Source organism: Idiomarina baltica OS145, assembly GCF_000152885.1.
GTDB classification, from domain to species: domain Bacteria; phylum Pseudomonadota; class Gammaproteobacteria; order Enterobacterales; family Alteromonadaceae; genus Idiomarina; species Idiomarina baltica.
The window spans coordinates 288,144-329,257 of record NZ_CH672404.1; the positions used below are offsets into that span (position 1 = coordinate 288,144).

Consider the following 41,114-nt stretch of genomic DNA (forward strand, 5'->3'; position numbering starts at 1 on the left):
ATGTTAGAGCGGATAAGAGAAGGGTCGCAGAGCTTTACTGCGAAAGCCGTTCTGGTCCTGATTATTTTGACCTTTGCCTTGGCGGGCGTAGGTAGCTATGTGACTGGTGGCGCCACAACCACGGTGGCTGAGGTCAACGATGCTGAGATTAGTCAGCAAGCGTTGGAACGCGCATACGAGAACGAACGTAATCGTTTGCAAGAACAGTTTGGCGACATGTTTGAAGCCGTTAGCTCGCAGCCGGGTTACATGCAATCGGTACGCGCTAATGTGCTGGAACAACTCATTCAACAAGAGTTGTTGGTTCAGTACGCGCGTGATCACGGCATGCGTGTTTCTGCTGCACGTGTGAAACAAGAAATTCGTGATATTCCAGCGTTCCGTTCTGCGGGTCAATTTGATAACGATATTTATTTGATGGCTCTGCGTAACGCGGGATATACCCCAGAGCAATTTGCGACGGTATTACGTGATGACTTGATCAGAAGTCAGATCGCTCAAGCCATTGGTGCGACCGAATTTGCGCTACCAGCAGAGGCACTTGCATTGCAGCGCTTGCAAAAGCAGACTCGCAGCGGCGCTTACATTATTGCTGAAAACGCCAATTTCGTTGACCAGGTTGAGTTGAGTGATAGCGATATCGAAAATTACTACAACGAAAACCAACAACAGTTTCAAACGCCTGAGCAACTCAAAGTCGCATTTGTCCAGTTATCTAAAGCTGAACTTTACAATGACGTTAAAGTGAGCGATGACGAAGTCAAAGCCTATTATCAGGGATCGATTGACCAGTATCGCACTGACGAAGAACGTCGTGTGGCTCATATTTTGATTGAAAGCGATAGCGACAATGCTCAGGAAAAAGCGCAAGAAGCGTTGGCTCAGCTCAATGACGGTGCTGACTTTGCCGCTATCGCAAAAGAGTATTCTGACGATACATTTTCTGCCGAGCAGGGCGGTGACCTAGACTGGATTACGAAAGGGTCTATGGATGAGGATTTCGATAATGCCGCATTCGCGCTCGAAAACGTCGGAGATGTTTCAGATATCGTCGAAACCTCATTCGGGTACCATATCATTAAGCTACTTGATGTTCGTCCAGGCGAAGTCACACCATTTGAGGACGTTGCCGGTGAAATTCGTCAAAAGCTAAAAGCACAACAGGTTGATGATAAATACTTTGAGTTACAACAAAAATTGGCGGAAGTAAGCTTTGAGCAACCAGATACGTTAGAGCCTGCGGCCGATGCCATTAACTCGACAGTGCGTACTTCTGATTTGTTTACCCGACAGAACGCGCCTACTGCGCTCAGTGACGAAGCGACACTTAATCGTATTTTCGATCCTCAACTGATTGATGAGAAATTAAACAGTGATGTCATTGAAACAGCAGATGATCGTTCGTTAGTTGTCAGGGTTTTAGCGCACGAACCTCAGGCGGTTAAGCCGTTGGACGACGTTCGCGAACAAATTGTTAGCCAGCTGCGTGTGCAAAAGGCACAAGCGCTTGCCTTGGAGCAAGCTGAAGCCTGGAAGAAGCAGTGGCGTGAGCAAGGTGAGCCAGACGCTGACTATATGACATTAGATGCCATTGGCATGGATAATCAAAACCATCCACGTGCAGTGTTACGTGCCTTGTTCTCTGAGGCACCGAGTGCAGGAGATGCGCCCGCATTGACGACGATTGAAATGCCGAACGGCGATGCTGCGGTTGTTGCGTTAACAAAAGTGAACGAAGCAGATATCGAGGGTGAAGAAGCGAATCAGCAAGTGGTTCAGCAGCTTCAAAACCGTCAATCGCAATTAATGCTTCAAGCATTTATTGAGACGTTAGTTGAGCAAGCCTCTATTTCACGCTCACAGTCAGATGACTAATAGCCTAAATCCTAAATAAGAGCGCAATAAAAAAACCTGGCATTGTAAATGCCAGGTTTTTTTTACCCTCAGCAACGGTGCCGGTTTACTTAATGGGGTATAACGGAGGCAATGGCGAGGAGGCTTTGGATGCTGTATCGCTACGCTGTTGCGCTGTTCTGACAGCTTGATAAAGCTGTTTTCCTCGTTGCCAACTATCTACCTTCTGAGCCGAATACAAAGCGGCTTGAAGCGAGTTGAGTTCATCCGATAGCTGGGTATTTGTGGGTTGCGCGAGCAGCTGTTCAACCTCTTGAAGGGTTGTTATGCTTTGCGCAAAGTTTTGTCTTGCCCATCGCTTCAACGACTGTTCGGCAAGTTTAGGTTGATTATTTGCACATGCTTGTTGGAATTGACGCCAAGCTTCACTCTGAGTGACTGGTTGCGACTGAGTTGATTCGCGAGAAACCGTATGAGCATGTTTTTCACGTTTTTTAAATAGCCAGACATTAACGGCTAAACTGGTCAATAAGGCAATGATCAACGCAATAACTAACCAAACCCAGTAGTGAGTTGAATCATCTTGCTCTTGTGCCGCCGCAGTGTCGCTTGCGATGACTTCATCAGGAGCAACTGCCTTCTCGGGTTGTTGGGCTGACGGCGTGTCAGGTGTTTGAGTGATCGGGGCGCCGGTGACTGTGAAGCTGAGGTCATTGGTCGAGGCGATTGAACGCCGTTGCGTTTTAGTATTAAACCAAGGCACTTCAATTCCCGGAACCGTGAGCTCGCCTGGCTGCTGTGGGACAATGGCGTAATTAACCGTCTTTTGAGCGATGTTAATGCCGTTTCTTACGAACTGATCCGTACTCTCGTTGTCTGGATAAACCCGCACGCTGTCAGGATAGTTGTAGTTAATGTCAGGAAGCTGTTCAGGCTTAACGCCAACCGCAGTGAGCATCAACGATACTGAAATCGGCTCGCCCACTTTATATTCCTCTTTTTCGGGCTTTACGGTTTGACTGATTGTCACTAAATCACTCGGAAGCCAGTGTCCTGTCCAATTTTTGGGGATAGGTTTAACTTGGACCTTTTTTGGCTCTGCAATGGCGCTGACAGGTTGCGTATTAGAGAAGGAAGAGAAAATAGATCGCTGACCCGAGGCGTATACTTCGCCGTCGAATCGTGCGCCCTCAATTGTAAACTCGCCCGATTGATTAGGAGTAATTTGATAGGTGCGCTGATAGACCCGATACCGGCGACCATGATTCATTTCACTGTATTCTTCGTCTTTACCAATTTGTCGGATATCTGCGTTTTCCATAGTCGGGGGGACTAAGTTACCTTTGTTAAGGTCAGCGGCGAGATAGAGGCGCACAATATAATGAATCGGCTGTTGTAGAAAAACCTGTTGAGTATCTAATGTCACATCGACAAATGCCACTTTGTCGCTGCGTTTCGCAGCGTCTGAGCCTGGCTCAACAACGGTCATGGTAATCGGATCTGAACTCGCCCCATCAAGGCTGATGCTCGGAATCTGATAGTCGCCCGGATCGTTTGCAACTAATACGGTGGTAAATTGCGTTAATTTTTTTAAGTCACCGTTCACAATCGAGGTTTGACGACTGACGCTCGTGCGGCCGACGACAAAATCGTTCAGTAGAATATCTGGCTGGAAGGCCGAGTTGGGTACGTCGTCATTAAAGGTCACCGTTAAAATGAACGACTCGTTTGCGATCACTGGGTTTTTGTCGACTGTACTCGTGATGTTCGTGACATCTGCGTGGGCGCTGAAAGAAACCAGAACCATGACACACGCAATACATAAGCGATACCAACGACTTACCATTTTTGTTCTACTCCTTCTGGGTCACCCACGCCTTGTTGCTGCCTGCGTTGACTCTCTAAATACATTTTCCTGCGTAACAGAATACTGGGATCATCGGGTACGCGATTCATCCATTGTTCTAACTGGCGAGCTCGCTCGGGATCAATATCGTCACTAAATTCAGTTTGTTGACTGCGCTGCTCGCGTTCAGGATCTGATGTCTTTTTCTGTTGCTGTGATTGTTGTTGCCGTTTCTGCTCTTCCTGTTGCGGTTGTTGGCTATCTTTTTGTTGCGACTGTTGGCGGTCTTTGCTTGTTGAGTTTTGCTCCTGTTCACCCTCAGGATTAGATTGCTCGCCTTGCTGGTCACCCTGTTGTTGGTCTTGTTGCTGCTCCGACTCATTTTGACCTTGTCCGCTTTGACGGTCGTCTTGATCTTGCTGACCTTTATTTTTATCGCCTGGTTTCTGACCCTGCTGTTGCTTTTGTTGCTGCAAAAGCTGCTGCATTAATTGTCGATTTGCTTGGGCCTCTTCCCAATTAGGTCGTTGAAGTAATGCTTCATCATACGCGTCGATAGCGGCTTGATACTGCTCCTGACGGGCTAAACTGTTACCTCGGTTATACCATCCCGTGGGCGTATCAAGCTGCGCGTATTGTTCTGCGGCGGCCGCATAGTCGCCCTGACGATAAAGGGCTGCACCTTTACGAAGCGGATCTCTACTCAGTTCAGCTGCCCGCCGCCATTGGTCAGACTCCAAAAGCTGCTGAGCCTGCTGCTCGTTATTTAACCACCAGCCTGGATCGGTTGTCGATTCCTGCGCAAAGGCGCTTTGCGGAACCGTCATGCAGGAGAGCCCAATAAAGCCAATAATATAGCTGCCCAGCGTACCGCCTCTCCGCCAACTAAATAGCACCATGGGAATCAGTAAGAGAGCCAGAAACGGACCCATATCGAGCCATTGATCGCCTTGCTGTTGTATATCACCCTGCTTGCCCTTTCTGGATAAGGGCTCAAGCGCCATAAATTGGTCGATATCTTGATTGGTCGACGTCGAGTTAACGTAAATTCCCCCCGTCAAATGAGCTAAATCGCGCAGCCTGTCAGGGTACAGTTTGGCAACCACTACTTGCCCGTATTTGTCTTTGGCTAAAGCCCCCTCCTTATCTCGAATAGGCGCTCCGTCCGTTGTACCGACACCTAGAATTGAAACACGGTGTTCCGTGGCACGAAGGTAATTACTCACATCGGCCATATCCTGACTATCGATACCATCGGTAATCCAGTATATATCGCCTTGTGAATAGCCTGCGTTAGTGAGTAATTGATCGGCGTGTTTGAGCGCGCTTAGTGGATTGTTACCGGGTACCGGCATAATTTCAGGTGACAGGGAGGGGATGAGGGTAAGCAGATTATTGTTATCCTCGGTCAGTGGGCTAATAGTAAAGGCGTCAGCCGCGTATGCTACTAAGCCGGTGTCGCCGTCGAGTCCGGAACGAACTAAATCCATCGCCTTAAAACGTACTCGCGTCAACCGGTTAGGATTGATATCTTCAGCGAGCAGCGAGGGCGACATATCCAACAACACGACCTGTCCGCTGTCTAACTTGTATACGGGCTGCGGGAGGCGCTCCCAGGTCGGGCCGCTGAGCGCTAAGGTTGCGACGATCCAGAAAAGCCCTAATCGATGGGCGGACCAAAATGTCATTTGCCCACCACTGTTAACCAAAACATTAGAAAGATGCTTTGGCAGCCACTGATGCCAGCCAGATTGATGCTTACCAATAAACAAAAGACGCGCATAAAGAAACGCCAAAGGTAGCAGAGCAAATAACCACGCGGGACGTATAAAGTGAAAATCAGCCATGTTCACCTCTCCATGGACGATAATGCATCACGCTCAAGAGTGTTAGTAAGATCAATGCGCCAGCAAGCGGCCAGAAAAACAACGCCTTTCGTGGACGTAACTGTTGTTCCGCGCCTTGTACCGGTTCTAACTCATCCAATAATTGATAAATGCGCTCGAGCTCCTCGGTGCTGCGCGCACGAAAATACTCGCCACCTGTTTCATCGGCAAGGTTTTGCATGAGAGGTACGTCTAGGTCTCGTGACGGATTGACTTTACGTCGACCAAAAACACTATCCACAACAACTTCCTCAGCACCGACAGCAATCGGGTAAATACGGACGTCATAAGCTTTTGCCAGTTCTAACGCTTGCTCTGGCGATAGATTACCTGCGGTATTCTGACCATCAGTTAAAAGCACTAATACTCGGTTAGTTTGTTGCTTACCTTTGAAGCGCTTAACAGCTAGGGCGATTGCATCACCGATGGCGGTGCGTTCGCCAACCAAGCCGAGCACCGATTCGTCGAGCATCTGTTGAACGGTGTTACGATCGTACGTAATCGGTGTTTGAAGAAATGCGGTATCGGCAAATAGGATCAGTCCTAAGCGATCACCTTTGCGGCGCTCAATGAAGTCACCAAGTACGGCTTTGACCATTTCTAGACGGTCGACATTACGGCCATCGAGCGTCATGTCGGCAATTTCCATTGAGCCAGATAGATCTACGGCTAGCATAATCTCACGTCCCTCATTGCGAACCGGTAGTGGCTCGCCGAGCCACTGTGGGCGTGCTACAGCGATAACAAGGAGTAGCCAGCATAGCCAAAGTAGTAGCCACATGAAGGGACGGGCTCGGGCATCACGATGACCGTCACTCAGTCCATGCAGATTAGGGATACGAATTGCTGAAGCTTGTTGCTGTGCTTTGGGTAGAAAATAGCGCACAAACAACGGCAACGGCAGCAATAAAAATAACCATGGCCAGGCAAACTCAAACATGACGTGTTAACCTCCGCGGTGATTGCCCAACCCAGTCTGCCACTAACTGACGGTATTGCTCGACCCAGTCACTGTGTCCCGGTTGAAACAACAAGCGATCGGCATTGGCGAGTAGTTCGGCATGCTGTTGTTCGTTTGCACCTAAAAACTCGAGCCACGTGCGACCACTGAGAGGTGCGATTTCTTGGCGGGGAAAATAAACTAAAGCTGCACGCTTAGCAATGAAAGTGATCTCTTTTACTGTGGGTTGTTCAAGCTGGTTGAGCGCCTGTTGTGCGTAACGTAATGGTTTACGACGTAAATGACTACGCCAACCGTAAATGACAGCCATACTCAAACCCACAATCAGCACAATCAAAATAATCCAGATCGGTGTTGCGAGAGGAAGAACTGAGGCACTTGGCGGCTCTACAATATCTTTTAACTGACTTATATCTGCTTGCTGTATTAGACCGGACATCTCATCACCGTAATTCAGGCCATTGTTGTTCTAAGGCGATCGCAGAACTTACACGTGTTAGCGGTAAGCGATACTGATTAAAGCGCTCAAACAGTTGCTCGAACTCACTCATCGCCCGTTGATGATAATCAAGCCGTTGACGCGCATTGTTTAAATTGACCATGGCTTGTCGTTCGCCATCATGAATGCTTAAAGGTTGACTGGAATAACCCGCGGGTAGTTGTTGCTCCATCGGATCAAAAAGTTTAAAACTTCTTACTGAACTTCGAGTATTTAAACGCGCCAATTGTTCCAGCGTCTTTGTTTCTATGTGTTCAAAATCACTGATCACGTTTATTAAGCTACCCGGTTTCACTAAATGTGTTAAATGTTCGATACTTTGATTCAGTGGTGCAGGGTGCGGTGGTGTTTGCTGTTGCCAACGTTGCAAACTATCTTGGTGAACTTCCGTGAGCCCGCGTAAAAAGTGCATCACTGATTTGTGTTGTAAACTAGGTTTGTATTCGTTTTGTAACCACCCATTGCTAATGATACCGCCGACTTTGTCTCCGCGTTGAAGTGTTTGCCAAGCAAGTGCAGAGGCAAGGTGGCACGCCTGTACTGACTTAAACAGGAGTTGACTGCCGAACAGTTGCGTTAGCGCTAAATCAACCACAATATATACGGGACGATCCTTTTCTTCACGGTAGAGCTTTGTATGTGCTTTACCCGTCCGTGCCGTGACACGCCAATCGATCGATCGCACATCGTCGCCTGGTTGATAATGACGGACCTCATCAAACTCCATACCGCGTCCGCGGGTTTTGCTCAGTAGCGCGCCAGACTGCGATGACGCAGGCAACTGACGCTGATGACGAGCAAAAGCGGGTAGCTTAGTGCGGTAGTACATCAATTCTTGCATGTTGGGCTGCAAACCATCGGTATGGAGCCTTTCCAGCCACTGCTCAGTTGTTAATTTTTGCATTGGCATTAGGGCGACGGAACTAGTTCGAGTATACGTTCAAGCACCGTGTCCGGGCTAATACCGTCGGCTTCTGCTTGATAGCTAATAATGATGCGATGACGCAAAGTGTTGAAAAACACTTCGCGGACATCATCTGGGGTGACAAAGTCACGATCATTGAGCCATGCGTTAGCACGAGCACAGCGCTCAAGTGCTATTGTAGCGCGAGGACTCGCACCATAGGTTAACCAACTGGCAAGTGTTTCATCGTAATTGGCCGGTGAGCGTGTCGCCATTACTAACTGCACGAGATAATGTTCAACGGCTTCATCCAAGAACAGTTGCATCACTTGGTTACGGGCTTCAAACAATTGGCGCTGAGTGAGTGGGGTCGGCATCACCGCCTGCCCATCAAGCGCTTCGCCACGTGTCAGGCGCAAAATTTTCAATTCAGTGTCGGCATCGGGATAGTCTAGGTTTAGATGCATGAGAAAACGGTCTAACTGTGCTTCAGGCAGTGGATATGTACCTTCTTGCTCGAGAGGGTTTTGGGTCGCCAAGACCATAAATAGATCAGATAGCGGATAGCTGCGTTGGCCTACGGTAATTTGCCGCTCAGCCATCGCCTCCAACAATGCAGATTGCACTTTAGCCGGTGCACGGTTGATCTCATCAGCAAGTATCAGGTTATGAAACAAAGGACCTTGTTGAAAATCAAAGGCACCTGTCTCGGGTCGGTATATATCCGTACCCGTTAAATCGGCAGGTAGGAGATCGGGGGTAAACTGTACGCGGTGAAAGTCACCCTCAATGCCTTTGGCAAGGGCTTGCACAGCACGTGTTTTGGCCAATCCAGGAGGACCCTCAACAAGTAGGTGACCGTCGGCGAGTACAGCGATTAACAAGTTCTTGGTGAACTCAGGCTGACCTAATACCTGACTATCTAAAAATGCTTGCAGTTGTTTGAATTGTTCAGCAGCCATGGTGCTCCCGCTTACTATCTTAGTTGCGAATGATTTGTGCTCAGCTGTATTGTTATGCAGCCTAAGCATGCTATTTTCAATGGTGTTCTCTACTTTAACGAAAACCAAGGTTTTAATCTGTAGATTAAACAGCTAGAATTTGTAACATCTTGTGTGGTCAGACCAGTATTTGACGCTTAATTTTTAATGGAGAAAACATATGTCTGCAACTGAACGGTTGCTAACACCGAAAGGGGACCGCATTGCTTTTGTTGCGGGGCTTAGAACACCTTTCGCACGCCAGGCAACAGACTTTCATGGCATTCCCGCTGTCGATCTCGGCAAAATGGTCGTCCAAGAGCTTATCAATCGTACGGGAATTGACGGTAAATTGGTACAGCAATTGGTATTTGGACAGGTGGTACAGATGCCAGCTGCACCCAATATTGCCCGTGAGATCGTGCTCGGCACGGAGCTTCCCGTGTCAACAGATGCTTACAGTGTAACCCGAGCCTGCGCGACGAGTTTCCAGTCAGCGGTTAATATCGCCGAAGCCATGATGGCAGGGCATGTCGATATCGGTATTGCTGGCGGCGCTGATTCATCGTCGGTGTTACCGATTGGTGTGAGCCGAAAACTAGGCCGCGCATTAGTCGACTTGAATAAAGCAAAAAGCTTAGGCCAACGGATCGCAATTTTACGTCGTCTGGGTCTAAAGGACTTACTCCCTGTGCCACCTGCCGTGGCAGAGTATTCAACAGGTTTGAGTATGGGGCAAACTGCGGAGCAAATGGCAAAAAGCCATCATATCTCACGCGAAGACCAAGACCAATTAACGGTGAACTCTCACCGCCGCGCGCACGAAGCGTGGGAAGCAGGCTACCTTGATGATGAGGTCATGACCGCTTATCCAGAGCCGTATAAAAAGCACATTGATAGAGATAACAACATTCGTGGTGATTCTTCTTTAGAGAAACTCGGTAAGCTCAAACCTGTATTTGACAAGAAACATGGCACAGTCACAGCCGCTAATTCAACACCGCTGACCGATGGTGCTTCGGCGGTGTTAATGATGACGGAAAGCCGTGCCAAAGCGCTGGGTTATCCGATTTTAGGTTACCTGCGTAGCTACGCATTTGCTGCGCTCGAAGTCGAGCAGGATATGTTGATGGGTCCAAGCTATGCCACGCCTATTGCCCTCGATCGTGCGGGAATGACGCTCAACGATTTAACGCTAATTGACATGCATGAGGCGTTTGCGGCACAAACGCTGACCAACCTCAAAATGTTTGCAAGTAAGAAATTTGCGCAAGAAAAATTAGGACGTGATGCGGCAATTGGCGAGGTTGACCCGGAGAAATTTAATGTCTTGGGTGGCTCTATTGCTTACGGGCACCCCTTTGCAGCGACCGGTACACGGATGATTACACAGATGTTGTATGAATTACGTCGTCGAGGTGGCGGAACCGCGTTGACAACGGCCTGTGCCGCTGGCGGCTTGGGCGCCGCGATGATTTTGGAGAGCGAATAATGACAGACAATAACGCATTTCACTTAGCTGTTCGAGATGATGGTATTGCGGTAATTACCATCGATGTTCCCGGCGAACGCATGAATACTTTAAAAGATAGCTTCGCTGATGAGGTGGGTCGTCTGATGAACCGCCTAGAAGATAATAGTGACCTGAAAGGGGTCGTATTTATTAGCGGTAAGCCCGATTCTTTTATCGCGGGTGCCGACATTAATATGATTAATGATTGTGAAACCGCGGCTGATACAGAGAGTTTAGCGCGCAAAGGTCAAGCCATGTTTGATCGTATCGAACAGCTGAATGTGCCAGTTGTTGCAGCCATTCATGGTGCCTGCTTAGGGGGTGGGCTTGAATTAGCGATGGCGTGCCACGTGCGTGTGTGTACCGACAGTGATAAAACGGCACTGGGGTTACCAGAGGTGCAACTTGGCTTATTGCCCGGTTCTGGTGGAACACAGCGTTTACCGGCATTGGTCGGCGTGCAGCAAGGTCTCACTATGATCCTGACCGGTAAGCAGTTACGCGCTAAGCAAGCACTCAAGGCGGGCTTAGTCGATGAGATTGTACCGCAATCAATCTTGCTAGAAGCTGCTGTTAAACAGGCTAAAAAGGCAAAAGCTAAGCCTTCAAAGGCGAACCTAAAAGGCATGAGCAAGTTGCTTGAGGCAACCGCTTATGGTCGTGGCATCATTTATAAAAAGGCAGGTGAGCAGGCGCAGGCTAAAGCGAAGGGCAATTATCCCGCCATCGATAAGATCATTAAGGCGGTCAAAACAGGCGTCGAAAACGGTCGCGATGCGGGTCTTGACTATGAGGCGCGGGCTTTTGGTGAACTGGCGATGACCCCTGAGTCTTACCAGCTTAGACAGATTTTCTTTGCCACAACGGAAATGAAAAAAGAGACCGGCGCGGATGGTGTTAAGCCAGCGGATATTAAGCGTGTGGGTGTTTTAGGCGGTGGTTTGATGGGCGGTGGTATTGCCTTTGTGACTGCGGCCAAAGCCGGTATCCCAGCGCGCATCAAGGATATTAGTCCTGAGGGTATTACTCACGCACTGCATTACAGCTACGAGCGTTTGAATAAAAAAGTTAAACGCCGTCATATGCGTCGTGCGGAGTTAGAGAAAACCATGCTCTCGCTGAGCGGTTCGCTTGATTATTCCGGGTTTGACCGAGTTGATGTAGTGATTGAAGCCGTGTTCGAAGATCTCGACCTGAAGAAAAAAATGGTCGCTGATGTCGAGAACAATGGTAAGGATGGCGTCATTTTCGCGACTAACACCAGCTCACTACCGATCACGCAGATTGCCGAAGGCGCTCAACACCCCGATCGCGTCATCGGTCTGCATTACTTTTCGCCGGTCGATAAAATGCCACTCGCGGAAATTATTACTCACGAAAATACGTCCAAGGAAACCATTGCCACTACGGTTGCGTTGACTAAAAAGCAAGGCAAAACACCTATCGTTGTTAAAGACGGCGCCGGTTTCTTTGTTAACCGTATCTTGGCGCCTTACATGAACGAAGCGGCGCGTTTGTTGATCGCGGGTGAACCTATTGAGCATATTGACAAGTCTTTGGTTAAATTTGGTTTTCCAGTCGGTCCGATTACGCTCTTAGATGAGGTAGGAATCGACGTCGCCGCTAAAGTTGCGCCGATTCTTGTCAAAGAGCTCGGTACGCGCTTTGAGGCGCCTGCGGCTTTCGACAAACTGATTGATGATGGTCGTAAGGGTAAGAAAAACAACAAAGGTTTCTATCAATATGGTAAAGGTGTGAAAGGCAAGCCGGTTGATAAATCAGTGTACGGTTTACTGAATATTGAACCACAGGCGAAGCATGAAGGTGATGAAATTGCTGAGCTGTGTGTTTTGCCAATGCTTAACGAAGCGGCTTATTGCCTGCAAGAGGGCATTATTCGCAGTGCGCGTGATGGCGACATTGGTTCGGTGTTTGGTATTGGTTTCCCACCATTCCGAGGCGGTCCATTCCGTTATATGGATGCCGAGGGTATTGGCAGTATTGTGAAGCGTATGGAACGCTTAGCAGAGCAACGCGGTGATCGTTATCAACCCGCGCCGCTGCTGAAGCAAATGGCTGAGCAGGGTAAGCGCTTTTATGAGTAAGCAGGCTGCTGTTTAGTAATGAATTCGATGAGCGCTTCGGCGCTCATCGGTTTTGCGAAGTAGAATCCTTGTATATATTCACATTGTAATTGTTCTAAAATATCCAATTGAGCTTTTTCTTCAACGCCTTCAGCAACCACCTTTAAACCTAAGTTATGCGCCATGCCAATAATGGATTCGACCATCTTACGGTCGCGTTCATCAAAGGTAATATCATCGACAAACTCTTTGTCGATTTTAAGGGTATGCATAGGGAAACGCTTGAGATAAGCGAGTGAAGAATAGCCCGTGCCAAAATCATCAAGTGCAAGTTGTACGCCCATATCTGCAAGGTTTTCCAGCATCGCAATCGCGCGCTCGGGATCGCTCATCACCATGCCTTCCGTAATCTCAAACTCGATATGGCGGGGATGCATTTCCTCTTCTTGTAACACTTGTTCGATAAACAACGCTAAGCTCGATTGAGTGAATTGCCTTGCCGACAGATTAATTGCAACACTGCGAGGCGCACCTTGTAGCGTCAGTAGCTGGCGCATGTCTCGACAAGCGGTACGTAATACTTGTTCACTAAGCGGAATAATCAGACCTGTTTCTTCGCACAGTGGAATAAACTGCGCGGGGCTGATGAACTGACCATATTCGTCGCGAATGCGGGCGAGTGCTTCAATCCCGGAAATATGTCCCGTCGCAATTTCCATTTTCGGTTGATAGTACACCTCGACTTGATGGGTGCGAATCGCGTGACGCACTTGACTCTCCAACACGAGACGCTGGATGGCATTTTCGTTCATCGACGCGTTAAAGAACTGATAGCAATTGCCGCCTCTTTGTTTAGCATGATACATCGCCGTATCTGCCTTTTGTAGAAGCTCTTGTGAGGTATGTGCATCGTGAGGATAAAGCACGATGCCAATTGAGCTACCTAAGGCGATCTCATGTCCTTTAATACGATAGGCTTTTGCTATTTCAGTATTCACCTGTTGGGCGATGGTGCTGATGACGTTAATATCTGTGTTATCTTCGATGAGAATGCCAAACTCGTCCCCGCCTAGGCGATAAAGCGTGTCTTGCCGGCGACCTAATTCAGCGAGTCGGTCGGCGACTCGGCATAAAAGTTCGTCGCCCACTTCATGACCAAGAGAATCATTGATACGCTTAAAGTCGTCTAAATCGAACAACAACAGTGCATGAGCGACTCGTTTGCGAACCAGATTTGAGTGACTTACCTGAAAGTATGAGCGATTTGGCAAACCGGTGAGGCTGTCGGTATTTGATAACCGGCGTAATTCATTCTCCGTATTACGACGTTCAGTAATATCAGAAAAGCTTGCGACAATTAATTTGATCTCGCCACTGTCATTGCGAACGGCATCTAACGTGAGCTCGAGGAGTAACTCGGCGCCATCCGCATTGAAGTCGGTGACTTCGCCGGACCAACTTCCTTCCCGAAGCACTGTGTGTTTGATTTGATCCGTAAAATCTCTATCGTAATGTGGCAGTGCGAACGCCTGACCAATGACTTGTTCTCGCTGATAACCGGTAATTCGTTCGTATGCCGTGTTGATTTCACGTTTTCTAAAGAACCGATCGAAGATACAGATGCCATCTGAAATATTTGTTAGCGAGGTTGCGAGCATATCAATGCGCTCGTCACTATTAATAATATCGGAAATATCGCTCAGCGTACCCTGTACTTTGATTGGCTTTCCTGACGTTTCGGCTGCAACAAGTTCGCCACGCTCAAGTACCCACAGCCATTGTTGGCCGTTCTTAATTCGATAAGTGCATTGATAATGAGAGATATGGCCCGATTTTACCTGCTCCAATGCCGCAGTTAGCTCACCTATGTCGTCTGGGTGAACGTTACTTTGGTCCGATTGGCCGAGTCCAAATCTTACACCATCAAGAGGAAAATGTGGGCAGTGTGACCATATGTGCACACGCTCAACTTCACTATTGACGAGGTTCCAATGCCAAACTTGTTGTTGGGTGCCATTGAGTAATTGATGCAACGACGTATGTGCTTCGGTGAGTTTATGGTAAGCACGGGCTTTTCGTTTAAGTAAAAGGAAGATGAATAAAATGGCAAGTGCAAGAAGCACGATAATCATCGATAGGTAGTGCATCGCTGTGAAGCCGTTCGCTTTAACTGTAAAGGACTGACTTGCGCTTACCCAGCTATCTTGCTCAGGTAGGTATGCTCTGACATCAAGCGTGTACTGTCCGTCCTCTAAATTTTTTAGGCTGAGTCTTTGTAAGGGCTGAAATGTCTTTTGCCAAGTTGTTTGTAGAGGTTCAATTCGGTATTCAAACATCTGCGGCTGTTCCAGATCGAATGACGCGATCGCATAGTCGATATTGACCTGACCGGATGGCGCCGCTTCGGCACTGACCCAGAGTGCATTGTCCGAGGTGGGGGGAGCGTGTAAAACCTCAATGTATCCTTTTGTATTGAGTAGGATCTCAAACTGGCCGCTTACGTAATGCTGCGACCATGGGCCTTTGATATGTTTGGTGCGAGCCGTTTGGGTCGCGCTGAATTGACCGCTTGGTGTTAATGAGAGTTCATATAACTTTGCTTGGGTGAGCAGTTTTAACTCCCCACTTGGCATTACATTTAATTGTAACGGCAGGTCGGCGATACCAAGGTTGGTTAGCGGTGTCTCATCAATGAGCCGATAGCGTTGGTCAAGTCGAACCAGTTTATCCGTGTAAAGCAGATAGAGAACATGATCAGTTTCGGCAATATCAACGAGCTGACCGGGTGGTAACTTTTCGGTCACTGGGTTGTCGATAGTTAATTTAAATAAGTTACTCCCCAGTCCATCCCAAACATAAACTTGTTTGCCGTCACCTAACCAAGTCCAATCGCCAACCGGCTTAACGAAATGAAGATTACGTATTGGCTCGTCGTCATATTGTAATGGTTGTGGGAGTAATTCGCCTTGATGCTCCACGAGTAGCGTGTGTTTATTGACTGCCAAAAGAGGTGTTGATTGAGGTATCGCAATCTGGTGAATACGCGCATCAAGTAAGTGTTCACTGCTCAAACGCATTGACGCTTCTAAAGCGCTAGATGCAAACGGTAGCTGATAAATACCCTTATCACTGCCAATCAATAGAGCGTCATTTTTTCTACGAGTAAGACAGTGCAATTGCGGTAAATCTTGTGGTTGTAGCACATTGCTAAATTGAACTTCGCGAAGGGTAGAACCATCAAACCGATAGAGCGCTTGCGATGTCGCAAGCCAAATAAATCCGCGTGGTCCTGTTTCTATATCAATAATGGGCGCGCTGATTTGCTGAGTCACATGAGGGTTATCATGAGCTTGACAGGTTGGATTAAACAGAGCCAAGCTAAACACGAGGCAAACTAAAGTGATGGTTAAAGCACGCAACTGAAGGACCCGATTGTTGGCTGCTACACAGCTCTTATTATTTGTTAACTCAGTGTTACAAGCTAACTTAAAGCGATTTGACTGTCAAAGCTATTATAATATCTCCTACTGGCATGACAACAGTACAATTTTACGAGGTTGTTTAATAACTAAACGCTTTACCTCACTTATCCAGTCGGACAGTTGTAGTCGCTCCAGAGCGGCGCTCATTTCAACGTTACGATCAAAATGAGTTTCGGCCATTTGAATCGCTCCCCAAAAGCGTTGGCTACGGGCGCGCAAACTGCGATCGTTTATCGTTAATTGCTCAGATAGGGTTTGTTTAGCATGCTTCCAGCGCTGTAATGTCAGCACGTTGTCGAGCTGTTCAATTTTATCGTGCAATACGGTGTGAATATGTTCCTGTAAGGCGGACGTGTTATGCGTCGGTGATTGCACAAACACCATGAAACCCGGTAGGCGTCGAACAGGGAAATACTGGCTCCCAACGACATAACCCAGTTGCCGCTGGGTTCTGAGTTCGTCGAATAAACTCGCATTAAGCAACTGTTGCGCTAACATCCACGTAATTTGCTGTTCAGCACTGTCGTTATCGCCCTGAAAGTATACCAATACGGCATTGTCGCCAGTCGCTTGCTCTACGGTTCGATGAATGTGCGTGTGAGGTTCAAGACGCTTAGGTTGTAATTGAGGAGGAGAGGCCGTTAACCGTCCTGAGGCGCTGTCACGTATCAGTTGATGTAATTCAAAAGCGGTTTTAGCTTGCCAATCGCCATGTATTAAAGCCGACACCCCCATGGAGTTAAAAAGCTCGCTACTTAATTGCGAAAAGCCTTTATAGTCTAATGAGTTCAAGCCTTCGGCCATATCGGAGAGCGAGAACAGGCACGGCTGTAGTGTCAAATTAAGCTCAGCAAACAGTCGATTGAGCGGCTGATTGTTGTGGGCGGACTGCCAGTTATGCTTAAGTTGCTGAGCGACAGAATTGAATCGACCACGCTTAAATTTTACTTTCCAAGCCTGCTTCATTAACTGTTGTAGTAGTGGCAATTGACCCGCTGATAACCCCATTGTATGAATCGTCATACCGGACTGGGTCGGGTAAATATTAAAGTGTAAGCCAGCGACCTCAGCGTCATAAAGTGCTTCATTCAGCGAATCGATTAATAGTTCCGACCAAAGACGTGCCGCAGCGAAGTGAGTCGCCGACTGATTGACCGCTGGCGATTCGAGATTTAAATAGATATGCCCTTTAGGCACTCTAAAATCAGGGTCTTGTAAATGCCAGATGGTGACATTGTCGCTTTTTATCAACGCCACGGGCTCTCTGAGCTCGCGCTCTAGCGGGTAAGGTTCAACATGAGAAGTGATATAAGGGTTTTGCGCTGGTAGTTGATAACTAAAAGTGCCCGCTGGGCTGTTAAGAGTGTTTAATTCCTCTTTTGTCAATGCACGGATACTAAAGGGTGTGTGATATAACTCTGTTTGTTGATCGGTCTCTACATCACCATGGATCAGCGTGATACGGGCACGTTCGGGCGCCATTAAAGACAGTGTTTGTTTAGCTCGAGCAACCGACAGTCCATCCATGCGGTAGTCTCCGTAAACCACATCGTGGATGGGATAGTGGTGTGCATTAACAGACAGTTGAGGAGCCAGTTCACCGGCGGGCGGTGTCTCTTGAAAGTGAAATGAAAGTTCGGAAGTGAGCCGTTTCTCCTCGTAGCGCCAAGCCTCGAGTCCAGAACTTGCAATCAACTGAATATAGTTGAACACCGCCTGCGCTACTTGTAGGGCGTGAACAACACCTGCCTCAGTAAGCTGAATATTTAAGTTGAAATCCTTGTAGCCGCTACCGCTCATACCGCCGCCCGCGGAGAGGCTATTAACCCATCCACGCGCCCGAAGCGTTGCATAGAGGCTATGAGGGCCTTCATAGCCAAGAATGTGAGCAATAAAGCTAGTTGTTTTATTCTTATAGTCGTCATCAATGCCAGGGAGGGGCAACGTGATGATCAGACGACGAGCCGGATTCACGGGCTTAACTTGAATGAATACGCCTAACTGGGAGGGTAAGTACAGTGGCAGCGCCTCGAGCGATTTAGGATCATTTTCTTGACCGCTGCTGATGTCCGAAAAGTAGTGTTGCGCCATCTCGGCGAGTTCATCAACCGGTTGCGCGCCAACGATGGTAAGCCGCATGTTGTTGGCATTGAAAAAAGCACGAAAGAACTCACTTAACTGGTCTTTTAACGAGTGGCTATCGCTTTCTGCCAGCGTATCCATGTTACCTACCGAAAACTTACTAAAGGGATGCTCGGGGTTACATGTTGTCTTGTGTACTTGATATAAACGCCGAAGTTCATCTTTCTCTTTTAAGCGGAATTCAGAGTCGATTGATTGACGTTCCTTATTGATTAAGGACTCGTCAAATAACGGCGCCATGAACATCGCGGAGAAATAATCTAATGCTCGCGAGAGAGCTCGGGTTTGACAGTCAAAGAAAAAATTACAGAATTCAGAGCCTGTCCAAGCGTTTTGTTGTCCACCGTAGGCACTCAAAAACTCGGGGAACTCGTTAGCATCCGGAAAGCGTTCGTTCCCTAAAAACAGCATGTGTTCTAGGAAGTGGGCGAGACCTTGGGTTTCAAGCGGGTCATTGAAATGACCCGCGCGCACAGCCAGCGATGCCGATGCCTTTTTACTGTGTGGGATCTGAACGCACACCACTGACAGTCCATTGGGCAGTTTTAGTGTACGGAAAGACCGCGGATCTTTTGGGCTCTTTATAACTTCACCGAGCTCTTCTATGAGCGGTTGCGTCATAGGAACTTATCCCATTAAGGTTCGAGCGGGGTATCGAAGTTTTCTGGTTTATCAAAATCACCCGACAAACGGGCGAGCTGACCGTCTTCAAAATCGAGTATCAATTCCTTATGGAAAGGTTCACCCTCATTTGGATTCATGTCATAAACATAGACCCAACGCTCGCTGTTAAAGCTGTTTTCAGCGACCGGACGCCCTAATACGTAAGCAACTTGTTCCTGTGACATACCTACGCGTAATTTGTCGACATCGCGTTGTTCAAGGTAATTACCTTGAGGAATATCAATTCGATATACCCAATCGTTTAACACTGAGCAACCTGAGAGACCTGCGACGACCGCAACAGCGGCCAAAGTTTTTCCGATTTGTTTCATTAACTACTCTTACCGTTAAATGTTGTCACCGATGATAAACAAACAAAACCGAGTTAGCTAGCATTGGCGCAGGAAAACTTAATGAATAAGTAACTCCCGGGCGTTGTCTTTAGTTTTTTCGGTAATGCTATCGCCACCCAATAAGCGAGCGAGCTCATCAATTCGCTGTTCTTCGTTAAGCTGCCAAACTTGCGTTTCTGTTTGTGCGCCATCGGTTTGTTTGAGTACCTGCATTTGATGATGTCCCTTAGCAGCCACTTGCGGTAAGTGAGTGACACAGATAATTTGGCACTGCTCGCCTAGACTCCGTAACATTGAACCCACAACCGCTGCGGTGGGTCCACTCACACCGACATCGACCTCGTCAAACATCATGGTCGGTACCGTATTTTGATTGGCACACATGACCTGTATGGCAAGACTGATGCGTGATAGTTCCCCGCCCGATGCAACTTTACTAAGCGCTTGTAGCGGCTGCCCAGGGTTGGTGGTCACGGTAAAGCAGATTTCGTCGGTGCCCCAGAGCGTTGCTGTGGCTTTGTCATCATGATCAACTTGGATGACAAATTCACCATGGGGCATGTTTAACTTATGCATGGCGCGGGAAATTTCGGCACTCAGTTTGTCCGCTGCTTTTTTCCGGCTTGTCGATAGCTTAAGCGCCGCTTGTCGATAAACGGTACGTAATGCTTGACGTTGCTCAGCGAGTTGTTCGTTATCTTCCTCAGCGCGTTCGAGTTCATCCAATTGTTGTTGCAACTGCTGATGATGTTGATAAAGGTCGAGTGGCGCGACATGATGTTTTTTAGCGAGCGCAATCGCTTGGCTCATCCGTTGTTCAGTGACTTCGAGTTGCTCAGGATCAATATCTAATTGGTCTTGATAATTACGCAGTTCTAATGCTGTTTCTTCGATATGAACTTTAGCTTGTTCAAGCAGTGCTAAAATAGGCTGGATTTGCTCATCAAGCTCGGCGGATTCTTCTAATCGGCCGTGGGCGGCTTGAATGAGTCCCGATACATTATTGTGCTCGCCGTCATAAAGCGCATTTAGAGCAAAGGCACTGTTTTCCGTTAAGGCGCGAACATGAGTCAACCGTTTGTGGTCACTCTCAAGTTGCTCAAATTCGCCCTCTCCGATATTAAATTCATTAAGCTCTTTAACCTGATAACTTATTAGTTGTTTCTGTGCTGCTAATTCTTCTTTGCGCTGCTGATGTTGGCGAAAACGCTTTTCGGTAGCCGCCCAGTTACGGTAGCTTTCTTGTACTTCTGTAATAAGTTCAGCATGCTGAGCGAACTGATCAAGTAATTCGCGCTGGTGCTCTTCTTTTACCAACAGCTGGTGTTCATGCTGACCATGAATATTGACCAATGTTGGCGCTAATGTGCGTTGCTGTGTGAGTGTCACTGGCGCGCCGTTAACCCAAGCCCGTGAACGACCATCTTTACTAATAGTACGGCGCAATACACACTCGAGGTCATCATCAAACTCGTTGTCGACGAGCCAGCGGTGAGCGGGACTGTCGTGAGTGATAGTGAAGCGCGCACTGATGTCCGTTTTGTCGCAGCCCGGTCTCACCCAGTTGGCATCGGCACGTCCACCCAGGCATAGCCCGAGCGCATCCAGTGCGATAGATTTACCCGCACCGGTCTCACCGGTAATGGCGGTCATCCCGTTTTTAAACTCGATATCTAACTGCTTGACGATTGCAAAATTGCGAATGTGTAACTCAGTCAACATGGCTGGGCTCCTCACAATAAAAAGAACAGTAATACTGTTTACCTATACAGTATATACAGTAGTTATACAGTATTATTGTGCAATTGCAATGCAAAGAGTGACTTTTTTTTAGTCAGTTAGAAAAGACGGCTGCCCCAACCCAATTTGTTACGTAATACATGGTAGTAGCTGTGTGTTGTCGGATGCACCATCGTCAAGGTATGCGGGTGTTTTTCGATAATGACCTCATCACCTGGCATGACATCAAGACGCCCATGACCGTCGCAACTGATTTGTAAATGATCGTTGTCCTTGGCTGCACGCAGTCGCACTCGGGAGTTTGCGTCGAGCACAATCGGACGACTACTCAGTGTATGCGGAAACATGGGGACCAAGGTAATAGCATTTAGGTTGGGATGCAGAATAGGACCACCGCCGGACAGAGAGTATGCCGTCGAGCCGGTGGGTGTCGCGATGATGACGCCATCGGAACGTTGCGAAAAGACAAATTGATCGTCGACATAAAGTTCAAACTCGATCATGTGAGCGACTTTGTCTGAATGAAGAACAATTTCGTTCACCGCCACACCTTGTTGTTTAATTGACTCGCCTTTAACCGAGGCCGAGAGCAAGAAGCGCTCTTCTCTTACATAGTCACCCGCTAGCACATCCATCAGCGCGCTCACTGCGTCCTCTGGCGCTAAATCGGTCAGAAAGCCAAGGTTACCTCGATTCACTCCAATAACCGCCACATCATGATCACACAGTGCGCGGGCAGCACCGAGCATATTGCCATCACCGCCGACGACTACCGCAATGTCGGCCCATTGTCCTAACTTCTCAAGTGAGCCCGTGTCGATGCAACTGCTTGGTTGTACCTGGGTGGCACAGCGTTCTTCCAAACAGACCTCATACTGACTTTCGCACAAGGCACTAATAAGTGCCTCAAGTGTGTGACGAGTGCCAGTATCATTAATTTTTCCTAAAAGCGCGACGCGCTTAAATGCGGGTTGTTTCATAGGGCTTACCGCTATCCTCTAGTCGTGAGTTAACGCTACGTGTTGCGTTAATTTTTATCAAGCGAAATAAAGGTCTTGAATCTTAATCGGACTATCCCCACATAACAACGCATACGTTCATTCGACATTTAAAGAGTATGGGTTATGAGTGATAAGCAACCAAATCAAACAACTGAGAACTTTGAGCAGCAAGCACAAGAAGCCGCTCAACAAGAGGCCGCAAAAGAGGCGGCTGAGCAGGCAGCTGAACAGGCGCTTGGTAGCGACGAACAACCAGAGACCCAGCAGCAAACAGCTGCGGCGGCAGACAATCAAGCGGACCGTATTGCGGAGCTTGAGCTCGCGTTAACTAAGGCCGAAGCCAAAGTTAACGAGCAAAAGGAGTCGGTATTGCGTAGTCAGGCGGAAATGGAAAACGTACGTCGTCGCGCGAGTCAAGATGTTGAGAAGGCGCATAAATTTGCGTTAGAGAAGTTTGCCAACGAGCTACTCACGAGTGTGGATAACCTTGAGCGCGCGATGCAAGCGGCTGATACCGAAAACCCAGAGTTAAAAAGCTTTTTAGAAGGTATTGAGCTGACGTATAAAAGTCTGACATCAACGCTGGATAAATTTGGCGTAAAAGCGGTCGGCGAAGAGGGCGAGGTCTTTAATCCAGACCTGCACCAAGCGATGTCGATGCAAGAATCGGCGGAGCATAAAAACAACACGATTATCGCCGTTATGCAGAAAGGGTATGAGCTCAACGGACGTTTACTGCGCCCAGCCATGGTGATGGTGGCACGTAATAGTAACGGCGGCGTGGATACAAAAGCATAATTTGTAAGAGAAATTATGTTTTAGGGCTTGTAATTTTAGATACAGCCCCCAAATAACAGTTATCGAAATCATTAACGCTCAAACCAGAGCGGTTTGAACAGAATAGAAGTAGTGGAGATTAATTATGGGTAAAATCATCGGCATTGACTTGGGTACAACAAACTCATGTGTCGCGGTTTTAGACGGCGGCAAACCTCGTGTTATTGAAAACGGTGAAGGGGATCGTACAACCCCATCTGTCGTCGCATTTACCGACGATGGCGAAACTTTGGTAGGCGCACCGGCGAAACGCCAAGCAGTCACCAACCCGAATAAAACCTTGTTTGCTATCAAGCGCCTGATCGGTCGTCGTTTCCAAGATGATGAAGTTCAGCGCGACATTGGTATTATGCCTTATAACATTGTCAAAGCAGACAATGGTGATGCTTGGGTAGAAATCGATGGCGATAAAAAAGCGCCACCGCAAATTTCTGCTGAAGTATTGAAGAAAATGAAGAAAACCGCAGAAGAGTTTTTAGGTGAGAAAGTCACCGAAGCGGTTATCACTGTACCTGCATACTTTAACGATGCTCAGCGTCAGGCAACAAAAGATGCTGGTAAAATCGCGGGCTTAGAAGTTAAGCGTATCATCAACGAGCCAACCGCAGCTGCACTGGCTTACGGCATGGATAAGAAGTCCGGCGACAACGTTATCGCTGTTTATGACTTAGGTGGTGGTACGTTCGATATCTCGATCATCGAAATCGACGAAGTTGAAGGCGAGCATACTTTCGAAGTATTAGCGACTAATGGTGATACACACTTGGGTGGTGAAGACTTTGATAACCGCTTGATCAACTATCTGGTTGAACAGTTTGAGAAAGATCAAGGTATCGATTTACGCAAAGATCCGTTAGCGATGCAGCGTCTGAAAGAAGCCGCTGAAAAAGCGAAAATCGAGTTGTCTTCTGCGCAACAAACGGAAGTCAACTTGCCATACATCACAGCTGATAACACTGGTCCTAAGCACTTAGCGATTAAAGTAACACGCGCTAAATTAGAATCGTTGGTTGAAGACTTGATTAAGAAGTCACTTGAGCCATTGAAGCAAGCACTGGCTGATGCTGATATGTCAGTGAGCGATGTTAAAGACATCATCATGGTCGGTGGTCAAACACGTATGCCTAAGGTTCAACAGGCCGTGACTGACTTCTTTGGCAAAGAGCCACGCCGTGACGTCAACCCAGATGAAGCCGTAGCACTAGGTGCAGCTGTTCAAGCCGGTGTTTTACAAGGCGATGTGAAAGACGTATTGCTGCTTGACGTTTGTCCGCTGTCATTAGGTATCGAAACCATGGGCGGCGTAATGACCAAGTTGATCGAGAAAAACACCACGATTCCAACAAAAGAATCGCAAACATTCTCGACCGCAGAAGACAATCAGTCAGCTGTAACGATTCATGTATTGCAGGGTGAACGTAAACGCTCAAGCGATAACAAATCGCTAGGTCAGTTTAACCTCGAAGGTATTCGTGCAGCGGCGCGCGGTGTACCGCAAATCGAAGTGACCTTTGACATTGACGCTGACGGTATCTTACATGTGTCGGCGAAAGATAAAGACACCGGTAAAGAGCAGAAGATCACCATCAAAGCTTCATCGGGTCTTGATGAGGATGAAGTCGAAAAAATGGTTAAAGACGCGGAAGCACACGCTGAAGACGACAAAAAGTTTGAAGAGTTAGTGCAAGCGCGTAACCAAGCGGACGGTTTAGTGCACGCAACGCGTAATCAGTTGAAAGAAGTCGGCGAAGCCTTGTCAGAAGATGATAAGAAAGCCATCGAAACCGCCTGCGACGAACTTGAGCAAGCTTCTAAAGACGGCGACAAAGACGCTATCGAAGCGAAGTCTCAAGCGTTGATGGAAGCTTCACAAAAACTGATGGAAGCTGCTCAGCAACAGCAAGCACAACAAGGTGGTGCAGAAGCCGGTGCAGAGCAAGCACAATCATCTAAAGATGATGACGTTGTTGACGCTGAATTTGAGGAAGTGAAAGACGACGATAAGAAGTAAGCTTAATTAGGCAACTTCGATATCAACACGGGTGTTGCCGAAAGGTAATGCCCGTGTATTTATTTTAGACAGGTGTAAAATCACAACAGAAGATTACGGTTATGGCGCAGGATTATTATCAGATTTTAGGTGTCGGCAAAGACGCCAATGAGAGAGATATTAAGAAAGCCTACAAGCGGATGGCGATGAAGTACCACCCAGACCGCACGAAAGGTGATAAAGAGTTAGAAGCCAAGTTTAAGGAAATTAAACAGGCCTACGAAGTGTTGTCGGATCCACAAAAACGCCAGATGTATGATCAATATGGGCACGAAGCGTTTCAACAAGCTCGCCAAGGTGGCGGAGCGGGCTCCGGTGGTTTCGGTGGCGGTGGTGCCGATTTTGCTGATATCTTTGGCGATGTATTCGGTGATATTTTTGGTGGCGGTCGTCGTCAGCAAGCGCGTCCTCAGCGCGGTGCGGACTTACGTTACAATCTAGAAATGTCGCTAGAAGACGCGGTGAAAGGTAAAGAAGTTGAATTGCAAATTCCGACCATGGTGGAATGTGAGGATTGCGACGGCTCAGGTGCGAAAAAAGGCACACGACCAGAAACCTGTAGTCACTGTCACGGTTCCGGTCAAATTCAAATGCGTCAGGGCTTCTTTGCTGTGCAGCAGGCATGTCCGCATTGCCGTGGTACGGGGTCTATCATCAAAGATCCATGTAATACTTGCCACGGTCAGGGCCGCGTTGAAAAAACCAAAAAACTATCGGTTAAAATTCCAGCAGGCGTAGATACCGGTGATCGTATTCGTTTAGCGAACGAAGGTGAGGCGGGAGAAAAAGGCGCGCCAGCAGGCGACTTGTATGTTCAGGTGCATGTGCGTGAACACCCTATCTTTGCGCGTGACGGCAACAATTTATACTGCGAAGTTCCAGTGAGCTTTACCAAGGCAGCGCTCGGTGGCGAAATTGAGGTACCGACGCTAGAAGGTAAAGTCAAATTGAAGGTGCCAAAAGAGACTCAAACGGGCAAACATTTCCGCTTACGTGGCAAAGGCGTTAAGTCAGTCCGTACGGGTGCTGTCGGCGACCTGATATGTAAAGTGGTCATCGAAACGCCGGTGAACTTATCATCGCGTCAACGCGAATTACTCGAGGAACTTGAGAGTTCGATGGGGCACGGCGACGAAGCGGCTAAGTTCAGACCCAAGGAAAAAGGCTTCTTTGACGGTGTTAAACAATTTTTTGATGACTTGCGTAGCTAAGACTAATATCGTTAGTACGAAGTCATTATTGTTTGCCTAAAGGAGGCATTATGCGGGCTTGGAAAATAGCGGCGTTGACGCTGGCGACTGTGACAGTAGTCAGTTGCTCAAAGTCGCCAACAGGACGTTCTCAGTTAGCTTTTTTACCCGAGGGTCAATTGAATCAAATGGGTGAGCAGTCTTATGAACAGATGAAAGCTGAAACGCCGATTAGTGACGATCCCGCGATTAATGCGTACGTCCAATGCGTAAGTCACGCACTGATTGACGTGTTACCTGAACCTTATAGCAAGGCGGATTGGGAAATCACTGTATTTGATCAAGACACGGTGAATGCTTTTGCCTTGCCAGGAAACAATATCGGTGTTTACCGCGGTTTACTGGATGTTGCAGAAAACCAACACCAGTTGGCTGCCGTGATTGGTCACGAGATTGGCCACGTGATCGCGCAACATAGCAATGAGCGTGTATCAAGCAACATGGCAGTCGGCGCGGGGCTTCAAATTGGTGCAATTTTTGCCAATAAGGAGCTAGAGAGCGATACTGCGGCGCTATTGATGAGTGCCTTAGGTGTGGGAGCGCAAGTCGGTATTTTGTTACCGTATAGTCGTACTCACGAGTCTGAAGCAGACCAGTTGGGTCTCGACTACATGGCTGATGCCGGGTTTAAGCCTATTGAAGCCGCTGACTTGTGGCGCAATATGGCGAAGCAGTCGAAAGGCGCTCCGCCAGAATTACTATCAACGCACCCATCACCGCAAACGCGTATTGATGCCATAGAAGACTACGCACCAAGCTTGAGTGCGCGAGTACAACAAGCCCATCAACAAGGACGCAATCCTTCTTGTGAGCGACCTTCCTCGTGATTAATAAGACCAAGCCAAATTTTCGTTGGCTTGGTCTTTTAGTTATATGCTAGTCAAAAATTTTCTTTCGGCGACCGATTGATTGACGCTAAATTATCCGCATTTTTCTCGATGTGGACATTCTATGTTTAGATTCTGGTTTAATATTCCCTTCTGGCAACGCGTACTGGGTGCATTTGTTTTAGGTGCGCTGGTAGGTGCTCTGTTCCCCGAAGCGGGACAAGCACTTAAGCCGTTGGGCGACCTGTTTATTCGCGCAATAAAAATGTTGGTGGCGCCGCTTATCTTTTGTGCCATTGTCAGTGCAATTACCGATTTAAACGATGGCCAAAAGCTAGGGCGCTTAGGAGCTAAAACGATTGGTATGTTCATGCTGACAGCCATTATCGCCAGTGCTATCGGCTTGACGCTGGGGACGCTTATCGATATGAGCCCGGCTCAGACTCTCACCGCAACAGAACAAACCGAAAAGGTCATTCCGAGCGTCTCACAAGTGCTACTTAACTTTGTGCCAACTAATCCATTCGCTGCGCTCAGTGAAGGCAATGTACTTCAAATAGTTGTCTTTGCCGCGATTATCGGTGTTGCTATACAGAAACTGGGCGAACCTGCTGAACCGGTACGTCGAGTGATTAAATCGGGCGCAGAGGTGATGTATCAGGTCACTCGCATGGTCTTGCAACTTACACCGCTTGGCGTTTTAGGCTTAATGGCATGGGTGATCGGTGAATACGGCATTGCAAGTTTATTGCCTTTGGCCAAATTCGTGGGCGTGATCTATTTAGCAGTGCTGATCCACATTGTGGTGGTTTACGGTGGCTTTGTCCGTACCATGGGGGGCATGAGTGCTTGGCAATTTTTCCGAGCCGTGTTTGATGCACAAGTCGTTGCCTTTACGACCTGCAGTTCATTTGGTTCCTTGCCAGCGGCACACCGTGCGGTCACTGAACGTTTGGGTGTATCGAAGGATTACGCGAGTTTTGTGTTGCCGCTTGGGGCGACTATCAATATGGACGGTTGTGGCGGAATTTATCCCGCCGTGGCAAGCATTTTTATTGCTAATCTGTACGGCATTCCACTCGATTGGATGGACTATGGCTTGATCATGATGACAGCGACCCTAGCGTCGGTTGGAACGGCAGGGGTGCCGGGTACTGCATTAGTGATGTTAACGGTGACGTTAAACGCTGTTGGCTTACCGCTCGAAGGAATCGCTTTTATTGCCGCAATTGACCGTATCATAGACATGGCGCGCACCATGACCAATGTCACTGGTGACATGATGGTGGCACGCGTAGTTGCGCGTAGCGAAAACTTATTGCAGGATAACAACCTTTATCAGGAAGCACGAGAAAGCGCATGAAATTAGGTGTATTGGGCGCCAGTGGGCGTATGGGCCAACAAATTATTGAGTATGCCGAGGCTTACGGCTTTGATGTGTCACATGCGTTCGTCAGTAAGCAGAGTCGTTCGCTCGGTAAGCCCATTGGGCAAACTCACTATCATCATGTGTCAGAGGTGAATGATGCACCCGATGTATTAATTGACTTTAGCTTACCCAACGCGCTGGAAGAAAACTTAGCTTATGCACAAAACCATCAGTGTCCGATTGTGGTCTGCACTACCGGGCTCGATGCCGCGCAACAGCAACTACTTCAGGACACGGCGCAAAAAGTAGCCACTCTACATGCGCGTAACACCAGCTTGGGTGTGGCACTGATGGAGCAGCTAACGCGCATCGCAGCAGGCGCGTTTAAAGACGCAGATATCGAAATTTTCGAAGCGCACCATCGACATAAAAAGGATGGGCCATCAGGCACTGCTTTAGCGCTCGGCGAGGCCGCTGCGATGGGCAGAAAGGTAACATTTGAGACCGTTAACGATGGTATTCGTGGCGATGGCTTACGTAGTGACGATGGCATTGGGTTTAGCGTATTGCGTGCCGCCGATATCGTCGGCGAGCATCAAGTTTGGCTGGCACAGGCCGGTGAGCGTATCGAACTCTCACATCGCGTGAGTGATCGTCGCATCTTTGCTGAAGGTGCATTGCGCGCGGCAAAATGGCTGACGGCTCAGGCGCCGGGTGAGTGCTATCAAATGGCCGATGTGCTGGACTTAAAAAAGCAACTGGCGCAACTATTGGATTAAAAACAGCGCTGGACGCTGCGTAAAAAAACACGTACAATACGGTCAATTTGCCTGATGTTAGTCATCTGCTAATTTCAGTGAGCAAAGAACGCGCGGTAAGGACCTTAAACGGGGAAGTCAACTTTGTATTGATTCACCCGTTTTTTTATGTACGGAGGTTGCCCTTGAGTATTTTAGCGAGTCAATCCGCTAACCGAGCCATACTGGTGTTAGCCGACGGCACCATCTTTCATGGCACAGCGATTGGAGCCGAAGGCTCCGCTGTTGGAGAAGTCGTCTTTAATACAGCCATGACAGGCTACCAAGAAATTCTAACTGACCCCTCATACACTGAACAACTCGTCACCCTGACATACCCCCACATTGGCAATACTGGCACCAACAACGAAGATGAAGAATCCCCCGAAGTTTGGGCGAAAGGCTTGATTATTCGTGATAACGCCTTGAAAGCGAGTAGCTTTCGCAAGCAAGAGACGTTGACAGAATATCTGCAACGTCAGAATGTGGTTGGAATCGCTGATATTGATACACGTAAGCTGACGCGGATTTTGCGCGAAAAAGGTGCGCAGAATGGGTGTATCATGGCGGGACCGATTGACGAAGACAAAGCACTTCAGTTAGCTCGCGAATTTCCTGGGCTGAAAGGAATGGATCTCGCTAAGGTTGTCTCCTGTGAGGAAACTCACGCTTGGAGCGAGGGCAGTTGGCAGCTTGGCGAAGGACATACCTCACCTGCGCAAGACAAATTCCATGTCGTTGCATACGACTATGGTTGCAAACAGAATATTCTGCGACTGCTCGCGGATCGCGGCTGCCGCATCACGGTGGTGCCAGCTCAAACTTCAGCCGATGAGGTGATGGCGTTAAATCCGGATGGCGTATTTTTATCTAACGGACCGGGTGATCCTGAGCCGTGCGATTACGCAATCGACGCTATTAAAGCGTTATTAGAAAAAGACATCCCTATCTTTGGTATCTGTTTGGGCCATCAGTTGTTAGGCATTGCCAGTGGCGCAAAATCGACCAAAATGAAATTTGGCCATCACGGTGCAAACCATCCAGTACAAGACGTTCGCACTAAACGTGTGATGATTACCAGTCAAAATCATGGTTTTGCGATAGACGAGACGAGCTTGCCGGATAATATTGAGGTGACTCACGTGTCATTGTTTGATGGCACCTTGCAAGGCATGCGCAGAACCGATAAGCCCGCATTTAGCTTTCAGGGCCACCCTGAAGCGAGTCCAGGTCCACATGACGCTGATGCGCTCTTTGATCACTTTATCGAATTAATGCAAGCTCGCGCTTAAACGGGTGCAGCAAAGGATAGAACGACACTATGCCAAAACGTACTGACATAAAAAGCATTCTGATTCTTGGTGCAGGTCCGATTGTCATTGGTCAAGCCTGTGAGTTTGACTACTCGGGTGCACAAGCATGTAAGGCGCTTCGCGAAGAGGGTTATCGAGTGATTTTGGTGAACTCGAACCCAGCGACTATCATGACTGACCCTGAAATGGCTGACGCCACCTATATTGAGCCTATTCACTGGGAAGTGGTCGAAAAAATTATCGAGCGCGAACGCCCCGATGCGATTTTGCCAACCATGGGCGGTCAAACTGCACTTAACTGTGCGCTTGATCTTGATCGTCATGGTGTATTAGACCGCTTTAAAGTCGAAATGATTGGCGCCAATGCCGATGCTATCGACAAGGCGGAAAACCGCGACCGCTTCGATAAAGCGATGAAAAAAATCGGTTTAGAGACGCCGAATGCTGAAATGGCACATAGCATGGAAGAAGCCTTTGACGTACTTGACCGTCTTGGCTTCCCATGCATTATCCGTCCCTCGTTTACCATGGGCGGCAGCGGCGGTGGTATCGCCTACAACCGTGAAGAGTTCGAGGAGATCTGTCGACGGGGTCTCGATTTGTCACCGACCAACGAGTTACTGATTGATGAATCGCTGTTAGGTTGGAAAGAATACGAAATGGAAGTGGTCCGTGATAAAAGCGACAACTGCATTATCGTATGTACCATTGAAAACTTTGATCCAATGGGTATCCATACCGGTGATTCGATCACCGTTGCACCGGCTCAAACATTGACTGACAAAGAGTTTCAGTTGATGCGTGATGCAGCAATGGCGGTATTGCGTGAGATCGGTGTTGAGACAGGTGGCTCAAACGTACAATTTGGCTTGAATCCTGATACCGGCCGCATGGTGATCATTGAAATGAATCCACGCGTGTCGCGTTCGTCAGCGCTCGCCTCGAAAGCAACAGGCTTCCCAATTGCGAAAGTTGCCGCCAAGCTTGCGGTGGGCTATACGCTGGATGAACTCGAGAACGAAATTACGGGCGGTGTGACGCCTGCATCGTTTGAACCGGCGTTAGATTACGTTGTGACTAAGATCCCTCGTTTTAACTTTGAGAAGTTCGCTAACTGTAACGATCGCTTAACCACTCAGATGAAATCGGTGGGTGAGGTGATGGCGATTGGTCGTAACTTCCAAGAATCGATGCAAAAAGCATTGCGCGGCCTCGAACTGGGCGCCAATGGCTTTGATAGTATGGTCGATTTAAGCAGCGATGAAGCGCGCGGCAAAGTGATTCGTGAGCTGAAAGAGCCGGGTGCGGAGCGAATTTGGTACATTGGTGATGCATTCCGCTTAGGCATGACCGTGCGCGAAGTGTTTGAATTAACGCGTATTGATGAATGGTATCTGATTCAGATTGAAGAGCTTATCAAGCTTGAAGAAGAACTGGATGCATTGGGACTCGCAGGCATGAATGAACATGTTATGCGGGCACTTAAACGTCGAGGCTTCTCTGATGAACGTATTGCTGATGTACTGCATGTCAGCGAGTCAGAAGTGCGTAAGCGTCGCCATAAGTTAGGGATTCATCCGGTTTATAAACGGGTTGACACCTGCGCTGCTGAGTTTGCCTCTAGCACTGCCTATATGTATTCAAGCTATGATGAAGAATGCGAAGCCGATGTGTCTGATCGCGACAAAATCATGGTGATTGGCGGCGGTCCGAATCGCATTGGTCAAGGTATCGAATTTGATTACTGCTGTGTTCATGCGGCCTTAGCATTACGTGAAGATGGTTACGAAACCATCATGGTTAACTGTAACCCAGAAACCGTATCAACTGATTATGACACTTCTGACCGGTTATACTTTGAGCCGATCACCTTAGAAGACGTGTTGGAGATCGTGCGTATCGAACAGCCTAAAGGTGTCATCGTGCAATATGGCGGTCAGACGCCGCTTAAACTCGCACGTGCGCTTGAGGCCAACGGCGTGCCTATTATTGGTACTTCACCGGATGCGATTGACCGCTCGGAAGACCGTGAGCGATTCCAGGCGGCGGTAAACCGTTTGAAGCTGAAGCAACCAGAAAACTCGACGGTTACCGGTATTTCAGAAGCGTTGACTGAAGCCAAACGTATTGGTTATCCGCTTGTTGTGCGCCCGTCGTACGTATTGGGTGGTCGAGCGATGGAAATTGTTTACGACGAGCAAGACTTGACGCGTTATTTAACGGATGCCGTAAAGGTATCGAATGATGCGCCTGTGTTACTCGATAGGTTCCTCGATAACGCCATCGAAGTGGACGTGGATGCAATTTGTGACGGTGAAGACGTGTTGATTGGTGGTATCATGCAACACATCGAGGAAGCCGGCGTGCATTCAGGCGATTCGGCGTGCTCGTTACCTCCGTACTCGTTAAGCGATATTATTCAAGCACAGTTACGCGAACAAATTCGTAAGCTTGCGTTTGAATTAAACGTTAAGGGCTTAATGAACGCCCAGTTTGCGGTAAAAGACGATGAAATTTACCTCATTGAAGTGAACCCTCGCGCAGCACGAACCGTACCTTTTGTTTCGAAGGCGACGGGTGTTCCGCTTGCCAAAGTCGCGGCTCGTGTAATGGTGGGTCAGTCGTTAAAAGAACAAGGTTACACAAGCGAAGTCATTCCACCTTATTATTCAGTAAAGGAAGTGGTCATTCCTTTTGCTAAGTTCCAAGGTGTTGACCCGATTCGTGGACCAGAAATGCGCTCTACCGGTGAGGTAATGGGGGTGGGTGAAAGCTTTGAAGAAGCTTATGCCAAAGCCAACCTCGGCGCCGGTGCTGCGCTCGCGAAAAAAGGAAAGGCACTTATTTCTGTTCGTGACAGCGACAAGCGTCGACTGATGGATCTTGCGCGTGGCTTGCTGGCGCTTGGGTTTAAATTGGAAGCGACCCGCGGTACTGCTAAAATGTTAGCAGAAGAGGGTATCGACTGCACGGTAGTTAACAAACTACAGGAAGGTCGTCCGAATATTGTGGATGCGATCAAAAACGGTGAGTATAGTTATATCATTAACACCGTAGAAGGTCGTCAAGCCATCGAAGATTCGGTTTATATCCGTCGCGAGGCATTGTTAAACAAAGTAATTTATACCACTACACTTAACGCGGCGTTTGCGACAGTGAAAGCCAATACGGCGGACGATCGCGCGCGCGTGAGCTCGGTGCAGGAATTACACAAAAGGGTTGCATTAGTATGAACCAGATTCCAATGACGGAACGTGGCGCAGAGCAACTGCGTCAAGAATTGAAACGATTAAAAACCGAAGATCGTCCTCGTATTGTTGAGGCGATCGCTGATGCGCGTGAGCATGGAGATCTCAAGGAAAATGCTGAGTATCATGCAGCGCGCGAACAACAGGGCTTTTGTGAAGGCCGTATTCAAGAAATCGAGTCGAAATTATCGAACGCACAAATTATCGATGTAACGAAAGTGCCTAATAACGGTAAAGTCATTTTTGGCTCCACTGTGACAGTGTATAACACTAAAACAGATGAGGAAGTGACCTACCAAATCGTCGGTGACGATGAGGCGGATATTAAGTCTAATCTGATTTCTGTCAACTCGCCGATAGCGCGTGCGCTGATTGGTAAAGAAATTGATGACATTGCGACGGTAACCACACCGAATGGTGAGGTTGAGTACGAGGTCGTGGAAGTTAAATATATTTAATCGCTTACATCGACCTCTAGCAAAAACCCAGTTTTTTAAAACTGGGTTTTTTTATGCTTAAAACTTGCAAAACAGTTTGTTTTTTTAGAAAGTATTACTGTTGTGTTAATAGCATGTAAAGGAGGTTTCATGGAAAGAAACGCAGTATTTGCCCCAAATTACGCGTGGGGTGAGCCTACCATCAGGGAGTTAATGGAACGTCTTAAACCGGTTGCCAAAGTGCAAACGATAAAAGGCGTCGTCGAGTGGCTCGGAGTCAGCTATCATGACTATAAAAATTGGCGTTACCGACAAGTCATTCCTTATAAATTACTCATTACCAAATTAATGAGTGAAGGGCTATCGGTCGATTGGCTTTTCGCGCCTGGTGTTAAGCTTATGTATCCTAAATCAACACCTGAACTTGCAGAGAGCTTAAGTTCCTTAACTTGTGAACAAGACTATCGCTTTTACTGGAAAGCGATGCAGATGGTTGAGCCGACTCTTAAGAAACATCAGTTGGACAACTCTGAAGCACATCGCAATGAACTGCTGAATGTTTACTTTTTAGCACAAGAGGGATGGATTAAGACTGAAGTAGCGATGGGCTGTGTGGCGCGGGCTATGAGACGTGTCTCAAACCCTATGACGCCACAATACAGCTGCGGTTAAGCTCTTGGTAATCGCATACGAGGTTCTTTAGCTGGACGGAACAAGATTTGTGTTTTACCGATGACCTGAACTTGTTCCGCACCTGTTTCACGCACAATGGCAGCCATCATTTGTTGGCGTAGCTCACGGTCTTCTTCTGGCACTTTTACCTTGATGAGCTCATGATCTTCCAACGCTTGCTCAATTTCGGCAATCACGCCTTCAGTAAGCCCATTTGCACCGAGTAAAACCACCGGTTTGAGCGGGTGCGCTTCGCCTTTTAAAAACTGTTTTTGCTTATTAGTTAACGACATACGATAATAATCCTGTAATTTGAGCTTGAATTACGGTTATTGTAACGCCATCTAATGGGTACACGCTAGTTTAATCAGACAGTCTGGATAGTATTAATGGGTAAAAAGCGCAGCGTCAGCAGCCAACGTTGGTTAAAAGAACATTTTGATGATCCGTTTGTGCAAAAAGCGCAAAAACGCGGATTGCGGTCACGTGCCGTATTTAAGATAGAAGAAATTCAACAGCGTGATAAATTAATAAAAAAAGGGCAAACTGTTGTTGATTTGGGCGCAGCGCCTGGAGGCTGGTCGCAATATGTTGCAGACTACTTCAATGGCGATGGTCAGGTAATCGCGTGCGATATTTTATCGATGGACCCAATCGCTGGCGTCGATTTTCTGCAGGGTGACTTTCGCGAACAGGCAGTTTTAGACGCGTTGTTGAGCCGAATTGGCGGTAAAAACGTAGATGTAGTGTTGTCCGATATGGCCCCTAATATGAGTGGTAATGACAACGTCGACCAGCCCCGTGCAATGTATCTTGTTGAGCTGGCGTTGGACATGTGTCACCAAGTACTGAAACCTGGCGGCAGCTTTGCTGTCAAAGTGTTTCATGGACAAGGGTTCGAAGAGTTTTTAAAAGATGTTAGAGCGGCATTTAAGACGGTAAAGACGCGAAAGCCAAGTTCGTCTCGATCACGTTCGCGAGAGGTATACTTGGTAGCGACAGACTACAAGTTGTAGTACCCTGACATCAACGATTGATTATTTAAATACACTAGAGGTAATAGGCTTTGAGCGATATGGCAAAAAATCTCATCTTGTGGCTCGTCATAGCCGTTGTGTTGATGAGCGTTTTTCAGAGCTTTAGCCCTGGCGAAAACGCTGGGTCTCGCATGGCGTATAGCGAGTTTCTAAAGCAAGTGGACAACGGCAATGTGCGACGCGCCGATTTTGGTGAAGATGGTCGCACCATCACGGTGATGACACGAAATGGCCAGTCGTATAAGACAGTCATTCCGACGCAATCCGATCCGAAGATCGTTGATCAATTGGCGAATAAAAATGTTGAGTTCTCGGGAACGCCACCGGAAGAACCTAGCATTCTCACGTCAATTTTCATTTCTTGGTTCCCGATGTTGCTCTTAATCGGTGTGTGGATATTCTTCATGCGACAAATGCAGGGCGGCGGTGGTCGCGGTGCAATGTCGTTTGGCAAGAGTAAAGCACGCTTAATGAGCGAAGATCAGACTAAAACCACGTTTCGCGATGTGGCGGGTTGTGATGAAGCTAAAGAGGAAGTCACCGAACTGGTCGACTATCTTAAGGATCCTTCTAAATTCCAACGCTTGGGCGGTAAAATACCAAAAGGCGTGTTAATGGTCGGTCCGCCGGGTACAGGTAAAACGTTGCTTGCTAAAGCTATTTCAGGCGAAGCAAAAGTGCCTTTCTTTAGCATTTCTGGCTCTGACTTTGTTGAAATGTTTGTCGGTGTCGGTGCTTCTCGTGTACGCGATATGTTTGAGCAAGCGAAAAAGTCTGCACCTTGTATTATCTTTATCGACGAGATAGACGCCGTGGGTCGCCAACGTGGCGCCGGTCTTGGCGGCGGTCATGATGAGCGCGAGCAAACGCTAAACCAAATGTTGGTGGAAATGGATGGATTTGAGGGTAACGAAGGTATTATCGTTATCGCTGCAACCAACCGCCCAGACGTACTTGATCCTGCGTTATTGCGTCCAGGTCGTTTTGACCGCCAAGTTGTGGTGGGCTTGCCGGACGTACGCGGACGTGAGCAGATTATAAAAGTACACATGCGTAAAGTTCCGTTGGGCGACGACGTGCGTGCCGATTTGATTGCGCGCGGTACACCTGGGTTCTCGGGCGCTGACCTCGCTAACTTAGTTAACGAAGCTGCGTTATTCGCAGCCCGAGGCAACAAACGTGTCGTCTCAATGGAAGAGTTCGATAAAGCGAAAGATAAGATCATGATGGGTGCCGAACGTCGTTCAATGGTAATGACCGACGATGAAAAGGCGATGACGGCTTATCATGAAGCGGGTCACGCGATCGTGGGTCGTTTAGTGCCTGAGCATGATCCGGTCTATAAGGTATCGATCATTCCAAGGGGCCGTGCATTAGGGGTTACCATGTACTTGCCAGAGCAAGATCGTGTGAGTCATTCTAAGCAACATTTAGAAAGCATGATCTCAAGCTTGTTTGGTGGTCGGTTAGCCGAGCAGATTATCTATGGCGTTGATAAGGTCACGACTGGCGCGTCAAATGATATTGAACGGGCAACAGAAATTGCTCGTAAGATGGTGACGCAGTGGGGCTTGTCAGAAAAAATGGGTCCTTTGCTCTACGCTGAAGACGAAAATGAAGTCTTTTTAGGGCGTCAAGTCACTCAGCATAAACACATGTCTGACGACACCGCGCGCGCGATTGATCAAGAAGTTAAGTCAGTGATTGATCAGAACTATCAACGTGCTAAAACGATATTGGAAGAGAATATTGATATTCTGCACGCTATGAAAGACGCGCTCGTAAAATACGAAACTATCGATGCGGGTCAGATTGACGACTTAATGAATCGTCGTGACGTTCGTCCCCCGAAAGGCTGGGATGATCGCGATGATAATGATAATGGTACCAATGGTGGTACTGCCGAAAAGGCAGGCGAAGAAGAGCGGCCAGATCGTCCTATTAACGTGGACAAACCCGGGTGACGCGACGTCGTAACCAACCATTACTGAAAAGCCACCGATTGGGTGGCTTTTTTTTGTCAAACGTTTGTGTAGTCATGATGTGAGGAACTAGACCATGAGTAAGCTTGCGCGACCGTTGAGTGTCATGGGGATTTTAAATATTACCCCGGATTCATTCAGCGATGGGGGAAACTATAATAATGTTGATGATGCGCTACGGCGTGCAGAAACCATGATACAAGCCGGTGCTACATGGTTAGATATCGGCGGTGAGTCGACTCGTCCCGGCGCGCAAGCTGTCGCTGAAGCAGAAGAACTTGATAGAGTGATTCCGGTGCTTGAGGCGATTAAGCAAAGATTGGACGTGAAGGTATCTGTAGACACCGTTAAACCCGCAGTGATGAGTGCGGCCATCGAAACTGGCGTTGACATGATTAATGACGTGAATGCCTTACGCGAACCTGGAGCGATTGAAGTTGTGGCTGCCAGTGATGTTGAGGTCTGCTTAATGCATATGCAAGGTGAGCCGCGTACCATGCAACATGATCCACGTTATGAAGACGTGATATGTGAAGTAAAAACCTTTCTCGAGGACCGCATACATCAATGCGCCAAGGGAGGTATTGATGGACACCGAATTTGGTTAGACCCAGGGTTTGGGTTTGGTAAGTCACAACGTCACAATTATCAAATGCTACAGCGCTTGCAAGCCTTTCATGAGTTGCGTTGTCCATTACTTATTGGAATGTCACGTAAGTCGATGATCGGACACGTAACGGGGAAAAATGTTAACGAGCGCTTGTCAGGAAGTATCGCAGCCGCCACAATAGCAGCTTATAAAGGCGCACGTATGATCCGTGTGCATGATGTAGCAGAAACCGTTGATGCGATGCGGATTGTGTCAGCGACCCTGGAAGGAGATTTTTTGTGACAGAAAGGAAATATTTTGGTACCGATGGTGTACGTGGGTTGGTTGGAGAACATCCTATTACACCTGAGTTTGCGGTTAAACTTGGTTGGGCTGCCGGTAAAGTGTTGGCGGCAAAGGGAACACGCAAGGTACTCGTGGGTAAGGATACTCGCATCAGCGGCTATATGCTCGAATCGGCACTTGAAGCCGGTTTGTCCGCTGCAGGGGTGAATGTTGACTTTTTAGGTCCCATGCCAACACCGGGTATTGCTTATCTGACCCGCACTTTCCGCGCGGCAGCAGGCATTGTTATCAGTGCATCGCACAATCCATACTATGACAATGGTATTAAATTCTTTGCCGATAACGGTCATAAGCTGCCCGATCAAGTTGAGTTAGATATCGAACATTTGATTGACCAACCCATGGATTGTGTCGCATCCGAACATTTAGGTCGCGCCAATCGTATCAACGACGCGGCGGGCCGATACATTGAGTTTTGTAAAAGTGCATTTCCGAGCCACTTGTCATTAACGGGGATGCACATTGTCGTCGATTGTGCCCACGGCGCGACTTATCATATCGCACCGAACGTGTTTAGAGAGCTTGGTGCCAAAGTCACTGAAGTCGGTACTCGACCCGACGGACTTAATATTAATAAAGAGTGTGGTGCAACTCATCTAGATGCACTACAGCAGGAAGTACTGAAACAGAAAGCACATGTAGGTATAGCGCTCGATGGTGACGGTGATCGTATTATGATGGTCAGCGACAAAGGGCGTATTCTGGATGGCGACGAAATACTCTACGTGCTCATGGTTAACGCACTTCGCTCAGGAACCCTGAAGGGGGGTGTTGTTGGTACTTTGATGAGTAACTTTGCCCTTGAACAGGCGTGCCAATCACTTGATGTTCCCTTTATTCGCGCAAAGGTCGGTGACCGCTACGTTATTGAGCAATTGAAGGCGAACGATTGGGCGTTGGGGGGAGAAAGCTCAGGGCATATTATCAATCGCGATTTCCATACGACAGGCGATGGTATACTCGCCGGCCTGCAAGTACTCGCGGCCATGGTCGCGGAAGACAGTGACATCGAAACATTACTGGACGGGTTTAAAAAGTTACCGCAGACATTAGTGAATGTTCGGTATCCGTCAGGTGCTGACCCGCTTAACAGTCCTCAGGTTAAAGCTGTTGTTGCTGAAGTAGAAACCGCGTTGGCTGGAAAAGGGCGTGTGTTGTTGCGGAAATCGGGCACGGAGCCAGTTATTCGGGTCATGGTGGAAGGCGCTGATACGCGTGCCGTGAAAACGTTTGCACAGCAGATTGCCCAAGAAGTCGAGGCGGCTACAAAATAGGCAGTCAGTGCGCGGGAATGAAATTGGTGCTTGTAACTTTGGTTTGCATCAGCTAATATTCCCGCGCCTTAAAGAGAGGAGCTTAAATGTCTAACGCGTCACTGGTTATTGCCAACTGGAAAATGAACGGTAACCGAGCACTCACTCGCAATATGAGTGAAGTTCTGCGTGACAACCAAGCTGACTTTAAAGGTGTAAATGTGGTCATATGTCCACCGTACACGCTGCTGTCTGAAATGGCAGGGCACATCTATTACGATGATGTCGCGTTAGGTGCGCAGAACGTGAGCGAGTATGAAAGCGGAGCGCATACTGGTGAAGTCTCTGTTGCGATGTTGCAAGAATTAGGCGTCGAGTATGTCTTGCTTGGGCATTCTGAACGTCGCGCCGAGCAACACGAAAGCGACCAATTGGTTGCTGCCAAAGCGGCCACTGTAACCCAAGCTGGGTTGACCGCAGTGATTTGTGTTGGCGAAGATAAAGCACAGCGCGAGGCTGACAATACATGGTCAGTCATCCAAGCTCAGCTCGAAAAGAGTCTGGCTGGATTAAGTGCAAAGCAAATGGCACGTGTTGTGGTAGCTTATGAGCCGATTTGGGCTATTGGTACCGGTGAGACAGCATCGCCCGCGCAGGCACAAGAAGTACATGCAAAAATTCGTGGTTGGTTAGTTGAAAACTACCAACAAGTTGGAGCCAAAACTCCACTTTTATACGGTGGCTCAGTAAAAGCGAATAATGCTGAGTCATTGTTTTCAGAAGCAGATATAAATGGTGGTTTGATTGGTGGCGCAAGCCTAAATGGCGAAGATTTCTGCGCTATCTGTCGAGCAGCCAAGGGATAAAGTTTATGTTTGAAGTATTGATGGTGATGTTTCTCATTGTAGCCATTGTTCTTATTGGCTTCATCATGATACAGCAGGGTAAAGGCGCAGATATGGGCGCCTCATTTGGCTCAGGCGCATCAAACACGGTGTTTGGTTCGTCAGGTTCTGGTAACTTCTTGAGTCGTACCACTGCCATTTTAGCTGTCATATTTTTTGTGTTGGCTCTAGTGCTTGGCAATTTATCAACGTCGGTTTCAGATTCGTCTGAAGATTCTCTGACTTGAGCGCACCTGAGCAGCAAACGCCACCTGTTGAAGACAGATGGCCAACA

At 48.0% G+C, this 41,114-nt stretch carries 30 protein-coding genes and 1 pseudogene; 19 read left to right on the top strand and 12 right to left on the bottom strand.

Going from position 1 to position 41,114, the window contains the following annotated elements; translation table 11 throughout:
- Positions 1 to 1,875 (top strand): SurA N-terminal domain-containing protein (locus tag OS145_RS05020; RefSeq protein ID WP_006955137.1); only part of this gene is annotated, 1,875 nt, incomplete at its 5' end.
- An 85-nt stretch (positions 1,876 to 1,960) separates the two neighbouring features.
- On the opposite strand, the gene OS145_RS05025 is transcribed toward OS145_RS05020, so the two are convergent.
- The 6 genes from OS145_RS05025 to OS145_RS05050 are packed head-to-tail and all read right to left on the bottom strand — an operon-like array spanning position 1,961 to position 8,912.
- Positions 1,961 to 3,700 carry a BatD family protein gene (locus OS145_RS05025; RefSeq protein WP_006955138.1) on the bottom strand — a complete coding sequence of 580 codons (1,740 nt, stop codon included), beginning with the start codon at positions 3,698 to 3,700 and terminating at the stop codon, positions 1,961 to 1,963.
- Complete coding sequence (locus OS145_RS05030; protein ID WP_006955139.1) at positions 3,694 to 5,547, bottom strand: vWA domain-containing protein; 1,854 nt, start codon at positions 5,545 to 5,547, stop codon at positions 3,694 to 3,696. Before OS145_RS05030 ends, OS145_RS05025 begins: the two co-directional genes overlap by 7 nt.
- Positions 5,540 to 6,526 carry a vWA domain-containing protein gene (locus tag OS145_RS05035; protein ID WP_006955140.1) on the bottom strand — a complete coding sequence of 329 codons (987 nt, stop codon included), beginning with the start codon at positions 6,524 to 6,526 and terminating at the stop codon, positions 5,540 to 5,542. Before OS145_RS05035 ends, OS145_RS05030 begins: the two co-directional genes overlap by 8 nt.
- Positions 6,519 to 6,986 (bottom strand): DUF4381 domain-containing protein, encoded by a 468-nt coding sequence (locus OS145_RS05040; protein WP_006955141.1) that lies wholly within the window; start codon positions 6,984 to 6,986, stop codon positions 6,519 to 6,521. Before OS145_RS05040 ends, OS145_RS05035 begins: the two co-directional genes overlap by 8 nt.
- 4 nt (positions 6,987 to 6,990) lie before the next feature.
- On the bottom strand, positions 6,991 to 7,950 hold the full coding sequence (locus tag OS145_RS05045) for a DUF58 domain-containing protein (RefSeq protein WP_040487790.1): 960 nt from the start codon (positions 7,948 to 7,950) through the stop codon (positions 6,991 to 6,993).
- A 5-nt stretch (positions 7,951 to 7,955) separates the two neighbouring features.
- Positions 7,956 to 8,912, bottom strand: a complete 957-nt coding sequence (locus tag OS145_RS05050; protein WP_006955143.1) for an AAA family ATPase — start codon at positions 8,910 to 8,912, stop codon at positions 7,956 to 7,958.
- 199 nt (positions 8,913 to 9,111) lie between these two features.
- Between OS145_RS05050 and fadI the strand changes: the two genes are divergently transcribed.
- Together fadI and fadJ are read left to right on the top strand one after the other, a co-directional pair.
- The gene (gene fadI, locus OS145_RS05055; protein WP_006955144.1) at positions 9,112 to 10,422 is read left to right on the top strand and encodes an acetyl-CoA C-acyltransferase FadI; all 1,311 of its coding nucleotides are present in this window, start codon (positions 9,112 to 9,114) and stop codon (positions 10,420 to 10,422) included.
- The gene (fadJ, locus tag OS145_RS05060) at positions 10,422 to 12,548 is read left to right on the top strand and encodes a fatty acid oxidation complex subunit alpha FadJ (RefSeq protein WP_006955145.1); all 2,127 of its coding nucleotides are present in this window, start codon (positions 10,422 to 10,424) and stop codon (positions 12,546 to 12,548) included. Before fadI ends, fadJ begins: the two co-directional genes overlap by 1 nt.
- Here the strand turns inward: fadJ and OS145_RS05065 are convergent.
- The 5 genes from OS145_RS05065 to nadK form a co-directional block, all read right to left on the bottom strand.
- The gene (locus tag OS145_RS05065) at positions 12,539 to 15,913 is read right to left on the bottom strand and encodes a putative bifunctional diguanylate cyclase/phosphodiesterase (RefSeq protein WP_242603651.1); all 3,375 of its coding nucleotides are present in this window, start codon (positions 15,911 to 15,913) and stop codon (positions 12,539 to 12,541) included. The genes fadJ and OS145_RS05065 overlap by 10 nt on opposite strands.
- Before the next feature lie 138 nt (positions 15,914 to 16,051).
- Complete coding sequence (locus OS145_RS05070; RefSeq protein ID WP_006955147.1) at positions 16,052 to 18,772, bottom strand: insulinase family protein; 2,721 nt, start codon at positions 18,770 to 18,772, stop codon at positions 16,052 to 16,054.
- A 14-nt stretch (positions 18,773 to 18,786) separates the two neighbouring features.
- Positions 18,787 to 19,146: an outer membrane protein assembly factor BamE gene (locus OS145_RS05075; protein WP_006955148.1), complete on the bottom strand. Its 360-nt coding sequence runs from the start codon at positions 19,144 to 19,146 to the stop codon at positions 18,787 to 18,789.
- Between the two features lie 78 nt (positions 19,147 to 19,224).
- Positions 19,225 to 20,889, bottom strand: coding sequence for a DNA repair protein RecN (gene recN, locus OS145_RS05080; RefSeq protein ID WP_006955149.1), 1,665 nt, complete (start codon positions 20,887 to 20,889; stop codon positions 19,225 to 19,227).
- A 116-nt stretch (positions 20,890 to 21,005) separates the two neighbouring features.
- Positions 21,006 to 21,887, bottom strand: coding sequence for an NAD(+) kinase (gene nadK / locus OS145_RS05085; protein ID WP_006955150.1), 882 nt, complete (start codon positions 21,885 to 21,887; stop codon positions 21,006 to 21,008).
- A 144-nt stretch (positions 21,888 to 22,031) separates the two neighbouring features.
- Between nadK and grpE the strand changes: the two genes are divergently transcribed.
- The 10 genes from grpE (at position 22,032) to OS145_RS05135 (ending at position 34,708) form a co-directional block, all read left to right on the top strand.
- On the top strand, positions 22,032 to 22,706 hold the full coding sequence (gene grpE / locus OS145_RS05090) for a nucleotide exchange factor GrpE (protein ID WP_006955151.1): 675 nt from the start codon (positions 22,032 to 22,034) through the stop codon (positions 22,704 to 22,706).
- 124 nt (positions 22,707 to 22,830) lie between these two features.
- Positions 22,831 to 24,756, top strand: coding sequence for a molecular chaperone DnaK (dnaK, locus tag OS145_RS05095; RefSeq protein ID WP_006955152.1), 1,926 nt, complete (start codon positions 22,831 to 22,833; stop codon positions 24,754 to 24,756).
- 101 nt (positions 24,757 to 24,857) lie between these two features.
- Entirely contained in the window at positions 24,858 to 26,006 is a 1,149-nt protein-coding gene (dnaJ, locus tag OS145_RS05100) for a molecular chaperone DnaJ (protein WP_006955153.1), read from the top strand.
- A 50-nt stretch (positions 26,007 to 26,056) separates the two neighbouring features.
- Positions 26,057 to 26,872 carry a M48 family metallopeptidase gene (locus tag OS145_RS05105; protein WP_006955154.1) on the top strand — a complete coding sequence of 272 codons (816 nt, stop codon included), beginning with the start codon at positions 26,057 to 26,059 and terminating at the stop codon, positions 26,870 to 26,872.
- 124 nt (positions 26,873 to 26,996) lie between these two features.
- Positions 26,997 to 28,235 carry a dicarboxylate/amino acid:cation symporter gene (locus tag OS145_RS05110; protein ID WP_006955155.1) on the top strand — a complete coding sequence of 413 codons (1,239 nt, stop codon included), beginning with the start codon at positions 26,997 to 26,999 and terminating at the stop codon, positions 28,233 to 28,235.
- The gene (gene dapB / locus OS145_RS05115) at positions 28,232 to 29,020 is read left to right on the top strand and encodes a 4-hydroxy-tetrahydrodipicolinate reductase (protein ID WP_006955156.1); all 789 of its coding nucleotides are present in this window, start codon (positions 28,232 to 28,234) and stop codon (positions 29,018 to 29,020) included. Before OS145_RS05110 ends, dapB begins: the two co-directional genes overlap by 4 nt.
- Positions 29,021 to 29,184: 164 nt before the next feature.
- Complete coding sequence (gene carA, locus OS145_RS05120; RefSeq protein WP_006955157.1) at positions 29,185 to 30,330, top strand: glutamine-hydrolyzing carbamoyl-phosphate synthase small subunit; 1,146 nt, start codon at positions 29,185 to 29,187, stop codon at positions 30,328 to 30,330.
- Between the two features lie 29 nt (positions 30,331 to 30,359).
- Positions 30,360 to 33,584, top strand: a complete 3,225-nt coding sequence (gene carB, locus OS145_RS05125; RefSeq protein WP_006955158.1) for a carbamoyl-phosphate synthase large subunit — start codon at positions 30,360 to 30,362, stop codon at positions 33,582 to 33,584.
- Complete coding sequence (gene greA / locus OS145_RS05130; protein WP_006955159.1) at positions 33,581 to 34,057, top strand: transcription elongation factor GreA; 477 nt, start codon at positions 33,581 to 33,583, stop codon at positions 34,055 to 34,057. Before carB ends, greA begins: the two co-directional genes overlap by 4 nt.
- Before the next feature lie 129 nt (positions 34,058 to 34,186).
- Complete coding sequence (locus OS145_RS05135; protein ID WP_006955160.1) at positions 34,187 to 34,708, top strand: hypothetical protein; 522 nt, start codon at positions 34,187 to 34,189, stop codon at positions 34,706 to 34,708.
- Here the strand turns inward: OS145_RS05135 and yhbY are convergent.
- The gene (yhbY, locus tag OS145_RS05140) at positions 34,705 to 35,001 is read right to left on the bottom strand and encodes a ribosome assembly RNA-binding protein YhbY (protein WP_006955161.1); all 297 of its coding nucleotides are present in this window, start codon (positions 34,999 to 35,001) and stop codon (positions 34,705 to 34,707) included. The genes OS145_RS05135 and yhbY overlap by 4 nt on opposite strands.
- Positions 35,002 to 35,097: 96 nt before the next feature.
- Between yhbY and rlmE the strand changes: the two genes are divergently transcribed.
- The 6 genes and pseudogenes from rlmE to secG form a co-directional block, all read left to right on the top strand.
- Positions 35,098 to 35,724 (top strand): 23S rRNA (uridine(2552)-2'-O)-methyltransferase RlmE, encoded by a 627-nt coding sequence (gene rlmE, locus OS145_RS05145; RefSeq protein ID WP_006955162.1) that lies wholly within the window; start codon positions 35,098 to 35,100, stop codon positions 35,722 to 35,724.
- A gap of 50 nt (positions 35,725 to 35,774) precedes the next feature.
- Positions 35,775 to 37,709: an ATP-dependent zinc metalloprotease FtsH gene (gene ftsH / locus OS145_RS05150; RefSeq protein ID WP_207328206.1), complete on the top strand. Its 1,935-nt coding sequence runs from the start codon at positions 35,775 to 35,777 to the stop codon at positions 37,707 to 37,709.
- Between the two features lie 94 nt (positions 37,710 to 37,803).
- Positions 37,804 to 38,619: a dihydropteroate synthase gene (gene folP / locus OS145_RS05155; RefSeq protein ID WP_006955164.1), complete on the top strand. Its 816-nt coding sequence runs from the start codon at positions 37,804 to 37,806 to the stop codon at positions 38,617 to 38,619.
- Positions 38,616 to 39,956, top strand: a complete 1,341-nt coding sequence (gene glmM / locus OS145_RS05160; protein WP_006955165.1) for a phosphoglucosamine mutase — start codon at positions 38,616 to 38,618, stop codon at positions 39,954 to 39,956. Before folP ends, glmM begins: the two co-directional genes overlap by 4 nt.
- Positions 39,957 to 40,042: 86 nt before the next feature.
- Positions 40,043 to 40,801: a triose-phosphate isomerase gene (tpiA, locus tag OS145_RS05165; RefSeq protein WP_006955166.1), complete on the top strand. Its 759-nt coding sequence runs from the start codon at positions 40,043 to 40,045 to the stop codon at positions 40,799 to 40,801.
- A 5-nt stretch (positions 40,802 to 40,806) separates the two neighbouring features.
- A pseudogene (gene secG, locus OS145_RS05170) lies at positions 40,807 to 41,114 on the top strand (preprotein translocase subunit SecG); the annotation flags it as partial.

Bases quoted from the DNA above. Each gene is read 5' to 3' on its own strand.
- dnaJ (WP_006955153.1), top strand. From the start codon at position 24,858: ATGGCGCAGGATTATTATCAGATTTTAGGTGTCGGCAAAGACGCCAAT.
- dnaK (WP_006955152.1), top strand. From the start codon at position 22,831: ATGGGTAAAATCATCGGCATTGACTTGGGTACAACAAACTCATGTGTC.
- rlmE (WP_006955162.1), top strand. From the start codon at position 35,098: ATGGGTAAAAAGCGCAGCGTCAGCAGCCAACGTTGGTTAAAAGAACAT.
- greA (WP_006955159.1), top strand. From the start codon at position 33,581: ATGAACCAGATTCCAATGACGGAACGTGGCGCAGAGCAACTGCGTCAA.
- OS145_RS05105 (WP_006955154.1), top strand. From the start codon at position 26,057: ATGCGGGCTTGGAAAATAGCGGCGTTGACGCTGGCGACTGTGACAGTA.
- dapB (WP_006955156.1), top strand. From the start codon at position 28,232: ATGAAATTAGGTGTATTGGGCGCCAGTGGGCGTATGGGCCAACAAATT.
- OS145_RS05070 (WP_006955147.1), bottom strand. From the start codon at position 18,772: ATGACGCAACCGCTCATAGAAGAGCTCGGTGAAGTTATAAAGAGCCCA.
- fadJ (WP_006955145.1), top strand. From the start codon at position 10,422: ATGACAGACAATAACGCATTTCACTTAGCTGTTCGAGATGATGGTATT.
- grpE (WP_006955151.1), top strand. From the start codon at position 22,032: ATGAGTGATAAGCAACCAAATCAAACAACTGAGAACTTTGAGCAGCAA.
- carB (WP_006955158.1), top strand. From the start codon at position 30,360: ATGCCAAAACGTACTGACATAAAAAGCATTCTGATTCTTGGTGCAGGT.
- OS145_RS05035 (WP_006955140.1), bottom strand. From the start codon at position 6,526: ATGTTTGAGTTTGCCTGGCCATGGTTATTTTTATTGCTGCCGTTGCCG.
- folP (WP_006955164.1), top strand. From the start codon at position 37,804: ATGAGTAAGCTTGCGCGACCGTTGAGTGTCATGGGGATTTTAAATATT.
- yhbY (WP_006955161.1), bottom strand. From the start codon at position 35,001: ATGTCGTTAACTAATAAGCAAAAACAGTTTTTAAAAGGCGAAGCGCAC.
- recN (WP_006955149.1), bottom strand. From the start codon at position 20,889: ATGTTGACTGAGTTACACATTCGCAATTTTGCAATCGTCAAGCAGTTA.
- fadI (WP_006955144.1), top strand. From the start codon at position 9,112: ATGTCTGCAACTGAACGGTTGCTAACACCGAAAGGGGACCGCATTGCT.
- OS145_RS05075 (WP_006955148.1), bottom strand. From the start codon at position 19,146: ATGAAACAAATCGGAAAAACTTTGGCCGCTGTTGCGGTCGTCGCAGGT.
- OS145_RS05110 (WP_006955155.1), top strand. From the start codon at position 26,997: ATGTTTAGATTCTGGTTTAATATTCCCTTCTGGCAACGCGTACTGGGT.
- tpiA (WP_006955166.1), top strand. From the start codon at position 40,043: ATGTCTAACGCGTCACTGGTTATTGCCAACTGGAAAATGAACGGTAAC.
- OS145_RS05050 (WP_006955143.1), bottom strand. From the start codon at position 8,912: ATGGCTGCTGAACAATTCAAACAACTGCAAGCATTTTTAGATAGTCAG.
- OS145_RS05030 (WP_006955139.1), bottom strand. From the start codon at position 5,547: ATGGCTGATTTTCACTTTATACGTCCCGCGTGGTTATTTGCTCTGCTA.
- nadK (WP_006955150.1), bottom strand. From the start codon at position 21,887: ATGAAACAACCCGCATTTAAGCGCGTCGCGCTTTTAGGAAAAATTAAT.
- OS145_RS05045 (WP_040487790.1), bottom strand. From the start codon at position 7,950: ATGCAAAAATTAACAACTGAGCAGTGGCTGGAAAGGCTCCATACCGAT.
- OS145_RS05040 (WP_006955141.1), bottom strand. From the start codon at position 6,986: ATGTCCGGTCTAATACAGCAAGCAGATATAAGTCAGTTAAAAGATATT.
- OS145_RS05025 (WP_006955138.1), bottom strand. From the start codon at position 3,700: ATGGTAAGTCGTTGGTATCGCTTATGTATTGCGTGTGTCATGGTTCTG.
- OS145_RS05135 (WP_006955160.1), top strand. From the start codon at position 34,187: ATGGAAAGAAACGCAGTATTTGCCCCAAATTACGCGTGGGGTGAGCCT.